Consider the following 55,977-nt stretch of genomic DNA (forward strand, 5'->3'; position numbering starts at 1 on the left):
CTACGCCGCCGACAAGTACGGCTCCATGGACAGCGTCAACTCCGCCTACTAAGAGTCGCCAGACCGGCATACAAGGGCGGCAGCACCCCGATCGGGGGAGCTGCCGCCCTTCCGTGTCCGTTCACCCCCCGAGGGGGAATGCCTCGAACGTGCGGACAAGAATCGTTCGAGTGAGCTCGCCTGTTTCCGGCCGCCTCCGGGCCGCCCTCGCCTGTGCCGCCGCCCTGCTCCTCGCGGGCACGCTGTCCGGTTGCTCGAACGGTTCGACGGGTTCGTCCCACCCCTCCGGACCGGAGACATCCGCTCCTACCCACAGCACCGCGCCCGACGCCGACGCCTACCGCCGCTGGGGTCTCGACAAGCCCCTCGCGCCCCCGCCCGCGCCGCCGTCCGCCCGGCTGACCGCGACGGTGAAGCCCGGCGGGCCCCCGCAGGTCGTCCGGCGGGTGCGGACCACCGACAAGGTCGTCTTCCTCACCTTCGACGACGGGGCCGAGAAGGACCCGGAATTCGTGAGGATGACCAAGGACCTGAAGCTGCCGTTCACGATGTTCCTGACGGACGGCATCGCCCGCTCCGGCAGCGGCTACGGCTACTTCGACGAGCTCCGCGCCGCGGGCCCCGCCCCCGGCAACGCCGTGCAGAACCACACCCTCACCCACCCCAACCTGCGCACCCTCTCCGCCGAGGCGCAGCGCAAGGAGATCTGCGGGCAGCAGGACATCCTGGAGAAGCGGTTCGGCACCCGCCCCGTCCTCTTCCGGCCCCCGTACGGCAACTACAACGACCAGACCCTCGCCGTGGCGGGCGGCTGCGGGGTGCGCGCGGTCGTCCTGTGGGAGGCCACGATGCAGATCAACGACATGCGCTACGCGGAGGGGGGCGGACTGCACCCCGGCGACATCGTGCTCGCCCACTTCCGCGGCCCGTCCGAGCTCAAGGGCACGACGATGACGCAGATGGTGACGAACATGCTGCGCAGCATCCAGAAACAGGGCTACACGGTGGCGAGACTGGAGGACTACGTCTAGATCGCGCCCCGTAAGGGGCGCGGGGCTCTGCTGGATTTGCGGCTCCGCCGCGTGGGCGCGACCAGCCCCCGACAACCCGCAGCCGACAAACCGCCCCCCGGCAGGGGAGTAGGCACCCCACCCCCCGGGTAGATCATGGCTCGCCGCACGGCGAATTGGCACTCCGCTTGACCGAGTGCTAACCGCGTCATAGTCTCGGCTCCGTTGGCACTCTCCACCGGTGAGTGCCAAACACAGCGACGGGCAGGTCCGGCACCCGCGACGACGGAACCACCTGGTCGCCACCTCAGACAATTGACCCCGTGAGATCTCCGAAGGGGGAGGTCGGATCGTGACGACCGCCAGCTCCAAGGTTGCCATCAAGCCGCTTGAGGACCGCATCGTGGTCCAGCCGCTCGACGCCGAGCAGACCACGGCCTCCGGCCTGGTCATCCCGGACACCGCGAAGGAGAAGCCCCAGGAGGGTGCCGTCCTCGCCGTCGGTCCGGGCCGCTTCGAGAACGGCGAGCGCCTGCCGCTCGACGTCAAGGTCGGCGACGTCGTGCTCTACAGCAAGTACGGCGGCACCGAGGTGAAGTACAACGGCGACGAGTACCTCGTCCTCTCGGCTCGCGACGTGCTCGCGATCATCGAGAAGTAATTCACCCCGAAGCCACAGGCTTTCGAGGCTTTTGACTGCGCCCCTGGTTCCCGTGCCTGCAGAGCCGGGCGCCGGGGGCGCAGTTCGTTTGCGAGATACGGCGAAGGATACGTAACCCATGGCCAAGACCCTGAAGTTCGACGAGGACGCCCGTCGCGCCCTTGAGCGCGGCGTCAACAAGCTCGCCGACACCGTGAAGGTGACGATCGGTCCCAAGGGCCGCAACGTCGTCATCGACAAGAAGTTCGGCGCTCCCACCATCACCAACGACGGTGTGACCATCGCCCGCGAGGTCGAGCTCGACGACGCGTACGAGAACCTGGGCGCCCAGCTCGTCAAGGAGGTGGCGACCAAGACCAACGACATCGCGGGCGACGGCACCACCACCGCCACCGTGCTGGCCCAGGCGCTGGTCCGCGAGGGTCTGCGCAACGTCGCCGCCGGTGCCTCCCCGGCCTCCCTGAAGAAGGGCATCGACGCCGCGGTCAAGGCCGTCTCCGACGAGCTGCTCGCGACCTCCCGCCCGATCGACTCCAAGACCGACATCGCCGCCGTGGCCGCGCTGTCCGCCCAGGACAAGCAGGTCGGCGAGCTCATCGCCGAGGCGATGGACAAGGTCGGCAAGGACGGTGTCATCACCGTCGAGGAGTCCAACACCTTCGGTCTGGAGCTGGACTTCACCGAGGGCATGGCCTTCGACAAGGGCTACCTGTCGCCGTACATGGTCAGCGACCAGGAGCGTATGGAGGCCGTCCTCGACGACCCGTACATCCTGATCCACCAGGGCAAGATCGCCTCGATCCAGGACCTGCTGCCGCTGCTGGAGAAGGTCATCCAGGCCGGTGCCTCCAAGCCGCTGCTGATCATCGCCGAGGACGTCGAGGGCGAGGCCCTGTCGACCCTCGTCGTCAACAAGATCCGCGGCACCTTCAACGCCGTCGCCGTCAAGGCGCCCGGCTTCGGCGACCGCCGCAAGGCGATGCTCGGCGACATGGCCACCCTCACCGGCGGCACCGTCGTCGCCGAGGAGGTCGGCCTCAAGCTCGACCAGGTCGGCCTGGACGTGCTGGGCACCGCCCGCCGCGTGACGATCACCAAGGACGACACCACCATCGTCGACGGCGGCGGCAACTCCGCCGACGTCGCGGGCCGCGTCGCCCAGATCAAGGCCGAGATCGAGGCCACGGACTCCGACTGGGACCGTGAGAAGCTCCAGGAGCGCCTCGCCAAGCTCGCCGGCGGCGTCTGCGTGATCCGCGTGGGTGCGGCCACCGAGGTCGAGCTCAAGGAGAAGAAGCACCGTCTGGAGGACGCCATCTCCGCGACCCGCGCCGCGGTCGAGGAGGGCATCGTCTCCGGTGGCGGTTCCGCTCTGGTCCACGCCGCCAAGGTGCTGGAGGGCGGCCTGGGCAAGGAGGGCGACGAGGCCACCGGTGTCGCCGTCGTCCGCCGCGCCGTCGTCGAGCCGCTGCGCTGGATCGCCGAGAACGCGGGCCTCGAGGGCTACGTCATCACCTCCAAGGTCGCCGAGCTGGACAAGGGCCAGGGCTTCAACGCCGCGACCGGCGAGTACGGCGACCTGGTGAAGGCCGGCGTCATCGACCCGGTCAAGGTCACCCGCTCCGCCCTGGAGAACGCCGCGTCCATCGCCTCCCTGCTGCTCACGACCGAGACCCTGGTCGTCGAGAAGAAGGAAGAGGAGCCCGCCGAGGCCGGCCACGGCCACGGTCACGCGCACTGATGCCTCTCCGCACACCCGAGGCCCGGCACCCCGCACAGGGGGCCGGGCCTCCGGCCTGTCACGACTGCGGCGGGCGGCCTGCCGTCAGCGGGTCGGCCCGTACTTGCGGCCGGAGACGGACGTCATCCGGCCGAGCGCCCCGCGCGGCACGATCTTCGTCAGTCCGGCCAGCGCCTTGTAGCGCGGATCCGGTACGGACAGCGACTTCCCGCGCGCCAGGTCCTTGAGCGCGGCGTCCACCAGCCGGTCGGCGTCGAGCCACAGCCAGCCGGGGATGTTGTCCGTCCCCATCCCCGCCCGCTCGTGGAACTCCGTCCGGACGAAACCGGGGCACAGCGCCATCAGCCGCACCCCGCTCCCCGCCAGGTCCCGCGCGGCGCCCTGCGTGAACTGCACGACCCACGCCTTGCTCGCGCCGTAGGTGCCCCGCGGGACGAACGCGGCCACCGACGCCACGTTCACCACGCCACCGCGCCTGCGCTCCCGCATCACGCCCACCGCGGCCGAGGTCAGCCGCAGCACCGCCTCGCAGTGCACCTTGAGCATCTTGAGCTCGTCGGCCATCGGCACGTCGAGGAAGGCGCCCTTGTTGCCGAATCCCGCGTTGTTGACCAGCAGGTCCACCGGATGCTTCCGGTCCGCGAGCCGCTTCTCGACCGCGGCGATGCCCGCGTCCTCCGCCAGGTCGGCGCGCAGCACCTCGGCCTCCACGCCGTGCCGGTCGTGCAGCTCGGTCGCCTGCTCGTGCAGCCGTTTCTCGTCGCGGGCCACGAGTACGAGGTTGTGCCCGTCGGCTGCGAGGCGCCGTGCAAAGGCCGCGCCGATGCCCGCGGTTGCTCCCGTGATCAGTGCAGTCGTCATACGGGAACGTTAGTGCTCGCCGCCCCCTCGCGGCTGCCTTCCGGCGGCTCCTTTCCCCCCTCCGGGCCCGCCGCTTGACGGGCCGTCCACTCGGCGGCCTTCCGCCGGGTCTCGTCGGGCAGCGCCTCGCCGGCCGCCAGGACGCGGGGCAGCAGGGCGCGTTCGGTGGTGAGCGCACGGAAGACGAAGGAGACGGACACCTCGTGCTCCGGCCGGTGCACGACGGTCACCGGGTCGCCCGCGCGGATCTCGCCCGGCTCGACGACCCGCAGATACGCGCCCGGCGCGGCGGCCTGCGTGAACCGCCTGACCCAGCCCGTCTCGCCCAGCCAGTCGGCGAACGTGCGGCAGGGGATGCGCGGCGCGGAGACCTCCAGCACCAGATCCCGCCCGATGCGCCAGCGCTCGCCGATGCGGGCGCCGCTGACGTCGACCCCGGCGGTGGTGAGGTTCTCGCCGAAGGAGCCGGGCGGCAGGGTGCGCCCCAACTCCCGCTCCCAGCCGTCGAGATCCTCGCGGGCGAAGGCGTAGACGGCCTGGTCGTTCCCGCCGTGGTGCTCGAGGTGGACCACCTCGTCACCGGCCAGGCCGCTGCCCGCGGTGCCCTTCGGGCCGGGGGCGGCCACCGCGACCGGGCCCGTCACGGGCCGCTTGTCGATGCCGGTGCCGATGCCGCCGGCGAAGCCCGGGGCGCCCGGGCGGTCCGCCGTGGTCCGGGTGTGTCCGACGTTCACGGAGAGCAGGTGCATGGGCCTCAGAGTAGGGGCCCCTGGTCAAAGCGTCGAGAAGTTTTGACCGTAGACCCCCCAAGCCGGGCTTATGCTCAAAGGCATGATCGAGGCACGTCATCTGAGGGTGCTGCGCGCCGTGGCCACCACCGGTTCGTTCTCCGCCGCGGCCCGCGAGCTGGGCTGCACCCAGCCCGCCGTCAGCCAGCAGATGAAGGCCCTGGAGCAGTCCACGGGCACCCCCCTGCTGATCCGCGCGGGCCGCGAGATGCGGCTGACTCAGGCGGGCGAGGCGCTCGTCCGGCACGCGACGGGCATCCTGGCCGGGCTGACCGCCGCCGAGGAGGAGGTCGCGGCGATCGCGGGCCTGCGCGCGGGGCGGGTGCGGCTGGTGTCGTTCCCCAGCGGCAGCTCGGCGCTGGTGCCCTCCGCCCTGGCGGCGATGCGGGCCGCGCACCCCGGTACCCGGGTCTCGCTGGTCGAGGCCGAGCCGGGGCGTTCCGTGGAGATGCTGCGCGAGGGCGACTGCGAGATCGCCCTGGCCTTCCGCTACCCCGAGGTCGAGGTGCGCGGCGACGGCCGGGCGGCCCGCGAGGAGTGGGACGACCTCGTCGTCCGGCCGCTGCTGACCGACCGGCTCGTCGGCGTGCTCCCGGAGGGTCACCAGCTGGCGGAGGCGGACCGGATCGGGATCGGCGAGCTGGCGGGGGAGCCGTGGATCGCGGGCTGCCCGCGCTGCCGGCGGCACCTGGTCGAGGTCTGCGAGAGCGCGGGCTTCACGCCCCGGATCGACTTCGCGACGGACGACTACCCGGCGGTCTTCGGGCTGGTGGGCGCGGGGCTCGGGGTTGCCGTGATGCCCGAGCTGGCGCTGGAGTCCGTGGTGCCCATGGGGGCGCGCACGGTGCCGGTGGAGCCCCTGGTGCAGCGCGAGATCGTGGCCCTCACCCTGCCGGACCTGGAGCGGGTCCCGGCCGTCGGGGCCATGCTGGACCGGCTGACGGAGGCGACGCGGCGCTGAGGCGCCGGGTCACCGGGTCGCCGAGGCACTGAGGCGTGCGCAGGGGCGGAGAGGCGCGAGGAGAAACGTTTAAGCAGTCATGGAGCCGGTCGCGGTGATGGACCGGTGCCGGGCGCGCCCCATCAGCTCCTCCCGCTCGTCCTCGGTGAGGCCGCCCCACACGCCGTAGGGCTCGCGCACCGCCAGCGCGTGCGCCGCGCACTCGGCGCGCACCGGGCAGCGCATGCACACCTCTTTCGCAGAGGTCTCCCGGGCGCTGCGGGCCGCGCCCCGTTCGCCCTCGGGATGGAAGAAGAGGGAGCTGTCGACTCCGCGGCACGCCGCCAGCAGCTGCCAGTCCCAGAGGTCGGCGTTGGGGCCGGGAAGGCGGGAGAAATCTGCCATGACTATCCCCTCGAAGCGATCGGAACCGATGTGTCGAAGCGATGTGCGTGACATGCACTTTTCAACTGCCATCCGAGCAGATGAAAATATGACTCATTGCGAATCTAGCCACAGATAGCGGCGAATGGGAAGAAAAGCGGCTCCAACCGAGCAAATGGGGCATAAGTCGGAACAGAGGCGGCCCGTCTCCCCGCGTATTCCCCGTGCGCCCTGCTCCGTGTCCGCGCCTTCACGTAGAGTGCCGAACGTGGCCGACCGAGCCCGTAACTCTTTCGGGTGACCGTCGTTGAGAGTGCGGAGGCGGTTGACGAAATCAAGCGGTCGGGCGGGTGTCCGGGCTTGGTGGAGCTTGTCGGTATCTTCCGGCGTCTCGTCGATCGCACAGGTGACGATCAGTACCAGCCTGGAGGCTCAAGGTGACGCGCATCAGCTGCGGAGGACGGCCATGACATCCGTCCTCGTCTGCGACGACTCCCCGCTTGCCCGAGAGGCGCTCCGTCGTGCGGTGGCGACCGTGCCCGGCGTCGAGCGCGTGACGACGGCGGCCAACGGCGAGGAAGTCCTCCGCCGCTGGGGCGCCGATCGTTCGGATCTGATTCTGATGGACGTACGCATGCCCGGCCTCGGCGGTGTGGAGACCGTGCGCCGGCTCCTCTCCGCCGACCCCGGCGCCCGCATCATCATGCTCACCGTCGCGGAGGATCTCGACGGGGTGGCCCTCGCCGTCGCCGCCGGTGCGCGCGGCTACCTGCACAAGGACGCCTCGCGCGCCGAGCTGCGGGCCACCGTGACGCAGGCGCTCGCCGATCCCACCTGGCGGCTCGCCCCGCGCAGGCTGCGCTCGGCGGAGATGGGTGCCGCGCCCACGCTCACCGCGCGCGAGATCCAGGTGCTGGAGGGCATGAGCCACGGCCGCTCCAACGCCGAGATCGGCCGCGAGCTGTTCCTCTCCGAGGACACCGTGAAGACGCATGCGCGCCGCCTGTTCAAGAAGCTGGGCGCCTCGGACCGGGCGCACGCGGTGGCACTCGGCTTCCGGTGGGGCCTGGTCCGCTAGACGCGTGTGGCGCGCAGCGCCGTGCGGTCGCGTTGCGCGTCACCGGGCAGGCGGTGCGCACCGCGACCTCACCGCGTCCGCGCCGGACGCCGAAACTCCGACGGATGCCGCATCCTTGGAGTTGTGACTCCTCCCCGTCCCCGGCACAGGCCGGTGCTTCTCGCCCGGCCGGGAGAGACCTCATGACGGACAGGCCTGGTCCCGTGCCCCGTGGCATGGGCACAAGCTATCGGGGGAGTCGTGGGCGTGGGGCGGGTATACCCGGAAGGGGGCGACGCGAGACGTGAGTGCGACGACACCGACGCGTAACGGTTCGATGCACAACAATGAGGGCGGTGCCACGGATCGTCCGGCGTCAAGGCACCATGGACCGATGCGCGACGACGAGATCCCGGGGCCTCCTGTGGCCACAGGTCCGGGGGAGATCGGCGCCCTCGTCGCCCGTGCCGTCGAGGGAGACCGGCGGGCCACTCACGATCTGCTCGCCCTGGTGCACCCTCTCGCGCTGCGCTACTGCCGCACGCGGCTGTCGCGTCTGCCGGGCGACGCCCGGCACTTCGTGGACGACCTGGCGCAGGAGGTCTGCCTGGCGGTGCTCTGTGCGCTGCCGCGCTACCGGGACACCGGGCGTCCCTTCGAGGCCTTCGTCGTGGCCATCGCAGCCCACAAGGTCGCCGACCTCCAGCGGGCCGCCATGCGTCACCCCGGCAGCACGGCCGTGCCCTCCGACGAGATGCCCGAGCAGCCCGACGACTCGCTCGGGCCGGAGGAGCGGGCACTGCTCAGCAGCGATGCGGAGTGGGCCAAGAAGCTGCTGGCCAACCTTCCGGAGAACCAGCGCGAGCTGGTGCTGCTGAGGGTCGCGGTGGGGCTGACGGCCGAGGAGACCGGGCAGATGCTGGGCATGTCGCCGGGCGCGGTCCGGGTCGCCCAGCACCGGGCGCTCAGCCGGTTGCGGGCCCTCGCGGAGCAGTAAAAGGGCACCTGCGGCACGGTGGTTGGAGGAATGTCCAAGTGATGCGGGACTCAGCCATAGTGGAATGGGACACGCGTGGCGCCCGTTAGCATGGGAGTCCTCGCTGATGCAAGACCATTGGAGAAGGTGTCATGACTGACAACGTCGACGGTATGCCCGCGAAGTTCGCGATGCTCGGTCTGACATACGACGACGTCCTGTTGCTGCCGGGCGCCTCCGAGGTGCTGCCCAACACCGTCGACACCGCTTCCCGCGTCTCGCGCAACGTGCAGGTGAACATCCCGCTGCTGTCCGCCGCGATGGACAAGGTCACCGAGGCGCGCATGGCCATCGCCATGGCCCGCCAGGGCGGCGCGGGCGTGCTGCACCGCAACCTCTCCATCGAGGACCAGGCCAACCAGGTCGACCTTGTCAAGCGCTCCGAGTCCGGCATGGTCTCGGACCCGATCACCGTCCGCCCCGACGCCACGCTGGCCGAGGCGGACGCGCTTTGTGCGAAGTTCCGGATCAGCGGCGTGCCCGTCACCGACGGGGCGAACAAGCTGCTCGGCATCGTCACCAACCGCGACATGGCCTTCGAGCTGGACCGCAGCCGTCAGGTCCGCGAGGTCATGACCCCGATGCCGCTGGTCACGGGCAAGGTCGGGATCTCCGGCGAGGCCGCGATCGAGCTGCTCCGCCGCCACAAGATCGAGAAGCTGCCGCTGGTGGACGACGCCGGCGTGCTCAAGGGCCTCATCACGGTCAAGGACTTCGTCAAGGCCGAGCAGTACCCGAACGCCGCGAAGGACGCCGGCGGCCGGCTGATCGTCGGTGCTGCGGTCGGCGTCGGCGCCGAGGCCTTCGAGCGCGCCCAGGCGCTGGTCGAGGCCGGTGCGGACTTCCTGGTCGTGGACAGCGCCCACGGCCACAGCCGCGGCATCCTCGACATGATCGCCAAGGTCAAGTCCAACATCAACGTCGACGTCGTCGGCGGCAACGTCGCCACCCGCGACGGCGCCCAGGCGCTGATCGACGCGGGCGTGGACGGCGTGAAGGTCGGCGTCGGCCCGGGCTCGATCTGCACCACCCGCGTCGTCGCCGGCATCGGCGTCCCGCAGGTCACCGCGATCTACGAGGCCGCCCAGGCCTGCCACGCGGCGGGCGTGCCGCTGATCGGCGACGGCGGCCTGCAGTTCTCCGGCGACATCGCCAAGGCGATCGCCGCGGGCGCCGACACGGTGATGCTGGGCTCGCTGCTCGCCGGCTGCGAGGAGTCGCCGGGCGAGATGGTCTTCATCAACGGCAAGCAGTTCAAGTCCTACCGGGGCATGGGCTCGCTCGGTGCGATGCAGTCGCGCGGCCAGGCGAGGTCCTTCTCCAAGGACCGCTACTTCCAGGACAACGTCCTCTCCGAGGACAAGCTCGTCCCCGAGGGCATCGAGGGCCAGGTCCCCTACCGCGGCCCGCTGTCCTCGGTCGCCCACCAGCTCATCGGCGGCCTGCGCGCCTCCATGGGCTACGTCGGCTCCGCGGACATCCAGGAGCTGAAGGACAAGGGCCGCTTCGTCCGCATCACCTCGGCGGGTCTGAAGGAGAGCCACCCCCACGACATTCAGATGACGGTCGAGGCGCCGAACTACTCCCGCCGTTAGTAGTCGGAGCTTCCTATGAGGCCCGCGGTCGTCAGGCCGCGGGCTTCGCCGCGTCAGGGATACTGGATGCGGCAGACGTGCAGAAGGAAAGGCCACACACGTGACTGAGATCGAGATCGGGCGCGGCAAGCGCGGCCGCCGGGCGTACGCCTTCGACGACATCGCCGTCGTCCCGAGTCGCCGTACCCGCGACCCGAAGGAGGTCTCGATCGCCTGGCAGATCGACGCCTACCGCTTCGAGCTGCCGTTCCTGGCCGCCCCGATGGACTCGGTCGTCTCGCCCGAGACCGCCATCCGCATCGGCGAGCTGGGCGGCCTGGGCGTGCTCAACCTCGAGGGCCTGTGGACCCGCTACGAGGACCCGGAGCCGCTGCTCGCGGAGATCGCCGAGCTGGACGAGCGCGCCGCGACCAAGCGCCTGCAGGAGATCTACGCCGCTCCGATCAAGGAGGAGCTGATCGGGCAGCGCATCAAGGAGGTCCGCGACTCCGGTGTCGTGACCGCCGCCGCGCTCTCCCCGCAGCGCACCGCGCAGTTCTCCAAGGCCGTCGTCGACGCGGGCGTGGACATCTTCGTCATCCGCGGCACGACCGTCTCCGCCGAGCACGTCTCCGGCGCCGCCGAGCCGCTGAACCTGAAGCAGTTCATCTACGAGCTCGACGTGCCGGTCATCGTCGGCGGCTGCGCCACGTACACCGCCGCGCTGCACCTGATGCGCACCGGTGCCGCGGGCGTCCTGGTGGGCTTCGGCGGCGGCGCCGCGCACACCACCCGCAACGTGCTGGGCATCCAGGTCCCGATGGCGACCGCGGTCGCCGACGTGGCCGCCGCCCGCCGCGACTACATGGACGAGTCCGGCGGCCGCTACGTGCACGTGATCGCCGACGGCGGCGTGGGCTGGTCCGGCGACCTGCCCAAGGCCATCGCCTGCGGTGCGGACGCCGTGATGATGGGCTCCCCGCTCGCCCGCGCCACCGACGCGCCGGGCCGCGGTCACCACTGGGGCATGGAGGCCGTCCACGAGGACGTGCCGCGCGGCAAGCGCATGAACCTGGGCGTGGTCGGCTCGACCGAGGAGATCCTCCTCGGCCCCTCGCACACCCCCGACGGCTCCATGAACTTCTTCGGCGCCCTGCGCCGGGCCATGGCCACCACGGGCTACAGCGAGCTCAAGGAGTTCCAGCGCGTCGAGGTGACGGTCGCGCCGTCGCAGCACGACAACCGCTGACGCACCGACAGGCGAGGGCCCGGGCCGCTACGGCGGTTCCGGGCCTTTTCCACACCTTCTCCGTTGCCCGCCAAGCCCGTTAGCTCCGTATAAAAGTTCGAGCATAGGGAATACTGGCGACTTATGGCGCAAAGCAAGTCGTTCAGCGGCAGGGACATGGGCATCGACCTCGGCACCGCGAACACGCTGGTGTACGTGCGGGGCAAGGGGGTGGTGCTCAACGAACCCTCGGTCGTCGCCGTCAACGCCGACGACGGCAGCGTGCTGTCGGTCGGCTTCGAGGCCAAGGAGACCATCGGCCGCACCCCCTCGAACATCGTCGCCGTGCGCCCGCTGCGCGACGGCGTCATCGCGGACTTCGAGATAGCCGAGCGGATGCTGCGGCACTTCATCAAGAAGGTGATGGCGGGCCGCCGCTTCACCCGGCCCCGCGTCGTGGTGTGCGTGCCGTCCGGCATCACGGGCGTGGAGCGCCGCGCGGTCATCGAGGCCGCGTCGCAGGCCGGGGCGCGGGCCGTGCACCTGGTGGAGGAGCCCATGGCCGCCGCGATCGGCGCGGGCCTGCCGGTCAGCGAGCCCACCGGCTGCATGGTCGTCGACATCGGCGGCGGCACCACCGAGGTCGCGGTGATCTCGCTGGGCGGCATCGTCACGGCGCGCTCGGTGCGCACCGCGGGCGACGCCATGGACGCGGCGATCATGTCCTACGTCAAGAAGGAGTACTCCCTCGCGATCGGTGAGCGCACCGCCGAGGAGATCAAGATGACCATCGGCTCCGCCGCCCCGACCGGCTACTGGTCGGCGGCCGGACTGAGCGCGCTGGCCAAGCAGTTGGAGAAGAGCGGCGACGTGGAGGGCGCGGACGGCGACCCGGAGGAGACCCAGGGCCTCAAGCCGCCGGAGCGCATCACCATCCGCGGCCGCGACCAGGTCAGCGGCCTGCCGAAGACGCTGTCGCTGACGGCGGACGAGATCCGGCACGCGCTCTCCGAGCCGGTCGACGCCATCGTGATGGCGGTGCGCCAGAGCCTGGACGAGACCCCGCCGGAGCTGTCGGGCGACATCATGGACCGCGGCATCGTGCTGACGGGCGGCGGTGCGCTGCTGCGCGGACTGGACGTCCGCCTGAGCAAGGAGCTGGACATCCCGGTCCTGGTGGCGGACGACCCGCTGGACTGCGTGGCCGTCGGCACGGGCCGCTGCGTGGAGGACTTCGCGGCCCTGAGGACGGTACTGGACGCCCAGCCGAGACTGCTGGCGGGACGGAGGCTGTAGGCCCCGTAAGGGGCGCGGGGCTCTGCTGAATATGCGGCTCCGCCGCGTGGGCGCGACCAGCCGCGAACGGCCCGCAGCCGCCGAACGGGGCTGCGGGGCGGCGAGCCCCGCCCCCTACAACCGGTGCGCTGCGCCGGCAGGACTGGCCCCCCGCGTGTCCAGCAGCAACTGCGCCTTCACCGCGAGCCCTTGAAGGTCGTACGTCCGGTGCGGCTGCAGCAGCACCGTCAAGTCGGCGTCCGCTGCGGCCTCGTAGAGGCAGTCGGCCCGTGGCACCGGCTGCCCCAGCACGCGCCACTGCCCCACGTAGGGGTCGTGGTAGCTGAGCTGGGCCCCCATCTCCATCAGCCGGGAGGCGATCTCCCGCGCCGGCGACCCCTCCTGGTCGGCCACGTCCGCCTTGTAGCCGACGCCGAGCAGCAGCACCCGCGCGCCGCGCGCCGACTTGCCGTGCTCGTTGAGCAGCGTGGCGCAGCGCTGGATGACGTAGCGGGGCATCCGTCCGTTGACCTCCTGCGCCAGCTCCACCATGCGCAGCGGATGCCCGGGGCTGCTGCGCCTGTACGAGAGGTAGGCGGGGTCGATGGGCACCCCGTGGCCGCCCACCCCGGGGCCGGGCCGGAAGGCCTGGAAGCCGAACGGCTTGGTCTCCGCGCAGCGCACGACGTCCCACAGGTCGACGCCGATGTCGTGGCAGAACACCGCCATCTCGTTGACCAGCGCGATGTTGACGTGCCGGTAGTTGGTCTCCAGCACCTTGACCGTCTCGGCCTCGCGCACCCCGCGGGCCCGTACGACCTTCTCGCAGAACCGTCCGTAGAACGCGGCGGCGGCCTCCGTGCAGGCGGCGGTGAGGCCGCCGATGACCTTGGGGGTGTTGGCGAAGCCGTGGCGCCGGTTGGCGGGGTCGAAGCGGCTGGGGGAGTAGGCGAGATGGAAGTCCCGCCCGGCGCGCAGCCCGGAGCCCGCTTCGAGGAGGGGGCGCACGAAGTCCTCCGTCGTGCCGGGGTGGACGGCGGACTCCAGCAGCACGGTGGTGTGCGGGCGCAGCCGCACGGCCAGGGTGCGGGCGGCGTCGCGGACGGCGCTCAGGTCCAGCGCCCGGTCCTCGCCGAGCCGGGTGGGGGCGCAGATCACGGCGGTACGGACCTTGCCGAGCTCGGCGTCCTCGGTGGTGGGGCGGAAGCCCGCGGAGAGCATGCGGCGGATCCCGGCGGCGGTCAGCGAGCCGTCGCCGCCCTCGGTGGGCAGCCGGCCGGCGCGCAGTTCGGCGACCGTGTGCGGGTCGGGGTCGTAGCCGACGGTGGGGAGGCGCGCGGAGGTGGCCGCCTGGGCGAGGGGGAGGCCGAGGGAACCGAGTCCGATGACGGCGAGGTCTGCAGGCATGGCGGGGCGGTCCTCCCCGGGGGCGGGTCGAGGCTCGAACGGGCTGAATCAGGTTAAGCGGATATATGACAGTTATCCGGGATTACGGGGGCTTGCCGCGCCGTGCCACGGTCCCGCTGCGCCTCCGGAACGGCCGGAACGGCGGATCTGGGGCAGCATCGAAGAGAGACGGCGGACGAGCCGGGCTCGCCGCCGGGCTGCACCTCCGCCGGCGGCGCCGTCACCGGCGGACAGCACGGGCGGACGAGCGGTCGAGCGGGAGGCAGTGGTGAGGACATCGGTACTCGGGCCGGCCGAGCGCGGACAGGCGCTCGCCCGGATGGCGGAACGCGAACTGGACATCCTCGTGGTGGGCGCCGGAGTGGTCGGTGCGGGCACCGCGCTCGACGCGGCGACCCGGGGGCTGGTGACGGGCCTGGTGGAGGCGCGGGACTGGGCCGCGGGCACCTCCAGCCGCTCCAGCAAGCTCATCCACGGGGGGCTGCGCTACCTGGAGATGCTCGACTTCGCGCTCGTGCGCGAGGCCCTCAAGGAACGCGGCCTGCTGCTGCAGCGGCTCGCCCCGCACCTGGTGAAGCCCGTGCCGTTCCTCTACCCACTCCAGCACCGGGGCTGGGAACGCTTCTACGCGGGCGCGGGTGTGGCCCTCTACGACGCCATGTCCGTCTCCTCCGGCCACGGCCGCGGGCTGCCCACGCACCGTCACCTCACCCGCAAGCGGGCGCTGCGGGTCGCGCCCGCGCTGCGCAAGGACGCGCTCGTCGGCGCCCTGCAGTACTACGACGCGCAGATGGACGACGCGCGCTACGTGATGACCCTTGTGCGCACCGCCTCGGCCTACGGCGCCGACGTCGCCAACCGGGCGCGCGTGGTGGGCTTCCTGCGCGAGGGGGAGCGGGTGGTCGGGGCCCGGGTGCGCGACCTGGAGCAGGGCGGCGAGTTCGAGATCCGCGCCCGGCAGATCGTCAACGCCACCGGGGTGTGGACGGACGACACCCAGCAGATGATCGCCGAACGCGGCCAGTTCCACGTCCGGGCCTCCAAGGGCATCCACCTGGTGGTGCCCAAGGACCGCATCCACTCCACGACCGGGCTGATCCTGCGCACCGAGAAGAGCGTGCTGTTCGTCATCCCCTGGGGCCGGCACTGGATCATCGGCACCACCGACACCGACTGGGACCTCGACAAGGCCCACCCGGCGGCCTCCAGCGCGGACATCGACTATCTGCTGGAACACGTCAACTCGGTGCTCGGCGTGCCGCTCACGCGCGACGACGTCCAGGGCGTCTACGCCGGACTGCGCCCGCTGCTGGCCGGTGAGTCGGACGCGACCAGCAAGCTCTCGCGCGAGCACACCGTGGCGCACCCGGTGCCCGGGCTGGTCGTCGTGGCGGGCGGCAAGTACACGACGTACCGGGTGATGGCCAAGGACGCGGTGGACGAGGCGGTGCACGGGCTGGCCCAGCGGGTGGCCGACTGCGTCACCGAGGACGTCCCCCTGGTGGGCGCCGAGGGCTACCGGGCGATGTGGAACGGCCGCGCGCAGATCGCCCGGCGCACGGGCCTGCACGTCGCGCGCGTCGAGCACCTGCTCAACCGGTACGGCTCGCTGGTGGACGAGGTACTGGGCCTGGTCATCGGCGATCCGGCGCTGGGCGAGCCGCTGCCGGCCGCGGAGGACTACCTGAAGGCGGAGGTCGTCTACGCGGCCTCGCACGAGGGTGCGCGCCACCTGGACGACGTGCTCACGCGGCGCACCCGGATCTCGATCGAGACCTTCGACCGCGGGACGCGCAGCGCGCGGGAGGCCGCGGCCCTGATGGCGTCCGTGCTGGGGTGGGACGAGGCGCAGATCGAGAAGGAGGTCGAGCACTACGAGAAGCGCGTCCAGGCGGAACGGGAGTCGCAGCGCCAGCCGGACGACCTGACGGCGGATGCGGCGCGGCTGGGGGCTCCGGACATCCAGCCGGTGTGAGCAACCGGTGTGAGCAGTCAGTGTGACCAGCCCGGTGCGAGGCGCCTGTCCGTTGTCGCTATCCGTCGCCGCGCGGGCAGAACTCGGCTGCCAGCAGCCTCTCTTCGGCCGCCGTTCCGGGCCGTACATCACTGTTGACCCGATAACTGATCACATGTCGGCCGTCGTCCGTCCCGACGGCCAGCACATACGACCCGTTGATCTCACCGTTGTGCCCCCACACCGTCCGCCCGCAGGGCAGCCGCACCGGGAACAGCCCCATCCCGTACCGCCCCTGCGAGGCCCGGGTGTCCTCCATCGCGCGCAGCTCCGGCGCGGGCAGCAGCGTCCCGCCCAGCAGGGCGGCGAAGAAGCGGTCGAGGTCGGGAAGGGTCGTGACCATCTCTCCGGCGGCGCCCGCCGACGAGGGGTTGAGGTTGGTGACATCGGTGAGCCCTGCGCCGTACGCACGCCCGTGCGGCGCGGGGAGCGTGGTGCGAGGGCCGGGGAAGCTGGTGCCCGTGAGGTGCAGGGGGAGGATGACGCGGCGTCGGGCCTCGTCGGCGTAGGAGTCGCCGGTGACCTGACGGATGACCATGCCGAGGAGCAGATAGTCCGTGTTGGAGTAGTGGTAGACGACGCCCGGCGGGGCGTAGGGCCGGTGGGCCAGTGCAGTGCGCAGCAGCGCCTCTGGGGTGTGGGAGTCGTAGCGGTGCGCGGCGAACCCGGCGCCGAAGAACTCGCTGAAGAACGCGCGGTCGTCGGTGTAGGAGAACAGTCCGCTGGTGTGGGTGAGCAGTTGGCGGACCGTGATGCGCGCGGTGCCCGTGGTGCGTCGGACGGCGGCGGAGTCGTCAGGGGGCAGCCGGTCCACGACCGGATCGTCCGGATCCAGCCGGTGCTCCGCTACCAGCTGGAGAGTGACCGTGGCGATGACCGTTTTGGTGATGCTTCCGGCACGGAAGCGGTCCGTGGGGCGGATGGGGCGACCCGTCCGGACGTCCGCGACCCCGGCCGCGCTGAACCGGGCCGTCCCGTGAGCATCTTGTGACAGCTCGGCGGCACCGGGAACCGCACGGTGCGAAATCAGGTCATGTAGGGGTGAGCGGGCGGTGAAGCCGCACCCGGCCGCCCCCTGTGCCGCAACGGCGCAGCACAGCGCGGCCATGGCCGTCGTGAGGCGAGCCAGGGCGGTGTGCGTCGGCATGAGCCCATCATCCACGGCCTCTTGGACCCTGGCCTTCCGCAGGTCCTGGGATGAGAGACAATGGACGCTCTGCCAGGGTCGGTTGGTCGCAGAGCTGATTGCCAGAGGGGACGCATGTCGGAGGCGGAGCAGACGCAGGGCACGACAGGGCGCCTCCTCGCCGGTCGGTACCGGCTGGGGGACGTCCTCGGCCGCGGTGGCATGGGCACGGTCTGGCGCGCGACGGACGAGACGCTCGGGCGCACGGTCGCGGTCAAGGAACTGCGCTTCCCGGCCAACATCGACGAGGACGAGAAGCGCCGCCTCATCACGCGCACCCTGCGCGAGGCCAAGGCGATCGCCCGCATCCGCAGCGCCGGTGCGGTCACGGTCTACGACGTGGTGCACGAGGACGATCGCCCGTGGATCGTCATGGAGCTCATCGAGGGCCGCTCGCTCGCCGAGGTCATCCGCGAGGACGGACCGCTGAAGTGGAGACGGGCCGGCGAGGTCGGCCTGGCGATCCTCGACGTGCTGCGCGCCGCGCACCGCGAGGGCATCCTGCACCGTGACGTGAAGCCGTCGAACGTGCTCATCGCGGACGACGGGCGTGTCGTCCTCACCGACTTCGGCATCGCGCAGGTCGAGGGCGACCCGTCGGTCACCTCCACCGGCATGCTCGTCGGCGCCCCCTCCTACATCTCCCCCGAGCGGGCGCGCGGCCAGAAGCCCGGGCCCCCGGCCGACCTGTGGTCGCTGGGCGGTCTGCTGTACGCGGCGACGGAAGGCGCCCCTCCGTACGACAAGGGGTCGGCCATAGCGACCCTCACGGCCGTGATGACGGAACCCCTGGGCCCGCCGAAGAACGCCGGCCCGCTGGCGGAGGTCATGTACGGGCTGCTCGCCAAGGACCCGCAGAAGCGACTGGACGAGGCCGGTGCCCGGGCGCTGCTGACCGACGCGGTCAACGCCCCGGACGAGCGCCTGCCGAAGCGGCCGGATCCGCAGCCGGACCTGGAGGCCACGCAGGCGATCGCGGTGCCCGCCATCCCGGCGTCGTCGACCGAGCGGACGAAGCAGACGAGGCACACGAAGCAGGCGGAGAAGCCGCAGCAGGGCCGGACCCCGGCCGCGGCGAAGCCGTCCCCGGTGGCGTCCCGGCCGTCGGCGTCCTCGGGTTCGTCGAAGCCGAGGGCGGCGTCCGCCGGTTCGTCCCGTCCGGCCTCCTCGGACTCCACGACCGACCGGATACAGAGCTCCTTCCGGCCGCTGCGGGATGCGGTGCCCTCGGCGTCGGCATCGGCCTCCGAGCCGGAGCGGACGGCGCTGCAGGGACTGGGCAGCGTCTCCACGGGCATCCGGATCCGCGGCAGCGCGCGGTCCGGCTCCTTCGGGCGGGCCTCCCTCACGGACGTCGTGCCGCGCAAGGTGCTGCTCGTCGCCGCGGTCGTCGTGGTGCTGGCCGTTCTCGGCACGGTGCTGGCCCTGGCACTCAGCAGCGGGGGCAAGGACCAGGACGGCAAGGGCGGTTCACCGGCCAAGCACAAGAGCGCGTCCACGTTCGTGAGCGGCACGTCCGGAAAAACATCCTGAGCACGCAGAGCTCAAGCACAGCGCATGCACAGAGCAAACAGTGAGCACCTCCTGAGGACGTACTGAGCCGTACGCGCCCGAAGGGGCGGGTTCGGCACGTATCGTGAGTCCTCGTGGACTGTACGCAGCCGCATTGGGCATCACCATCAGCAGCAAGCGACAGCTGAACGACCGGCATTGACGACCGGCTTCGACGGCAGGCGGTCATGCGGTCGACGGGTGGAACGCACGACTGGGGAGGCGCCGTGGAGGACTACGCGGGCCGGGTGCTCGCCGACCGCTACCGCCTGCCGCTGCCGCCCTCCGAAGCGTTCGAACTCGTCGAGACCAGAGCCTTCGACACCTACAGTGGGCAGGAGGTCCTGGTCCGCCAGATCCCGCTGCCGGAGGTCGTCGACGCCGAAGTCGTCGACGCCGAAGTCGTCGGCGACGAGGCGCCGTACGGGGCCGGCGGGGCGGCCGGGCGGACCGGGCAGGGGCCGGGCGACCCCGCCGTGCGCCGGGCGCTGGCTGCCGCGACGGCTGCGGCGCAACTCCCCGATCACCCGCGGCTCGACCAGGTCTTCCACGTATTCGCGGAGCTGGGCAGCCTCTGGATCGTCAGCGAACTCGTCGCCGCCCGGCCGCTCGCGGCCGTGCTGGCCGAGCGCGCCCTCTCCCCGCACCGCGCGGCCGAGGTGGCCGCCGACGTGCTCACGGCCCTGCGCGCCCTGCACACCCACGGCTGGACCCACCGCAACATCACCGTGCGCACGGTCCTCATCTGCGACGACGGGCGGGCCATCCTCACCGGCCTGGCAGCGGGCGCGGCCGAGGAGGCGCTGTGCGGCTACGACCCGGTGCCGCAGGCCGTCGAGCCGCCGCGACCGCCCGCCGGGACGGCCGCCAAGAAGGGCACGCGGTCCGGGGCCGTTGCCGCGTACACGGCGGGCACGCGTGCCGCCGCCGCGCGCACGCCGGCCGGGGAGGGCCGCACCGGCACGGCGACCGGTGCCTCCACCTGGGGCGGCGGCACCGCCGCCAGCGGGACGGCCCCCGCCCCCGGCTCCCCGCCGCCGTGGAGCGCCGACTCCCTGGTGCACGGCATTCCCCTGGCCCGTACGGCACCCGAGACCGCCGTGGAGCCGGCCGCCCGTGCCCTGCAGGGGCCGCAGGCCCGCACCGAGCCCGCTCCGGCGCGGCCGGCCGAGGGCTGGGCGCAGGGCGCCGGGCCGGGCAGCGCCCTCGCGGCCGAACGGGCCCGGCAGGCACGCATGGTGGTGGTCGGCGCCGTCACCGAGCGCTGGGCACCGGAGCAGGCCTGGCCCGTGCAGGAGAACTGGCAGCTGGCCCCGCCCGTCGGACCGGCCGCCGACCTGTGGGCGCTGGGCTCCCTGCTCTTCCGCGTCGTCCAGGGGCACGCGCCCTACCCGGAGGAGAGCACGGCGGAACTGCTGCAGGCCGTCTGCACCGAGCCGCCCGCCTACGCCGAGGAGTGCGGTGCGCTGCGGCCGGTCGTCGAGTCGCTGATGCGCAAGGACCCGTCCGAGCGACCGGACTTCGAGGAACTCCGCGGCTGGCTGCGTTCGCTGATCCGCTCGGCGCCGGAGCCGGACATCGGCAGCCGCACGGTCACGGTGCCGTCCATCGGCGCGCTGAACTCCGGCGAGCACTCCCTCACCCTGGGCCGCGGGGCCGTCCGCCTGCCGGTCGTCCGCCGGCGTGGCGAGCTCGTCCGCCGCCGGGGCCCCCGCACGGCCACGGCGGAGGCGGCGGCGCACGGTCGGCACAAGAAGCACCTCCAGGAACAGAGGGTGCCCGCCGCCACCCGTTCCCCGCACCGGCTTGGGCGCCTGCTGCTCGGCGCGGTCCTGCTCGCCCTGCTCGGCGCGGTGCTGTACGCGCTGCTGTTCATGCCGCGCGCCGAGGAGACCACGGGCGGCACCGCCACGGACCGCACCGGCGCCGCCGGTTCCGTCGGCACGGCTCCCCAAGGCGCAGGCACCACGGGCCGGTTGGGCCAGGCCTCGGCCTCGGGGGCCCGGGAGGACGGGACGACCGGTCCCACCGACCTCGCCCAGGGCTTCTCCCTGCGCGAGGACCCCAAGGGCTTCTCCGTCGCCGTCGCCAAGGACTGGCAGCGCGTCGGCGGCAACGACCGCGGCCAGGTCGTCTACGCCGGCGGTGCCTACGAGCTGATCGTGGTGCCCGGGCGGGACAAGGCGGCCGACGTCGGCACCGACCCGATGGCCTACCAGGCGGACAAGGAACCCGAACTCGCGCCCTACCGCTCCTCCTCCTGGTCCGGCGCCTCGGGGCTGCGCCGCACCGACGTCGGCGGGACGACGACGGCGGAGGGCACCTTCACCTGGAACGACAGCAGCGGCCGCCCGCTGTACGTCCGCAATGCGGCCATGCTCCTCAAGGGCCGCTACCACCTCCTCCAGGTGATCGGCCCCGCGGACCGGCAGCGCTCGGTGGACACCTTCTTCGACCAGGCCAGCGCCACGTACCGGACCGACGGCTGAGGCGCCCGGGTCACGGCTGCGGGTCCGCGTAGCGCTCGCGCAGCCGGTACTTGAGCACCTTGCGGAGCGTGTCGTTGCGGGGCAGCTCCGGGACGAGCTCCAGCTGCTCGGGAACCTTGTGGACCGCGAGCCCTGCCCCGCGGAGATGACCGGTGACGTCCGGGAGGCTCAACGGACCGGCTCCTGGGTGCAGTTGGACGACGGCGCAGACGCGCTCCCCGCGTACGGCGTCGGGCAGGCCGATCACGGCGACGTCCTCGACCCCCGGGTGCGTGAGGAGGAGCTGTTCGACCTCCTGGGCGGAGATGTTCTCGCCCTTGCGGATGATGATGTCCTTGAGGCGCCCAGTGAGGACGAGACGGCCGTCACCGGTGAGGTGACCGAGGTCCCCGGTCCGCAGGAATCCGTCCGCGTCGAACGCCTCGGCGGTCTGGGCCGGGTCGAGATAGCCCTTGCAGACGGCCTCGCCGCGCAGCCGGATCTCCCCGTCCGTCCCCGGCGGCAGCGTCCGGCCGTTCGGGTCCGTCACCCGGACCTCCATGCCCGCGGGCGGCCGCCCCTCGGTGGTGGCCAGCTGCTCTTCCGTGTCCTCGCCCGGAACTCCCATGGTGATCATGGGTACTTCGGTCATGCCGTACCCGTGCGCCAGCGGGCACCCCAGTTCGCGGGCGACCTCGCCGTGGAGCGCGGGCGGTCTGGGGGCGCCGCCGCCCGCCATCAGGCGCAGCGTGGGGATGACGGGCCGGTCCGGGGCCTTGCGCTGTTCGGCGAGGAACATCGTGTAGAAGGCGGTGGAGCCTCCGGCGACGGTGACGCCGTGGCGGCGGTAGGAGGGGAGCGCGCCAGGCAGGGAGAAGTGCTCCAGGAGGAGGGCGGGGCAGCCGCGCAGGAGCAGCATCACCGTGTAGTCGGGCCCGGCGACGTGCGCGTAGGGGAAGGCCATGGAGCCGACGTCGCGCGGGGTGAGACGGAGCGCGTCGGCGAGGCAGGCGCCGGCGGCGATGAGGGAACGGTCGCTGTGCAGCACGCCCTTGGGGTCCGAGGTCGTGCCGGAGGTCCAGTGGATCCAGCGGACGGACGTGCCGTCGGCGGGCGGCGGCGGCAGCGTCGCGGGGTCGGCCTCCGGGAGGTGCTCGTACGCGGTGAACACCAGCGGCGGGACGGGCAGGGTGAGGGCCAGGCGGCGGGCCATGGCGGTGTGGTCGTGACCGCGCCAGGTGCCGGGCACGGCGAAGAACTCCGCACCGGAGGCACGCAGTGCGTGCCCGGCCTCGCGGTCGCGGCAGGCGGGGAGGAGTGGTGTCTGGACGGCGCCCAGGCGGACCAGGGCGAAGGACAGGACGACCGTCTCGATGCGGGTGGGCAGTTGCCAGGCGACGCGGCTTCCCTGCCGCACTCCGAGCCCGTGGAGCCAGGCGGCGACGCGCTCGCTGCGGTCGCGCAGGCCGCCGAAGGTCAGGCGGCGGGCGGTCTCGGGCGCGTCCGCCGGGCCCGGGGGCTCGTCCTGGAGGAGCGCCGGGGCGTCGGGGGTGAGGGCGGCGCGGCGGTCGAGCAGCTCCCACAGGGTGCGCGACGCGGCGAGGTCCTGGGCGGTGCCGGGCGACTGCATGGCGGACCTCCGTGGCTTCGAACTGACGGAGCGTCAGATAGGTGGGGAGCGTAGGCGGACGCGCCTTGTGGGTCCAGGGGGCGGGGGCTAGCCTGACTGGCTGCGCTACCTGACGTATCGTCAGATAGCTCCCGGGCCGGCCCCGGTCCCGGCCCCTTGTCCGGCGAGGGAGAAGACGCCATGGATCTTCCGCGCATCGTCAGCGTCGACGACCATGTGATCGAACCCGCCCACCTCTTCGACGCCTGGTTGCCCGCCAAGTACCGCCACCGCGGCCCCCGCCCGCTGACCGCCGGGATCGGCGAACTGCGTTACGTGGGCGGGAAGTACCGCATCACCATGGACCCCGCGGGCTCGCCCGCCGACTGGTGGATCTACGAGGACCTGCAGTTCCCGTACAAGCGCAACATCGCGGCCGTCGGCTTCGATCGCGACGAGATGACCCTGGAGGGCATCACCCGCCAGGAGATGCGCCCCGGCTGCTGGGACCCGGCGGAGCGGCTGAAGGACATGGACCTCAACCATGTCGAGGCGTCCTTGTGTTTCCCCACCTTCCCCCGCTTCTGCGGCCAGACCTTCGCCGAGGCGCGCGACAAGGAGGTCGCCCTCGCCTGCGTGCGCGCCTACAACGACTGGATGACCGAGGAATGGTGCGGCGACAGCAACGGCCGGCTGATCCCGCTGTGCCTGATCCCGCTCTGGGACGTGGACCTGGCCGTCGCCGAGATCCGGCGCAACGCCGCCCGCGGTGTACGGGCCGTGACCTTCAGCGAGATCCCCCCGTACCTCGGACTCCCCAGCATCCACACCGGATACTGGGACCCCTTCTTCGCCGAGTGCCAGGAGACCGCCACCGTCGTCTGCATGCACATCGGCTCCTCCTCGCAGATGCCCGCCGCATCCCCCGATGCGCCCCCGGCCGTCCAGGCCTCGCTGTCCTTCAACAACGCCATGGCCTCGATGACGGACTACCTCTTCAGCGGTGTGCTCGTCCGCTTCCCCCGGCTCAAACTCGCCTATGCAGAGGGACAGATGGGCTGGATCCCCTACGCCCTGGAGCGCGCCGACGACGTCTGGCGAGAGCACCGCGCCTGGGGCGGCGTGCGCGACCTGATCCCCGAGCCCCCCTCCACCTACTACTACCGGCAGATCCACTGCTGCTTCTTCCGCGACAAGCACGGCATCGCCTCGCTCGACGCGGTCGGCCGCGACAACGCCACCTTCGAGACCGACTACCCCCACGTGGACTCGACCTTCCCCCACACCAAGGAGGTCGCCCTCGATCATGTGAGGGGCCTGGACGACGAGACCGTCCGCAAACTCATGCGGGGCAACGCCATCCGGATGCTGGGTCTGGACCTCGACCCCGCCGGCACCTCCGCCCCGTCCGGCAGGTGACTCCCATGGACCTCACCTGCACCGAGGAGGAAGAGGACTTCCGGCAAAGGCTGCGCGCCTGGCTCGCGGACGCCCTGCCCCGGCTGCCCCCTGCGCCGCCCCCGGCCGACTGGCCCGGACGGCGCGCCCACGACTGCGCCTGGCAACGAGCCCTGTACGACGCCGGATTCGCCGGGCTGCACTGGCCCGCCGACGCCGGCGGCCAGGGGGCCACCCCCGCCCAGCACCTGATCTTCCTGGAGGAGTCCGAACTGGCGGGAGCACCCTACGTGGGCGCCAACTTCGTCGGCCTGCTGCACGCCGGACCCACCATCGCCGCCGAGGGGACGGCCGCCCAGCGCGCCCGCTGGCTGCCGCCGATCCTGCGGGGCGAGGAGGTGTGGTGCCAGGGCTTCTCCGAGCCCGAGGCCGGCTCCGACCTCGCCTCCCTGCGCACCCGCGCGACCCGGGACGGCGACGCGTACATCGTTACCGGCAGCAAGATCTGGACCTCGCACGCCGAGGTCGCCGACTGGTGCGAACTGCTCGTGCGCACCGACGACTCGGCTCCCCGACACCACGGGATCTCCTGGCTCGCCCTGCCGATGGACGCCCCGGGCGTCACGGTCCGGCCGCTGCGCACACTGGCCGGATCCGCCGAGTTCGCCGAAGTGCACCTGGACGGGGTGCGGGTGCCGCTCTCATACCGCGTCGGAGCCGAGAACGACGGCTGGCGCGTCACCATGGTCACCCTCTCCTTCGAACGTGGCACCGCCTTCGCGGGCGAGGTCGTCGCCTGCCGCCGCACCCTGCCCCGGCTGGCCGCCAGGGCCAGGGAGAACGGCCGCTGGGACGACCCCGTGCTGCGCCGCCGACTCGGGCGGCTGAACGCGGAGTTCAGTGCACTGTGGCGGCTTGTGCAGTGGAACGTGAGCGCAGCAGGGTACGCGTTGCGCAACGGCGGGAGCGGGGTGCCGGGCACCGGCGGCTCGGTGTTCAAACTGCGCTACTCCCAGGCCCGCCAGGAGCTGTACGACGCGGCCGCCGAGGTCCTCGGCCCTGCCTCGCTGGACGCCGCGCAGGAGTGGACCGCCCAGCGCCTCTCCTCGCTCTCGTACACGATCGCCGCCGGCACCTCCCAGATCCAGCAGAACATCATCGCCGAGCGCATCCTCGGCCTCCCGGGAGGACGGTGACGGCATCCATGGACTTCCGGCTGGACGACGACCAACGGGCCCTGCAGGCGGGGATGCGGAAGCTCCTCGAGCGGAGCTTCCCCCGGGAGCGGTTGCGGGAGGCGGTGGACGCGGAGGAGCAGCAGGGAAGCTGGGGGGTGCAGGGGTCGCAGGGGTCGCAGGGCGCCCAGGAACCCCGGAGGGAGAGCGGCGGGTGGGCCGTCGGCCGGGCGTTGTGGCGGGAGTTGGGCGACGCGGGCTTCTTCGCGCTGCGGCTGCCGGGGCAGGACGGCGGTGTGGGCCTGGGGCTCCCGGAGGCGGTGCTCCTCTTCGAGGAGGCGGGACGGTCCCTGGTGCCCGGACCACTGGTCGCCACGCACCTCGCGGCCGGTCTGGTACCCGGAGCGGCCGAGGGTACCTGCGTAGTGACGGCTCTGGCCGGTCCCGGAATGGCCGAACACCTGGGCGTCGCAGACTCCGTGCTGCTGCTCGACGGCGCAGGGGTCCGGGCGATGACGACGAGCGAGGGAACCGGACCACGGACCCTGGCCGCCCGGCCCGTGCAGTCGGTGGACCCGTTGACGCCTCTGCACGAGGTGCGCCAATTGCCCCCATGCTCGGCAACTCACTGGGTGACGCGTGGAGATGGGAAACGCGTCCACGACGAGGCGACCCTGCTGACCGCGGCCCAGCAACTCGGGAGCGCGCTGTGCACGCTCGACATGGCCGTCCTCCATGCCCGGTCCCGCAGGCAGTTCGGCCGGCCCATCGGGTCCTTCCAGGCCGTGCAACACCTCTGCGCCCGCATGCTCGTACGTGCGGAAATCGCACGCAGTAGCGTGTATGCGGCATCGCTGACCATGGCGGCCTGCGATGTCGCAGGAGCGAAGCTGCTCGCCGACGAGGCAGCCGTCCGTAATGCGCGGGACTGTTTGCAAGTGCACGGCGGCATGGGGTTCACCTGGGACGCGGACGTCCACCTGCATCTCAAGCGTGCCTGGGTCAGGCTCGAGCAGTGGCGGACTCCGGCTGCCGCCGAAGAGGAGTTGGCCGCGGGACTGCCGGCAGGAGACGTGAATGGCGCTGCGTAATCAGAGCGCGGTGAAATGCCTGCCTTGCCATGGAAAAAAGATCACGCTGTGTTGATATCGAGTTGTGTTCTGCGTGTAACTCGTCACGGTGCGGAGTCGGGCCCGGCCTCGGGTAATCTCCCATGGATGCGAGTTGTTCAAGGGCGCAACCATCAAGGCGTTGTCGGCCGGACGATGTCGGGCGTCGGCATGTGCCCAGCTCGCACGGGTGAGGGGAGTCTGTCTCCCTGGTGTTCGAAGCCTCGCGGCGCAGGTCGCACAGCGCGGGCGGCGCATACTCCTTTGCGCCGGAATATGCCCGAAGCTCTTGTTGAGGTAACTGAACGTCAACCATGCTGTCTCAGAAGGGCATCACGTTCCGTGACCCTTTGGAGGCGCGAGGTGTTGTGTCCGCCGGTTCGGGTGGTGTGAGCGGTGCAGGTGCTTCAGATGCAGATGGAGGTCCGGGCCGACCCCGCGGAAGTGGGGCGGGCTCGCAGGTGGGCACGGTCGCGCCTGGCCGGGTCCGGCATAGGGGTCGACGAACCGCTTGCCGAGACGCTGATCCTGCTGATCTCGGAGCTCGTCACCAACGCCGTGGTGCACACGGGCTGTCCGGCAGTCCTGCGGATGCTCTTCCCCGGCGTGGGTGCCTCCATGGGGGCGCCGTCCGGGGGTTGTCCCGGAACCGTCCGTGTCGAGGTGGCCGACAACAGCGCCCGGCCTCCGCGGCGGCGCTGTGCCCGGGGTGATGAAACGGGCGGGAGGGGCCTGGAACTCGTCGACGGTCTCGCCGACCGCTGGGGTTGGACGCCTGAAGGTGCGGGCAAGCGCATCTGGTGCGAGGTCGACCGCCGGGAGCCGCTGTGGACTGGTGCTTTCGAGCCACAACACGCCGCGACAAATGGGGCGTAGTCGACAAAGTCCAGACCAGGTGTTGACGTGAAGTGTTCACGTGATCACCCTTGGATGCAGCGATTCGTTGCGAGGGGACGTCGAGAGGCCCGGGGATCCAGGGTTGCCTTGGCGAGTACGGGTCGCGGCCCGGCGCGACGACAGGGCTGAGGCGCCGGAGGCTGGGTGGCGGCGTGCGGTGCCGTGCTCGGGGTGTGCATCTGTACGCCGCCGTCCGCCCATGACGTGCAGATCGCCTGCAGTGCGGCGTTTCCCGGCCGGCGCGGCCGGTGTCCCGTCGCCTCAGAGCACGGCGACCGGGGCGACGGGGGCTCCCGTTCCCCCGACGAACGGTTCCGGTGCCGCTGACAGCAGGAAGGCGTGGCGCCGCTCCTCGGCGCACGCGGTGGAGAGCTCCTCCAGATTCCAGTTCTGGCCCTGTGGCATCCCCATCTCCACCAGGTGCAGGGCGTGTACGGGCAGCCAGAGGTTCTCGATCTCCGGTGGGATGATCTCGAACGTGAGCGTGTCGTTGGCGACCGCGGCGACATCGCGGGCGTGGAACCACTCGGGCGTGTAGACCGAGAGCCCGGGCGAAGGGAAGCCGTACGCCTCTTTGTTGCCCTCCAGGTAGTGCTGTATCTGCCCGGTCCGCACGAGGACGATGTCGCCCTCCCCGACCGTGGTGCCTGCGAGTTCCTCGGCCGCATCGAGGTCTTCGGGGGTGACGGCATAGCCGCCGTCGAGCCGTTCCATCCCCTTGGCACGGGCGACATCGAGCAGGACGCCGCGGGAGACGACCGGCCCGGCCTTCTCGATACCGCTGAAGGCCGCACGGCCGTGGGCGGTGACGGAGTCCGCCGGACGGCCGTTGTAGAGCCGGCCGCCGTGGGAGACGTGGGCCAGCCCGTCCCAGTGGGTGGCCGCCTGCAGGCCCATGGTCACCACGTCGTCGCTGGTGGCGACCGTTCCCGGGCCGAAGAGCTCTGCATTGACGGACGTCATGGTGTGCAGCGGATTGACCCTGCCGGGAATGAGGCCCGTCTGCACCCCGTCCTGCTGCAGGGGCAGCGCCAGCGGGATCCGGCGGCCGCTGGTCACGGTCGCGGCGGCCCTGCGCACGACATCGTCCGTGATGAGGTTGAGCGTTCCGATCTCGTCGGCCGCTCCCCAGCGCCCCCAGTTGTTGACCCGCTCGGCGATCTCGTGGAACTCGGGCGGCAGCGCCATGGGTTCCCTCCCGGCTCTTGTCTTCCCCGGCCCTCCTCTCCAGAATCTAACGGTCCGTCAGAAGCTGCGGGAAGGGGCGCACCGTGGGGAACTTCTTGGCAGGCAAGGTGGTAGCCGTCACCGGCGCCGGCCGGGGGATCGGCCGGGCCGTTGCCCTGGCCTGCGCTGCCGAGGGGGCACGCGTCGTCGTCAACGACTACGGGGTGTCCCTCGACGGCGAGGAGCCCACCGGCGAGGTTGCCGCCGCCGTGGCCAAAGAGATCGAAGCGGCGGGCGGCGAGGCCGTGGCCGTCACGGACGACATCTCGACCATGGCCGGAGGGCAGCGGATCGCCGACACCGCCCTCGCCCGTTACGGGCGCATCGACGGCGCCGTGTGCGTGGCCGGAATCCTGCGCGAACGCATGCTCTTCAACATGACGGAGGAGGAGTGGGACCCCGTCATCGCCACTCACCTCAAAGGCACGTTCACCGTCTTCCGGGCAGCCTCGGCCGCCATGCGGCGCCAGGGGACCGGGACCCTCATCGGATTCACGAGCGGCAGCCACCAGGGCAGCGTCGCCCAGTCCAACTACGCCTCCGCCAAGGGCGGTGTGATCTCCCTCGTGCGCAGCGCCGCCCTGGGCCTCCACAAGTACGGGGTGACCGCGAACTGTGTTGCCCCCGTGGCCCGTACGCGGATGTCCGCCAAGGTGCCGATGGAACTGACGGAGATCGGCGAACCGGAGGACGTGGCCGCACTCGTCGTCTACCTGCTCAGTGACCGTGCCCGCGCCGAAGGAATCACCGGGCAGGTCTACACCGTGGCCGGCCCCAAGATCGCTGTGTGGGCGCAGCCCCGCGAACTGCGCGCCGCCTATGCCGAGGGCGGCTGGAGCCCCGAGAAGATCGCCGACCTCCTTCCGGGGACGGTCGGCACCGATCCGATGCCGCTGTTGGACCGGCTGCGGGCCATGACGAAGGCGGCCGCGGTGGACGAGCGGCCCAACGCCCAGGACATGTAGGGCGGTTACCGCACTCAGATCCCCGTGAGCCGCGTCGAAGGGAGACGGCATGGACTTCGCCTTCGGTCCGCAGGACGAGGCTCTCCGGGAGGAGGCGCGGGCCTGGCTGGCCGAGCACCTCACCGGGGAGGCCGGGGCGCGCTTCCGGGCCGGCGGCCGCGCCTGGGAACGCGAACTCGGCGCCGGCGGGTGGATCGGCCTCGGCTGGGACCGCACGCAAGGAACCTTCGGCAACCGGTCCGCCACACCGGCCGGACAGATCGTCTGGGCCGAGGAGTACGCCCGCGCCCAGGCACCCGCCCGCCTCGGTCACATGGGCGAGAACCTGCTGGCCCCCACCCTCCTCGCCCACGGCGACGCCGACCAGTGCGCCCGCTTTCTCCCCGGCATCGCCCGCGGCGAGGAGCTCTGGTGCCAGGGCTACAGCGAACCGGGCGCCGGGTCCGACCTCGCCGCCGTCCGCACGGCCGCCACCCGCGCCGACGGCGGCCGCACCTATCGGATCACCGGCCAGAAGATCTGGACCTCCCTCGCCCGCGAGGCCGACTGGTGCTTCGTCCTCGCCCGCAGCACGGAGGGATCGCGGCGCCATCACGGGCTCTCCCTGCTGCTCGTCCCCATGGACCAGCCCAGCCGGATCACCGTCCGCCCGATCCGGCAGATGTCCGGGGACGCCGGATTCAACGAGGTGTTCTTCGACGGCGCCGAGGCCCGCGCCGAGCACCTCGTCGGCGGTGAGGGCAACGGCTGGCGGGTCGCGATGAGCCTGCTCGCCCGGGAGCGGGGAGTGGCCACCCTCGCCCAGCAGATCGGCTTCGCGGCCGAACTGGCCCGTGTCGTCGGCCTTGCCCGGGAGACGGGCGCCGCAGCGGAACCGGTCATGCGCGACCGGCTCGTACGGCAGTGGGCCGAGTTGCAGGGCATGCGCTGGAACGCCCTGCGGAACCTCGGCGCGGGGGACGACCCCGGGGCGGGCGCAGTCGCCAAGCTGCTCTGGGGCGGCTGGCATCGGCGGCTGGGCGAGCTGGCGATGCAGGTGCGCGGTGCGGCCGCCGCCCTCGGGCCGCGCGACTGGGATGCCGCGTACCCCTACGAACTGGACGACCTGCAACGCCAGTTCCTCTTCAGCCGCGCCGACACCATCTACGGCGGTTCGGACGAGATCCAGCGCACCGTGATCGCCGAGCGCGTGCTCGGCCTGCCGAAGGAGCCCCGTCCATGACATCGGCGACACCGGCGGCAACCGCCTACGGGCACTGGATCGGCGGCACATGGCGCGCGCCGGGAAAAGGGCACTATCCAGTTGTCAATCCGGCGACCGAAGAGGTCGTCGGGGTGGCCCCGGAGGCGACTCCCGCCGAAGTCGCCGACGCCGTGACCGCCGCACAGGCCGCTCAGGACGGCTGGTCCCGTACGCCTCCGCGGCAACGCGCAGCTGTACTGGACCGGATGGCGGAACTGATCCTCGAACACGAGGAGGAACTCGTCCCCCTCCTGCAGGCCGAGACGGGCGCGACCCTGCGCGTCACCTCGGCCATGCAACTGCCCACGGCGGCCGAACGCTTCCGGCGCTATGCGCGAGGCGCCCTGGAACCGGAAACCGTCCCCCTCGCGCCCCGGCCCGTCCCGGCGAGCCCGCTCGCGCCCGGCGGCCTGGTCGGCGCCGTGGCCGTGCGCCGCCCCGTGGGCGTGGTCGGCTGCATCACCTCCTACAACTTCCCGGTCGTCAATCTCGCGGGCAAGGTCGCCCCTGCCCTGGCCATGGGCAATACGGTCGTGGCCAAGCCGGCGCCGCAGGACCCCCTCTGCTGTCTGCTCCTGGGCCCGCTCTTCCGGGAGGCCGGCCTCCCGGACGGTGCGTTCAACGTGGTGACCGGTTCGGGGCCCGCCGCCGGTGAGGCGTTGGTGGCCCATCACGGCGTCGGCATGGTCAGCTTCACCGGTTCCACCGCTGTGGGGAAGAAGATCGCCGAGGCCGCGGGGAGGTCGATGAAGCGCACCCTGATGGAGCTGGGCGGCAAGGGTGCTGCCATCGTCCTGGGGGATGCCGACGGAGCGGTGCTCAAGTCGGCGATCGGGGCGGTCGGTTCGGTCTGGTCCTTCCACAGCGGGCAGATCTGCACGGCGCCGGCCCGCGTGCTCGTCCAACGGGCGCTGTACGAACGGGTCGTCGCCGGTCTCCAACGTTACGCTGAGTCACTGCCCGTGGGAAGCCCTGTGGATAACTCCACCGTCGTGGGCCCGTTGATCTCAGCGGCCCACCGCGACCGCGTCGAGGCGTACGTCGCCGGCGCCCGGGCCCAGGGTGCCCGGATCGTCGTCGGCGGCACCCGCCCCGACCTGCGGCCCGGCTTCTACGTGGGTCCCACCCTCATCGCCGACGCCACCCCGGACATGACCGTGGCCCGCGAGGAGATCTTCGGACCCGTCGTCGTCGTCCTCCCCTTCGACGACGAGGATGAAGCGGTGCACATCGCCAACGGCACCCCGTACGGGCTCCACGACTACGTCTTCGGTGCCGACACCGCGCGTGCCTGGGCCCTCGCCGCCCGGCTGACCAGCGGAAACGTCGCCATCAATACGGCCCAGCGGCACCCCGAGACCCCGTTCGGCGGCTTCAAGGAGAGCGGCATCGGCCGGGACGGGGGCTCCTTCGGGCTGCACGCGTACAGCGAACTCCAGTCGGTCGTCTGGTCCTCCTGAGACCGCGTCCGCCAATCCGCGAGGACGAGAGGACAGCCGGGCATGAGAGGTGTCATCTTCGACGGGAAGCAGGCGCGGACGGTCGACGACCTGCAGGTACGCCTGCCGGGGCCCGACGAGGTCCTCGTCTCCGTGGCCGCCGCCGGTCTGTGCCACAGCGATCTGTCGGTCGTCGACGGGGTCATTCCGTTTCCCGTCCCCGTCGTTCTCGGGCACGAGGGCGCGGGCGTCGTCGAGTCCGTCGGAGCAGGCGTCACTCACGTCGCTCCCGGCGATCACGTCGCACTGTCCACACTGGCCAACTGCGGCACCTGCCCCGACTGCGACCGGGGCCGGCCCACCATGTGCCGTGCCTCCATCGGCAGGCCGGGCCGGCCCTTCTCCCGGCCCGGCGAGCGGTTCTTCCAGTTCGCCTCGAGTTCCGTCTTCGCGGAGCGCACCGTGGTCAAGGCGGTCCAGGCCGTCAGGATCCCGGCCGGCATGCCCATGGCCTCGGCCGCGGTCATGGGCTGCGCGGTGCTCACGGGAGTGGGCGCGGCACTCCGGCGCGCCCGGGTCGGGCCGGGCGACTCCGTGGTCGTCATCGGGGCGGGCGGTATCGGGCTCAACGTCCTGCAGGGGGCCCGCATCGCCGGAGCCTCGCCCATTGTCGCTGTCGACGCCAACGCGGCGAAGGGGCCGACGGCCCGGCAGTTCGGGGCGACGCACTTCGTCGACGCATCCGCCGTCCCCGACACCTCCGCCGCCGTGCGGGAGATCCTCCCCGCCGGTGCCGACCACGCCTTCGAGTGCGTCGGCGACACCCGGCTCGTACGGCAGGCGATCGACCTTCTCGACCGGCACGGGCAGGCGGTGCTGCTCGGCGTCCCGGCCTCCGGTGCGGAGGCGTCGTTCCTCGTCTCGTCGATGTATCTCGACAAGTCGATCCTCGGCTGCCGCTACGGTTCATCGCAGCCGCAGCACGACATGACGCTGTACGCACGGTGGTACGGCGAAGGACGGCTCCTGCTGGACGAGCTGGTGTCCGCCGTCTATCCGGTGGAGGAGTTCGGAAAGGCGGCGGATGATGTGCGCCGCGGAGCGGTGACACGGGCGGTGCTGGCCTTCCGGGGATGACGTGCCTGTACCTCCCTGAACGACGAGCCCTCGTCTCCTCTTGTCGCTCCTTCCCTGCCGCCCCTCCCCCTCGACCCCGGCTGTCCTGACAACGTTCCGGTGATCTGCTGCGTCCTACCCCTCGGAAGCCGCTTGCGATCCCTGCTGTGTCTTTGTGCAGCAGGGATCGCTGCGACCGCCGTGCACGCGGCCGGCCAGTACGGCCGGCATCGGACCAAGCGGACTATTCGGCAAGAATGGTCGCCCGGTCGGCAGCCGTGCACGGCCTCGGAACGACCCTCAGCGGAACCTCTCGGCCTCTGGGGGAATCTTTCATTGAGAGAGGGGCGACATGACACAGCAGGCTGAGCCGCACGCCATACCCGACGAGGCGACAAAGGGCGTCGCCCCCGAGACGACCCCTGCGCCCGCGCAGAGTGTGGCGCACCCGGACGGTTTCGGCGCAGCGTTCTGCGCGTCGATGGCCGCGCTCTGTGCGGAGTCGGTGGTCGCCGCGACGATCGGTGTGCTCGTTCTGCTCTCCCGCGAACACGACGGACTGCCCAGCGGTGTCCTCCTGGTCGTCGCCGTGTCTCTCGGGGCTCTGCTGCTCGTCGTCCTGCTCAGCGGATTCGTCACCGCCGCCGCTGTGATGCCTGCACTGGCGCTCGCCCGGCGGGCGGCCGAGCGCCGGGGCGGTACCGACGGGTGGAAGTGGACGCTGGGGGCCGTGCCGGTGGTCGCTGCGGGTGCGGTGGCCGTGTTCGGAGGCATCGCCGCTCTCGGCAGTCTCTCGCTGGCGCATCCGCTTGCGTACCTGCTGTGGTGGTCGTCCCTCACGGCAGTGCTGCTGCCCGCCGCGCTGGTCGCCAGAGTGGCCGCCCGCCGGATCCGGGAGAACCGGACCGGAAGTGTTGCCCGGAGGGTCACACGCAACGGTGCAATCGCATGGTTGGCGGTCGGAGCGGTCGGTGCGACGGTCTACGGGACCGGTCTGGTCAACGTGTACGAGCCGCCCCGGCTCGCCAAGTCGGACCTCGCCGGTACCTGGACGGACGGCCGTGGCGGCACGGTAAGGCTGGAGTCGCACGGGGCCCTGGTCGCCCAGGGCCTCGACAACTACGTGTGGGACGGCACGGGCAAGGACAGGCCGAAGGACTGCGACGGCTCCGGAACATGGACGCCCTTGCCGGACAAGGGGCCGGTCCAGGGCGTCTCCATGCGGATCGGCAGTTGCGAGCTGGCCCGTGACTGGAGCCTCACCGGTACGGAGAAGGAACCCCGGATCTTCCACGAGATAGGCAAGCCGGGCTCGGGCAAGAAGTACGTGCTGACCAAGGTCGTCAAGGGCAGGCACGGCAGCAAGAACCGGCACCGCGACAAGCATCATGACGCGGCCGGGCAGACCGTCGGAGCCGTGCGGCACGAAGAGAACGACCATCACGGTGAGAACGAGCGACACGGCGAGAGCGAGCACCACGGCGCGAAGGGCAAGAAGTAGCGGCCGGGTGCATTGCCCCCGCCTCTCCCGCGCTGTTCAGCACTCGGTGGCGCGCAGTGTCCCGAACGCGCCCCGATGGAAGATCAATGGACCGGCGCCCGCGGCACTTTCATCCGCTCCCAAGGCCTCGACGCGCCCCACGACCACGAGGTGGTCGCCGCCGGTGTGCACCGCGTGGACCGAGCAGTCGACCCAGGCCGGTACATCCGCAAGCCTAGGCGACCCGGTGACGGGGGCGGGCTCGTAGGAAACCCCAGCGAACTTGTCGGCGTTCTGCGCGCTGCTGACCGCGAAGTCCCGGCACAGCGCCTCCTGTCCGGCGCCGAGGATGCTGGCGCAGAAGACCCCGGCGCGGGCGATGCGGGGCCAGGACGCGGAGGTCCGGGCCACCATGAACACGACGAGCGGCGGGTCGAGGGACAGCGAGGCGAAGGACTGGCAGGCGAAGCCGGCGGGCGGTTCACCTTCGGCTCCCGGTGCGGCGATCACGGTGACGCCGGAGGCGAAATGGCCCAGGACGCGCCGGAATTCGGCGGGGTCCGGCGGAGGAGGTTCGTCCGCCCGCACGGCCCGGAGCTCCGGCCGGGGCAGTGGGTCGACGGGCGGCGGCACGGACACCGGCGCCCCCTTCCGGCGCAAGTGGCGCACGGCGGCTGCGGCCATCCCCGCGTGTCCCATCATGCAGCCATTGAAAGTGACGTCGCGTCAGATCGGAAGTCCCCTCCCCGAACGCTTCGTCACCGCCCCCGGTAGACGGGTGGGCGGCGTTCTGTGAAGGCGCGGACGCCTTCGGCCGCGTCCGCAGTCGTCGCGTTGACCTCCTGGGCTGCCGCCTCGGCGGCGAACGCGGCGCTGCGGTCGGCGTCGAGCGAGGAGTTGACCAGCTGTTTCGTCAGGGCGAGGGCCCGGGTCGGCCCGGCCGCGAGCCGCTCGGCCCACGTCACGGCGGTGTCGGCCAGTTTCCCGTCCGGCACCACACGATTCACCAGACCGAGTCGTTCCGCTTCGGCGGCGGACAGTGTGTCGCCGAAGAACATCAGCTCCTTCGTCTTCTGCAACCCCACCAGGCGCGGCAGGAGGTAGGCCCCGCCGCCGTCCGGAACCAGGCCGCGGCGGACGAACGCCTCGGTGAACCGGGCGGATTCGGCGGCCAGAACGAGGTCGCAGGCCAGCGCGAGATGGACGCCGAGGCCCGCGGCGACCCCGTTCACGGCGGCGATCACGGGCTTCTCGCAGTCCAGGACCGCCGCGATCAGCCGCTGCGCACCGAGGCGGATGGTACGGGCCACATCACCCGGAATGCGCTCGGAAGAGGCGTTTGCCGCCCCGGAACGGAGGTCGGCTCCGGAGCAGAACCCCCGGCCCGCTCCGGTGATCACCACGGCTCCCACGTCCGGATCGGCGGAGGCCCGGGCGAGATCTGAAATCAACTGTTCTCGCAGGTCAGGGGTGATGGCGTTGAGCGTGTGCGGGCGGTTGAGGGTGATCCGGGCAACGCCGTTGTCAGTGGGGTGCAGTACCAATGACTCATCCGATGCAAAGGGGCCGGGGGGCCCTTCACGGGGGGAGAGGTCCATGGGGGAGCTCCTAGTCCTGCGGGCGGTCGTGCACGGTCCGTTCGGGGGCGTGCATGCCGCGTCAGCGGCAGAGGACCAGCGCGTCGAGGGCCACCGCGCCCTGGCCGCGGTCGAGTACCACGAGCGGGTTGATGTCCAACTCGGCGATGCTGTCGCCCACTTCCAGCGCCATGCGCTGGACGCGCAGGACGGTCTCGACGAGGGCGTCCGTGTCGGCGGGCGGGCGTCCCCGGACGCCGTCCAGCAGGGCCCGCCCGCGCAGTTCGCCGATCATCGCGCGGGCGTCGCCCTCGCCGAACGGCGGGATGCGCACGGCCGTGTCGTCCAGGACCTCGATCAGCACGCCGCCCAGCCCTACGGTCACGGTGGGGCCGAAGACACGGTCGTGCGTGATGCCGACGGCCGTCTCGATGCCGCGCCCGATCATCTGGCAGACGAGGATGCCGTCCAGCGGAAGGTCTTCGAAGCGGGCGATGTCGGTGAGTTCGCGATAGGCGTCGCGGACCTGGCTGGCCGAGGTCAGGCCGATCCTGACCAGGCCGAGCTCCGACTTGTGGGCGAGCTGCGGGGCCGAGGCCTTCATGACGACGGGGTAGCCGATCTGGCCCGCCGCCCGGACGGCCGCGGCAGCGCTGGTCACCAGGTGTTCGCGGGGGACGCGTATGCCGTACGCCCGCAGGAGCTGCTTCGCCGCATGCTCGCTGAGCTGCTCGCCCGGGCGCAGGAGAGCCCGTGCCTTGCTTGCCGAAGGAGACGGGACGCGTGGTGCTTCGTCGAAGGGGGAGCGGTAGCCGGTGGTGAAGCGGTGGTGGCCGAGGTAGGCGCGGATGGCGGTGATGCAGTTCGAGAAGGTGCGGAAGGTGGAGACGCGCGAGGAGCCGAGCAGGGTGGTGCGGTAGGCGTCCTCCGTGCCGACGGGGGATCCCCACACCACGCAGACCGGCTTGTCCGTCGCCTCCGCCGCGTCCACGAGGTCCTGTGCGAGCCGGTCGCTGAGGGGAGGGAAGGGGCCCGTGATGGGGCAGACGAGGACGCCGACGGACGGATCGGCGAGCAGCGCGTCGATGATCCTGCGGCCGCGCGCGTCGCCCACGGGATGGCCGCCGCAGTCGACGGGGTTGGCCACGCTCAGGTCCCGGGGTATCCACTGGTGCAGTTCGTCCTGCTTGGCGGGGGACAGTACGGGCAGGTCGAGGCCGGCGGCGGTGGCGAGGTCCGCGAAATGGGCGCCTGTGCCGCCCGAGATCGCATACACGGCCACCCCGCGGGCCCGGGGCGGCCGGGCGCGGGCGAGGAGCGCCGCGGTGTCCTGGAGCTCGTCCAGCCCGTCGACGCGGATCACGCCGAACTGCCGCATGGCCGCGTCCACCACGTCGTCCGCTCCCGTCAGCTTGCCGGTGTGGGAGGCGGCGGTGCGGGCGCCGGTCTCCGTACGGCCGACCTTGACGGCGACGACCGGCACTTTGCGGCGGGCCGCCCGGTCGGCCGCGAGGAGAAAGGAGCGGCCGTCCTTGATCCCCTCCACATAGGCGGCGATGGCGCCGGTCTCGGGCCGGCCGGCGAACCAGGAGATGAAGTCGGAGCACTCCAGGTCCGCCTCGTTGCCGGTCGGGGCCCAGTGCGAGAGCCGGATGCCCAGCTCCTGCAGGGCGAAGACGGGCCGGCCCTGGTGGCCTGACTGGGTGATCAGTGCGATGGCCGGACCGTCCAGGTCGTCGCGGAAGCGCTCGAAGGCGTTGAGGTTGGTGTTGGGGCCGAGGAGCCGGGTGCCCGTCCCGCGGACGGCGGCGGCGAGCCGGGCCTGGGCCGCGGCTCCTTCGGCGCCGGCCTCGGCGAAGCCGGAGGCGAAGACGACGGCGAAACCTGCCTTGTGGTCGGCGAGTTCACGGATGCAGGGAAGGGGGTCACCCACGAGTACGGCGGCGACGTCGACGGGTTCGGGCAGGTCCTGGACGGAGCGGTGGCAGGGGAGGCCGAAGACGGTGGTGCGCGTGGGGTGCACGAGGTGGATACGGGCGTCGACGCGTCCGGCCCAGCCGATCAGCTGCGCGGTGACGGTCCTGCCGGGCCGCCCCTCGGCGTCCGAGGCGCCGACGACGGCCACGGTCCGGGGCCGGAAGAGCCGCTCCAGGTCGGGGACTTCGGCATGCAGGGGGCGGCCGCTGACGTCCGTCTCCCGCTCGTCGGCGGTGCCGTGGACGGCCGGTCCGGGACGCTCGCCGCAGGCCGCCACACGGGCCGGGCGGGAGGTGGTGGTGAGGGTGCCATGAGTCGATCCGAGCATCGTTCTCGCCCACTCCTGCTCGTTGGCCGATAAGCTGACGTGCAATCAGGCTACAGATCTGATGGACCGTCAGGAATGGGCCGTCCGCGAACGGCCCGTGAAGGGAGGCCTGACGTGGAGGGACGGCTGCGCGCCGATGTCCCGGAGGTCGACGACTTCACCAGGACCTACTGGGATGCCGCCGCGGAAGAGCGGTTGCTCATCCGCCGCTGCCGCGCCGCCGGCTGCGGCAGGGCGCACCACTACCCGCGGGAGTTCTGCCCGTGCTGCTGGAGCGACGACGTCGTCTGGGAGGAGGCCTGCGGCCGCGCCACGCTCCACACCTGGTCCGTCGTCCATGTCAACGACCTGCCGCCCTTCGGATCCCGGCTGCCCTACGTCCCCGCCGTCGTCTCCCTCGCCGAGGGGCCGCGCATGACGACCGAGGTGACAGGCTGCCCGGAGGAATCGCTCCGCGTGGGCATGGAGCTCGCCGTCGCCTTCCGCAGGGATCCGGAACTCGCCCTGGTGATACCGGTGTTCCGGGCGTGTTGAATGTACACATGATGGAACCCAAGGCACTGGATCCGGTCTGGCTCGGTGAGTACGACCTGCTGCTGCGCCCCTGGGAGCCACGGGATCTCGGCGCCGTGCTGCGCGGCATATCGGACCCCGACTTCCGCCGCTGGAACGCCGTCACCGTGCCCGCTCCGGACGAGGAGGGCGCGCGAGAGTTCCTCGAACGGCGCGCGGCGGGCTGGCGGATGGGGGACCAGGCCTCCTTCGCGATCACCACGGAGGACGACGGGTTCCGCGCCGTCGTGGGCCACGTGGGGCTCGCGATGATCGACCCCATGCTGAGGTCCGCCCGCGTCGCGTACTGGGTCCTGCCCGAGCACCGGGGCCGCGGCTATGCCTCCCGCGCCCTGGAGACCGTCACGCGCTGGGCGTTCCGGGGCGAGCTCCGGCTGCACCGGGTCGAGTTGGGCCATGTCCTGCCCAACCGCGCCTCATGCCGCGTCGCCGGGCACTGCGCGTTCGCCTACGAGGGCACGATGCGTGGCGCGCTGCCGGGCGTCGACGGCCGGATGTGGGACGTGCACCTCCACGCCCGGCTCGCCACCGACCCGGCGCCCGATCTCACGGCCACAGCAGCCCCGTAGTCCAGGAGCCCGTGCCCGTACGGCGGTAGACGAGGCGCACGTGCCGGCGCCGTGCGTCCCCCTGGAAGAACTCGACCTCGTCGGCGGCGAGGACGTACAGCGTCCAGCTGTCCACCGGGGCGTCCGGGTCGCGGTGTGCCCGCTCCCAGGCCGCATCCGAGGCCCGCTCCAGTTCTGCGTACGAGGGCAGCTCCTCGCTCTGGTGCCCCACCAGGGCGGCGGCCAGCGCGCCGGGCGACCGCTTGCCCAGGTCCGCGCGGCTCTCCGCCGCGTCCGCAGCCGTCACCGTGCCCCGGACGCGCACTTGCCGCCCGACCGTCGGCCAGTAGAAGCCCAGGGCCGCCTCGGGGCGTGCCGCCAGCTCGCGCCCCTTGCGACTGGTGCGGTGGGTGGCGAAGTGCCAGCCGCGCTCGTCGGCGTCGTGCAGCATCACCGTCCGCACGGACGGGCGGCTGGCGGCATCGGCGGTGGCCAGGCTCATGGTGTGCGGCTCGGGGGTGCCCGCGCGGGCCGCTTCGGACAGCCACTGCCGGAAGAGCGGCAGCGGGTCGTCCGGTGCCGTGGCCGGGTCGAAGCGCGGCAGTTCTGTGTCCCACACGGGAAGGGAGCGCAGGAGGCGCCGGAAGGACTCCTGCTGCTCGTCCTGTTCCTGCTGCCCGGCGTCCGGCACGTTGCTCATGTACCCATCCAACAGCAGGCGGTGGGCAGGCCGCGTGCCGGGCCGGTCAGCCGCGCCCGAGGACCACTGTGCCGGACGAGCAGAACCAGCCGCCCGTGCCCGACGCCACGGCGAGCTGCGGCAGCCGTCCTCCACTCCTGCGGACCTGGCGTCCCTCCTCCGCTTCGCCGCGCAGCTGCCGCACCGCCTCGACGATCAGGAACAGCCCCCGCATCCCGGGATGGCAGGCGGACAGCCCTCCGCCGTCGGTGTTGACCGGCAGTGCACCACCGGTCGTCAGCCTGCCGCCCACGGCGAACGCTCCGCCCTCGCCCTTCGGGCAGAAGCCGAGGTCTTCCAGCGTCACGAGCGTCATGTACGTGAACGCGTCGTACAGCTCGGCCACGTCGATCTCCTGCGGCGTCACGCCCGCCTGCCCGAAGGCCGTCCGCCCGGAGACCGCAGCGGGGGAGACCGTGAAGTCCTCCCACTCCGACATCGTCATGTGCGACACCGCCGTACCGGCACCCAGCACCCACACCGGCTGCTTAGCCGTGTCCGGCACGTACTCCTCGGCAGCCAGCAGCACGGCGCAGCCCCCGTCCGACCTTATGCAGCAGTGCAGTTTGGTGAACGGGTCAGCTATCAGCGGGCTGTTGAGAACGTCGTCTATGGTGATCGGGGCGCGGTACAGGGCGTGGGGATTGCAGGCTGCGTTGGCGCGGGTTTGAACGGCGATGTCGGCCAACTGCTGCACGGTTGTGCCGTACTGGTGCATGTGACGCCGGGCCGCCATGGCGTACTTGGCGACGATCGTGTGACCGTACGGTGCCTCGAACTGTGCGGGCCCGCGAGCGCCGAAGGCGAGATTGGCGGTGCGCCGGCCGGCCTTGATGTCGGCGCGTGCGGTGGAGCCGTACACGAGGAGGACGGCGTTCGCGTGGCCTGCCGCGATGGCGTCCGCCGCGTGGGCGGCCATCACCTCCCAGGTGCTGCCGCCGACGGAGGTCGAGTCCACCCAGGTGGGCCGCAGGCCCAGATACTCCGCGACGTCGACGGGCGCGAGCGTGCCGAGGCCCGTGGAGGCGAAGCCGTCGACGACGCTCCTGTCGAGACCGGAGTCGGCGAGGGCACGGCGCGCGGCCTGGGCGTGCAGGGCGTAGGGCGTGACGGTGTCGAGGCGGCCGCAGTCCGAGAGCGCGACACCGACGACGGCGACCTTGCGTCGGCCTGAAGACATAGATCTGACGGTACATCAGATCTGCTCTGGGAAAGTGGGCTTCCCCTCGCCATAATGCCCGCCGTCGGATCGGACGAGGGGAGTCCGCGATGGATGCCCGGCTCAGCCGCGAGCAACAGGAAATCTGCAGCACCCTGCGGGAGTTGCTGCAGAAGCATGCCTCCTCCGAGCAAGTCCGGGCCGCGGTCCGGAGCCGGGCCGGGTACGACGCCGTGCTCTGGCGGCTGCTCGGTTCGTCCCCGGGCCTGGCCGGCCTGGCAGTGGACGAGAGATACGGCGGAACGGGCTGCGGAACCCTTGAACTCGCCCTCGCGGCCGAGGAGACGGGCCGGGTCCTGCTGCCGTCCCCTCTCCTGTCCACAGCAGTGCTCACCGTGCCGCTGGTCACCGCGCTCGGTACGCCGCAGCAGCGCGCGCAACTGCTGCCGCGCCTGGCCTCCGGCGAGCTCACGGGAGCGCTCGTCCTGCCCGGCACCACGCTGACGGCGGCGCTCGGTCTCACCGGGCCGGACGACGGCACCTGGGCCGGGGACGGGCGAGCAGGAGGGGTGCAGGCGCGGCACACCGCCGACGGCTGGCGGCTGTACGGGGAGGCCGGGCAGGTGCTCGACGGCCACAGTGCGGGGCTGCTGATCGTCGCCGCACACACCGGCGGATACGCCCGCAGCCGTACGTGCCTGTTCGTCGTACGTCCGGACAGCGCGCATGCTGTGGCCCGTACACGCCTGACCGCACTGGACGAGACACGGCCGCAGGCCCGGATCGAGCTGCGGGACGCCGACGCGGAACCGCTCGGTACCGGCGAGGCGCCGACGGCCCTCGCAGCGCTCGGCGGCAGCGCGGCTCCCGTACTGGCTGCAGAGGCGGTGGGCGCGGCAGAGCGGGCCCTTGAGAAGACCGTGGAGCACGCGCGCGTACGCGAACAGTTCGGCAGACCGATCGGATCGTTCCAGGCCGTCAAGCACCGGCTGGCGGATCTCCATGTGACCGTTCAGGCCGCGCGTTCGGCGGTGTACTACGCAGCCTGGGCCGCGGCCGGTGCCGCACGGGGGCGGGCCGTCGGGGCGCTCGCGCTCGCCCAGGCCCTGGAGGCCCAGTGGCGGGTGGCGGGCGAGGCCGTCCAACTGCACGGAGGTATCGGAGTGACGTGGGAACACGATGTGCAGCTGTACTTCAAACGAGCGGCTTCCGACGAGCTGCTGTTCGGGCCCGTGCACCGGTTGAGGGCCCATGCGGCCGAACTGGCGGGTCTGTTTGACGTTTCGGAGGGCCGGGAAGCGGTGGTGCTGTGATGCCTGTAGTCGAACGCTTGGTGCAGAAGGTCTCCTCCACCCGCTCGTTCGCACGAATCGCACCGCACTGTGTACCGGCCCTGGACCGCACGGTGCACCGTCTGACGGGCGGAAGGCTGCTGCTGAGCACGAAGTTGCTACCGGGCCTCGTCCTGACGTCCACAGGGGCGAAGACCGGGCAGCGGAGGCGGACACCGCTCGCCTGCATGCCGGACGACGGCCGCGACGGCACGGGCGAGGGATGGGTTCTCGTCGGCAGCAACTTCGGCCGTCCCGGCCACCCCGCCTGGTCGGCAAATCTGCTGGCCCACCCGGACGCGGAGATCAGCTGGAAAGGGGATGACATCCCCGTGCACGCACGGCTGCTGCAGGGAGCGGAACGGGAGACGGTCTGGGCGGCGCTGCTGAGGTTCTGGCCGCCGTACGGGCGCTATCAGGCGCGCGTGGAACGGGAGATCAGGCTCTTCCGGCTGGACCGGCGGCACGCGCAGGGCCGGTGAGTCCTGTCCGCCGTGAGTGCGGCCGTGAGTGCGGCGCGGCGGGCCGCCCGGGGCCGTGCCCGGGCGGCCCGCCGCCGCGATGACAGGACGCGCGAGAGTGATGCGCGAGAGAGGTGTGGGCGGACAGGCCTGCAAGACGGCCTGCAACGCGCCTACTTCATCTACTTCGTCGGCTTCTTGCCGGTGATGCCCAGATGGACGAGCAGGGCGAGGTTCGGCTTGAGCTCGGCCTGCTTGACGCCCCAGCTCTGGAAGCCCTTCTGGTGGGAGGCCACGGCGGCGAGCATGGCGACGAGCGAGCCGGCGACGGCCGCCGGGCTGACGTCCTTGTCTACCTTGCCCTTGGACTGGAGCTCCTTGACGGAGTCCGTCAGGGAGTTGGTGACCGCGTTGAGGATCTTCATGCGGATCTTGTAGAACCGCTTGTCGCCCTCGGCCGCGCCCAGATCGACGACGCGCAGAATCGCATCGTGTTTGCGCCAGAACCCGAGGAATCCGTCCACCAGTTCCTCGGCCGCCTGCCAGCCGGACTTGCCGACCCAGGAGCGTCCGGCGACGAGTTCGGTGAGGCTCGCGCCCTCCTTCGCCATTTCCTCGGCGATTTCGAGGACGGCTCCCTCGACGTCTGGGAAGTACTGGTAGAAGGTCGCCGGCGAGGTGCCGGCCCGGCGGGCGACATCGATGACCTTGACGTCGCGGTAGGGCGAGGAGCTGAGCATTTCGCCGAGGCAGTCGAGCAGCTTCTGCCGCGTCGCCTGGCCTCGCCGGCCGGCCACCCGGCCGTCGACGGTGCGTACTTGTCCTGTCATGCCGTCAGCTTACCGAGGGGTGATCGGAGCGCGATTCGGCCGCATGCAAATGGGGGCGGGGGTGCGCGATGGTGTGTATCGGCAGGTCGGATGGGGTGTGAAGGGGTATGGAGACGGCCGGAGCGGATTGGCCCGTACCGGTGAATTGTCCTATCGACAAGCTGTGGACAACCGCGTCACCCGCCCATTCCCCGGTTATCCACAGGCCGAGCGAGAACGGCCCTCCGCCGATACCGTGACAGCTGGGCGCAACCTGCCGGGAGACAGCCCGCGCGGGCGGATGCAGCACACGCAGAAGGAGCCGGGCCCATGAGCGCAGCCACGGACGGATTCACGGAAGGCATGCCGTGCTGGGCGGATGTCATGCTGCCCGATCTCGCCGCCGGAAAGCGCTTCTACGGCGAACTCCTCGACTGGACCTTTGAGGACGGCGACCCCGAGTACGGGTACTACACCCAGGCGTTCCACCGCGGGAGGAATGTCGCGGCGCTCGCCCCCAAGCCCGACGGGAGGATGCCCACGGCCTGGACCGTCTACTTCGCCTCGTCCGACGCCGCGGGCACCGCACGAAGGATCCGTGGCGCGGGCGGGCAGGTCGTCGTGGGCCCCATGACCGTCGGCGGGTACGGGACGATGGTGACGGCCGCCGATCCCGGCGGTGCCGTCTTCGGCGTCTGGCAGGCCGGCAGCCACGGGGGATTCGAGGAGCGGGGCGAGCCCGGCTCGTACGGCTGGACCGAGGTGTACACGCGTGATGCCAAGGCCGTCGATGCCTTCTACGAAGCGGTTTTCGGGTTCGTCACCGACGACCTGAGCGAGGAGGCGGGCATCGAGTTCGCCGTCTGGACCCCCGCCGGAAAGCCCGCCACCCCGGAGCACGCGGTCGGCGGCCGGGTCGTCATGGGCGAGGGCTTCCCGCAGGAGATGCCCGCGCACTTCCTCGTCTACCTCGTCGTCGACGGCTGCGACGGCGCGGCCGCCACCGCCGTCCGGCTCGGCGGCCGCGTCCTGCGCGAGCCCCGGGACACCCCCTACGGGCGCTTCGCGGTGCTGGCCGACGACCAGGGAGCCGACTTCGCCGTCATCGATCCCGCGCAGGTGCGGAGGGTAATGACCGCGGGGGGCGCGGTTCCGGATGTGGCGGAGACACGACGAAGCCCGACCCGGGTTCGCAACCGGGGGCCGGTCCAGGAAGAATCGGGGTGCGTTCCCCGGGATAATTCGCGGTGAGACGCTGCAGCGGGGCCGGAAACCCTTCCGGGCCCCGACGGGGAGGTGGCAGGCCAGTGGTGGAGCAGCTGACGCAGCACGACCCGAGACGGATCGGCCCGTTCGAGGTGCTGGGCCGGCTCGGTGCGGGCGGCATGGGGCTGGTCTATCTCGCCCGCTCGGCATCCGGCCGGCGAGTGGCGATCAAGACGGTGCGCACGGAGCTCGCGGAGGACCAGCTCTTCCGCGTCCGCTTCACTCGTGAGGTGGAAGCGGCGCGTGCGGTGAGCGGCTTCTACACGGCCGCCGTCGTCGACGCCGACCCGCGGGCCGCCGTGCCCTGGCTGGCCACCGCGTACGTCCCCGCGCCCTCGCTGGAGGAGATCGTCACGGAGTGCGGGCCGCTCCCGGCCCAGGCCGTGCGGTGGCTCGCCGCGGGCATCGCCGAGGCGCTGCAGTCCATCCACGGGGCGGGCCTCGTGCACCGCGACCTCAAGCCCTCGAACGTGCTGGTCGTGGAGGACGGGCCGCGCGTCATCGACTTCGGCATCGCGTCGGGGGTGTCCAACACCCGGCTGACCATGACCAACGTCGCCGTCGGCACGCCTGCCTACATGTCCCCCGAGCAGGCGCGGGACTCACGGAGCGTGACCGGAGCCAGCGACGTCTTCTCCCTCGCCTCCACCCTGGTCTTCGCGGCGACCGGTCACGCTCCCTTCCACGGTGCGAACCCGGTGGAGACGGTCTTCATGCTCCTGCGGGAAGGCCCCGACCTCAACGGCCTGCCCGACGAACTGCGGCCGCTCATCGACTCCTGCATGCAGATGGCCGCGGAGCACCGTCCCACCCCGGCGGACCTGCAGGCGCAGCTCGCCCCGCACCTGTTCGCCGCCGGCGGGGACGACGACAGCGGCACGGCGTCGGCATGGCTGCCGGACAACGCCGTGTCCCTGATCGAGCGCCGCCGGGCCGGGCAGCGCGCCTCCTCCGGCGGTGCCGCGGGCGCCGCGGGCACGGGGCGCAGCCGTGCCGTGCCGCCGAGGCCCGCACAGCCGCCCACCTCCGCCCCGGCACCCGCTCCCGGCTACGAGCCGGCGCCGAGCGCCCACGCGGCGAGCGGCTGGGGCGCGGGCCCCGTGAGCCCGCCCCGCGGGTCCGTCGTCGGAGCGCCCGACCCGCGGGGCGGGCCGGCCGGGCCGCAGGGCCGGCATGCCGCCGCACCCGTCGCATCCCCGCCCGAGGGGACGGTCCGGCTCGCGGGATCGCAGGTGCCGATCGGCCCCGGCCCCCGGGTCGCCGATGCCCAGGCGCACCCGGCCGCCGGTCCCACGGCCGGATGGGTCCGGCCGCCTTCCGAGGCCTCCGCCGCCCTGCCGGGCCAGACGGGAGCCCCTGCCACGCCGCCCGCCCCCGTCGCGCCGTCCGACGTGGGCAGCACCAACGTATCGGCCGACCAGGGGCGTTGGCGTCCGTGGCGGTTCCGGATGTCGAACGACGTGTGGGGCACGCCGACCGTCGCCGGAGATCTGCTGTACGTCACCTCGTTCGAGGTCCACGCGCTCGATGTCGCCAGCGGACGGCGGCAGTTCAAGACGCGGGACGTGGCCTGGGCCATGGCCGTCGCCGAGGGACGCATACACGCCTCGGACGGGCCCACGCTGTACGCGCTCGACGCCGCGGACGGCGCGGAGCGCTGGCGGCTCTCCACCGACGGCTGGGTCTACTCGCTGCGGGCCGAGGGCGGCACCGTCGTCACGGGCACCCGCGGCGGAGGCGTCCAGGCGTGGGAGGCCGCGACCGGCGATCTGCTGTGGGAGACGGGCGGCGTCCAGACCGACTTCGAGACCCCGGACTGCGGCCCGGCCCTCCACGACGGCGTGGTCTACGTCTGGGCCGATGCGCGGCTGCGCGCCCTGGACGCCCGTACGGGAGCCGAGCGGTGGTCGTATCCGGTGGGGGACGCGGCCTCGTGCGGTGGCGTCCCGGTGCGGCTGCTGGCCGCTCCGGACGGCGTGGCGTACGTCGCCGCCGGCACGCGCCTGCTCGCCATCGACGTGGCGCGCGGCGACGTGCGCTGGCGGTTCGAGGCGCCGGCGGTCTTCCTGTGCCCGCCCGCCTTCGCGCCCGGACCCGTCGTCTCGGGCGGGGGCGTCTACATCGCGGACTACCTGGGCACCGTCTACGCGCTCGACACGGCCACGGGCCGCGACCGGTGGCGCATAGCGACGGAGGCCCGGCAGTCGACGGAGCCGGTGCTCGTGGCGGACGGCTCCGTCCACCTGGGCAGCGGCGGCGCGCTCTACACCCTGGACGCGGTGACGGGCACGCCGAAATGGCGGTTCGCGGCGGGCGGCGACATCGTGGGCGCGCCGGTGGCCGCCGACGGCCGGGTGCACTTCGGTTCCGCCGACCACTGCCTCTACACGGTCGACGCGGCAGGCGGCCAGCTCCGCTGGAAGCTGGCCACGGGCGGCGAGATCACCGGCTCGCCCGTGTCCAGGGGCGGTGTCGTCTACGCCTGCAGCAAGGACCGTTGCGTGTACGCGCTGGACGCCGCGAAGGGGACGGGCCACACGCGGCGTTGACCGGGCGGGCGCCGGCCGGCGCCCGCCTCAGCGCAGCCGGTATTCGCGAGAGCGCGCCGTGAAGAGGTCCGCCTGGCGTGCCGACGGCAGGTTGCCCAGCGTGACGAGGTGCGGGGCAAGGGCCAGCGCATGGGAGCGGGCCTGCTCCTTGGCCGCCCAGAGGGCGCGCACGGTGCCCTGCACGGCCTCCGTCGGCTGCGCCGCGATGACGGTCGCGGCGCGCAGGGCCGCCTCCACGGCGCCGCCGGGCGGGGTCAGTTCGGACACCAGGCCGATCTCGTACGCGCGTTGTGCCGAGAGGCGCTCGGCCGTGCCCATCAGGGCCGTCCGCGCGGCCTCGCCGAAGGGCATGCGCCCGGCCATGTACAGGGACTCGTACGCGCTGACCATGCCGTACGTGGTGTGCGGGTCGAAGAATGTCGCGTTCCGGGAGGCGACGACGAACTCGGATTCGCCCAGCAGGTAGAAGGCGCCGCCGCAGGCCATACCGTTCACCGCGGCGACGACCGGCTTCCACAGATCCGAGGCCTTGGGGCCGATCGTCAGCAGCGGGTCGTCGAGGGAGTACGGGGACACGGGCTGTGGCGTCTCCGTGGTGCGGTCGAGGCCGGTGCAGAAGGCGCGGTCGCCCGCCCCGGTGAGGACGATGCAGCGGACCGCCGTGTCGCTGCGGAACTCCCGCCACAGGGCGGTCAGTTCGGCGGCGGTGCGGGCGTCGATGGCGTTGAGGCGCTCGGGGCGGTTCAGGATCACCAGCGCGACGCCGTCCGCGCCGCTCTCCACGGTCGCGGTCATGACCGCTCCGGCGTCCAGCGGGGGAGCGCGATCCCCCGGCCCTGCGGGAAGACGGTCCGTACGGCCGCGCCGATGCGCAGGTCCTCCGGGGCCACGGAGTCGATCTCCGCGTCCGGGGAGGCGACCAGGTTGCCCACCACGCGGATGCCGGGTGCGTCGGCCAGCTCGACCACGACCACGGTGTACGGGGCGTGTGCGGCGTAGCCGGGCAGCAGGGGCGGGTGGGGGCGGACGTACGACCAGATTCGACCTCTTCCGCTCATGAGTTGCCAACTACTGGCGAACGATTGGCACTTCGGGCAGCAGGGGCGGGGTGGGAAGCGGGGTTCGCGGCATTCGACGCAGGCCTGTATGCGGAGTTCGCCCCGTGCTGCGAAGTCCCAGAAGGGGGCGCCGTCCGCGTCCGGGACCGGTGCCAGGAGGCCGTTGTCAGTGGTGGCCCTCATCATGGGGGACATGAGTTCAACTCCTCAGCAGAAGCGCCGATGTGGGGACTCCCTCGCCCGCCGTGACCAGGCACGTCGCGGCGCCGGGGACCTGCGCGGTCGAGCTGCCGCGGAGCTGCCTGACCCCCTCGTTGATGAGGTTGAAGCCATGGACGTACGCCTCGCTGAGGCCGCCTCCGGCGGTGTTGACCGGGAGCCGGCCGCCGAGTTCCAGCGCGCCGCCCTCGGTGAAGGCCGCGCCTTCGCCGCGTCCGCAGAAGCCGTAGCCCTCCAGGGAGAGGGGGATCAGTGGGGTGAACGCGTCATAGATCTGGGCGACATGGATGTCGTCCGGGCCGAAGTCCGCGTGCTTCCACAGGTGACGGGCGGCGGTCCAGGAGGGGCCGGTCAGGGGGGATTCCGTCCAGTAGTTGACCATGCCGTGGTGCTGGGCCGGCAGGGCCTGGGCGACGGAGTGGACGTAGGCGGGTGCGGCCCGGCAGTCCCGGGCCCGCTCCGCGGGGACGACGACGCAGGCCAGCGCGCCGTCCGTCTCCAGGCAGTTGTCGAAGAGACAGAGCGGTTCGCTGATCCAGCGCGAGGTCATGTACATCTCGCGGGTCAGCGGGCGGTCGTACATGGTCGCGGCGGGGTTCTGGTTGGCGCGGTTGCGGCAGGCGAGGGCGACGTTGAAGAAGTGGTCGCGGGTGGCGCCGTATTCGTGCATGTAGCGGCGGGCCAGCATGGCTATCTCGTCGACCGGGCGCAGGAGTCCATACGGACGGGTCCACTGCGCGGGCGTGGGGAGCTGGGCCTGTGTGTTCCGCCAGGGGCGGGGGCCCGAGCCACGCTTGCGTGAGCGCCAGGCCACGCCGACGGTCGCCTGTCCCGTGGCGATCGCCGCCGCCAGGTGGGCCACGGTCGCACAGGAGCCGCCGCCTCCGTAGCCGACCCGGGAGAAGAACGTCACGTCGCCCGCGCCGATGGCCTTGGCGACCTCGACCTCGTCGGTCTCCTCCATGGTGTACGAGGCGAAGGCGTCGACCTCGGACGGGGCGATGCCGGCGTCGTCCAGCGCCGCCAGGATGGCGCGGCACGCCAAGGTCTTTTCGGATTCGGGGAGTTGTTTCGCGAAAGGAGTCTGACCAATGCCGACGATCGCCGTCGCGTCCTTGAGCGGTGCCGCCGTCGTCCTCATCGCCATCGCCGCCTCGGTGGTGTCGGCGCCGGTCCTGCCGGCACTGTCGCCCGTGCTGCTGCTGACAGCGCGGAAGGCTATCGCTAATCTGACGCATAGTCAGCTATCCAGTCGGCTATGTGGTCAGCTGCGTAGTCGGTTGCGTAGTCAGCCAGTACGCCGGGCGGCCGAGGGTGGCGAAGGTGTCCGATGCACGGTGACCTGGAGTTCGGATCGATACCCCGTCTCGTCCGCGCCGCCGCCGAGCGGTACGGCGAACGCGAGGCCGTCGTCGAGGGCCGGTCCCGGACCGGCTACCGGCAGCTCGGCGAGCGCGTCGGGCGGGCCGCCGCCGCGTGCCTCGCCGCCGGAGTCGAGCCCGGCGACCGGGTCGCGGTCTGGGCGCCCAACACGGCGGACTGGATCGTCTGCGCCCTCGGCGCTGTCACGGCCGGAGCCGTGCTGGTGCCCGTCAACACCCGCTTCAAGGGCGCCGAGGCGGCCCACGTGCTGGCGCGTACCCGGACGAAGCTGCTGTTCGTCACAGGCACCTTCCTCGGCACGTCCTACGTCGCCACGCTCCGGCGAGCGGCGGGGGTGGAGGCAAGGACAGGGGCAGCGGCAGGAGCAGCCGCCGGAAACGGCCCGGACGCCGGCTCCCTGCCCGGGCTGCCGCACCTGCGCCGCATCGTCGTCCTCGCCGAAGCCGCACCCGCATCGGCCGGCTTCCTCACCTGGAAGGAGTTCCTCGCAGCGGGGGAGACCGTCTCTCCCCGGGAGGTCCGGGCACGCGCCGATGCCGTCCGGGCCGATGTGCCCTCCGACATCCTCTTCACCTCGGGCACCACCGGCGAGCCCAAAGGGGCCGTCATCACCCACGCACAGACGCTGCGGGCCTTCGGCGCCTGGAGCGAACTGGCCGGACTGCGGGAAGGAGACCGCTATCTGATCGTCAACCCCTTCTTCCACACCTTCGGCTACAAGGCCGGCATCATCGCCGCCCTCATGCGCGGTGCGACGATGGTCCCGCTGCCCGTCTTCACCCCGGAAGCGGTGCTCGCCCTGATCGCCGCCGAGCGGATCACGGTGCTGCCCGGGCCGCCGACGCTCCATCAGGCGCTGCTGGACCACCCGTTGCGGTCGGCGCACGACCTGTCGTCGCTGCGGGTCGTGGTGACCGGTGCGGCCACGGTGCCCCGGCGGCTGGTCGAGCGGCTGCGCGACGAGCTGGGGATACCGGTCGTGCTGACCGCCTACGGCATGAGCGAGGCCACCGGGCTGGTGACGATGTGCCGCCGCGGTGACTCCGCGGAGGTCGTGGCGGGGACGTCGGGACGGGCCGTTCCCGGCACCGAGGTCAAGGTGGTCGGTGCCGACGGGGCCGCGCGGCCGGCGGGGGAGCCGGGTGAGGTGCTGGTGCGGGGCCACCAGGTGATGTCCGGCTACTTCGAGGACCCCGCCGCCACGGCACGGGCCGTCGGCCCCGACGGCTGGCTGCACACCGGTGACGTCGGGGTCCTGGACGGCGACGGCAACCTGCGGATCACCGACCGGCTCAAGGACATGTTCATCGTGGGCGGGTTCAACGCCTTCCCCGCCGAGATCGAGCAGCTCCTGGCACGGCACCCGGGCGTTGCCGAGGCCGCGGTCGTCGGAGTGCCGGACGCGAGGCTGGGGGAGGTCGGCAGGGCCTTCGTGGTGCGCAGTGCGGGCGTGGCGGCATCCGGGCTGACGGCCGCGGGGCTGATCGGGTGGGCGAGGAGGGAGATGGCCAACTACAAGGTGCCGCGCGAGGTGGAGTTCGTGGCGGAGCTGCCGCGCAACGCGTCGGGGAAGGTGCTCAAGGAGGTGCTGCGGCGGAGGTGTTCATGCAGCTGACTGCTGAGGAGCGCGAGGCGTTCCTGGGCGAGGCGCATGTGGCGTCGTTCGCCGTCGACTCCGGGGAACGGGGGCGCGGGCCGGTGGCCGTCCCCGTCTGGTACGCCTACCGTCCGGGCGGGTACGTGATGGTGATCACCGGCCGCGCCTCCCGCAAGGCGAGGCTGGCCGCCGAGGCGGGGCGCTTCGCGCTCCTGGTCGGCCGGACGGTCCCGTCCTACCGGTATGTCTCGGTGGAGGGCGAGGTCGTCTCGGTCACCACGGCCACCGAGGAGGAGGTGCGGGAGGTCGGTTCCCGCTATCTGCCCACGGAGGAGGCGGTTGCCGGATACGTGGAACAGGTGCTGGCCGATCCCGGGGCGGCCGTGGCGATCAGGATGCGGCCGGGGCGCTGGCTGTCGGCGGATCTGGGGGCGTCGGGCTGAGCCGCCCGTTCGCCCGGCAGAGCCGTGCAGACCGCTGAGCCGTGCACCGGGCCGTCCGCCGGCGAGCCGCACCGATGTCGGCGCGCCGGCGGCGCCACTTCGGGGCCGGCGTCAGCGGTCGCCCATGCCGTGGTCGTCCGCACCGAAGCCCACGAGTCCGCTCGCGCCGCCCATGCCGTGGTCGTCCGAGCCGAAGGCGGGGCCGGCGTGCTGCGCTGCGTGGCGGGAGTGGGTCTGGACCATGGTGTGGTCGTCGGCGGAGGCCTGCGCCGTGCTCAGGAGGGCTGCCGCAGCAGTGAGCGCGAGTATGGCGCAGGCCTTCGTGGCGGCCTTGGCTATGGTCGTCGTGCTGTTCATCGTGACTCCTCTGGTCGGGGGTGCGGTACTCCGGCGGGGCGGGGCACCGATGGGACGGTGAGTTGTTCCGGCGGCCGTGATGTGCGGCCGCAAGTGCCGTGCAGAGCAGTGGACATGGGATGACAGGTGCCGGTATCCGGTTCGAGTGAACCCGGGTGCGGGAGCCTCCGCTGCTGTACGGTCCGGATCCTTGACCCGGTGCTGACGGTTCCTTGGCGTCGGCATCCGCCCCGGCGTTCGCACCGGCATGTGTGCCGGTTCCTCCCTGCGGTCTGCTGTTCGCGGTCGAAAACAGCCGCAGGGACCGGCAACGACGGCTCCCCCTCCGCGCCGTCGGTGCCGGCCCCTGTCGATCCCCCGTTGCGGCCACCCCGTTCCCCCGTGGGCTGATGCCGCCCGGAGGAACGGGTGCCGGGTATGTGTGATGTGGTGCTGGATGTACCGGTGTTGCTGCTTGCTGCTTGCTGCTTGCTGCTTGCTGCTTGCTGGTCTTGCGGTTGTGCAAGTCGTGCAAGTTGCGCAGGCTTTGCTGTTTGCCGGTCCGGCTGGGGAGTTGTCCGTTCCCCCGTTGCTCCCCAGCCTGCAGAGGCTTCCCCCGAGGAGAGACTCGGGAGAGAACTTCCCCCGTTCCCCCGTCTCTCTCTGTGCCTCTCCGCGCCTCTCCGGCAGTTCCCCCGTGTTCCCCCGTAGATCCCCCCCGTCCTCTTCCCCCCCGTTCCTCCTCCCCCGTGCATTCCCCCGTGCTGTCCCCCGTCGTACTTCCCCCGTGGTCCCCCGGAGCAGAGCCCTGGGCCAGTGACGGCCCGGAGCTCTGCCCGGTTACCGAAGACCGGGGCCCGGCGGGCCTGATGGGCCTCAGTAGGGCTTCTCGGCGTCTTCCATGGTGAAGACGGGAGCCTCGGTCATGTGATCGTCCATCATGACGTGCTCCGGACCGGTCCCGTGGTCGTCCGCGGGAGACTTCCCGCGGCCGGCCGCGTTCGCGGTGAGCCCCTTCGTGCCGGTGCCGTGGTCGTCGGCCGGTGCCAGTCGTGCGGCGAGGTCGTGCGTCCCCGTGCCGTGGTCGTCCAGAGGCGATGCCGCAGGACTGACCTGGCTCTCGTCGCGCATTGTCGTCAACTCCGTCTGTTCAGTGCGAGTCGTTGGTGGTCTGGGGAGTGTGCGACCCGCCCGGCGACTCCCCCGAGAACCGCCGGACGGGTGCCTTCCAGGGCTGTTCACCCTAAAGGTGAGGCCTCACCTACGACCCGCCTGCCCCCCGATGCAGCGGATCGACGAACCTCAGAGTGGACCCTCGCGATAAACGATCGATGAACGGGCACGTGGAACGGGTTTTTACCGGGGCCGCAGCGGGAAACGGGCCCCGGAATCCACCCCTCTCACCCCGTGTGTCTAAGCCGCTTGGACCGGAGCCAGTAGAACGCGTACTTCCGCCGCCTCCGAGGAGCCCAACTGCTCGAAGATGGACAGGGCCTCGGTCCAGCAGGCGTGCGCGCGGCCGGTCTGCCCGAGGGCGTCGAGGCTGCGTCCGAGCACGGTCAGCACGTTGCCCCGGCGCCAGTCGCCGCCGAGGGTGCGCAGTACGGCCAGTGCTTGTTCGGCGTGGGCGGCGGCCTGGGCGAGCTGTCCGGTGGCGAGGTGGAGTTCGGCCATGCGGAAGAGGGTCATGCCTTCCCACATCCGCTGGCGGTTATCGCGGAAGACCGGCATGGCCTCCAGCAGGCTCGCCATGGCCTCCTCGTAGCGCCCGGCCTGGGTGAGGGCGAGGGCGTAGGCGTAGAGGGCGTTGGCGTGCCGCCAGGAGACGTTGACCTCGCGGTAGAGGTGGATGGCCTGTTCGGCGAGGGCCAGCGCGGATTCCACGCGCCCGGTGGACAGATGGACGCGGGAGAGGTTGCACAGTGCGCTGGCCTCGCCCGGCCGGTTGCCGTCGGCGCGGAAGGCGGCGAGGGCCCGCTCGCCGTGGATCTCGCCGTCCTCGTAGCGGTGCTGGTAATTGGCGATGATCCCGCGGTTGTTGGAGGCGTAGCACTGCGGGATGGGGTCCTGGCAGAGGCGTCCGAGGTCGACTGCGGTGCTGGCGTGGGTGTCGGCGAGTTCGAAGCGTCCGGCGAAGTGGTAGACGTGCGTCAGGACGGTCCTGGCGCGGCCTTCGGCGCGTGCGTCGCCGCTGGCCCTGCTGGAGGCGAGCAGGGCGATGGCGGCCTGCTCGTACTGGCGGGAGTCGGCGCCGGATTCGGCGAGGTCCTTGGCGGCGAGGAGCAGGTCGACGGCGCGGCGCAGGGTGTCCCCGGTGGAGTCGGCGTGCTGGCGCACGCAGGCGAGCAGGCATCCGGCCTCGGCGAAGAGCCAGTTGCCGGCGGCTGCGGGGTCGGTGAAGGACAGGCCGGGGTGGGCGGTGGGTGCGAGGTGGGAGCGCAGGGTGTCGCCCGGCCGTTCCAGCACGTACACGCCTGCGGCGGTGGCGAGGTAGAAGTCCAGGAGGCGGGAGAGGGCTGCTTCCCGTTCGGCCGGGGGGTGTTCGTCGCGTTCGGCGCAGGAACGCGCGTAGAGGCGTACGAGGTCGTGGTAGCGGTAGCGGCCGGGTGCCGCGGATTCCAGGAGCGAGGTGTCGACCAGGGACTCCAGCAGGTCCTCGGAGGTCTCGGTGTCCATGTCGAGGACGGCGGCCGCGGCGGCGAGGGAGACGTCGGGACCGTCGGCAAGGCCCAGCAGGCGGAAGGCCCGGGCCTGTTCCGCGGTGAGCTGGCCGTAGCCGAGCTCG

Annotated in this window: 47 protein-coding genes and 1 pseudogene (1 of these 48 only partly in view); 29 read left to right on the plus strand and 19 right to left on the minus strand. The window is 71.8% G+C overall.

Annotated elements, in window-relative coordinates; genetic code table 11:
• Positions 1-170: 170 nt before the first annotated feature.
• The 3 genes from ACLHRZ_RS40710 to groL all read left to right on the plus strand — a co-directional run bounded on the left by ACLHRZ_RS40710 (position 171) and on the right by groL (position 3,412).
• The gene (locus ACLHRZ_RS40710) at positions 171-1,031 is read left to right on the plus strand and encodes a polysaccharide deacetylase family protein (RefSeq protein ID WP_490423664.1); all 861 of its coding nucleotides are present in this window, start codon (positions 171-173) and stop codon (positions 1,029-1,031) included.
• Between the two features lie 331 nt (positions 1,032-1,362).
• On the plus strand, positions 1,363-1,671 hold the full coding sequence (groES, locus tag ACLHRZ_RS40715) for a co-chaperone GroES (RefSeq protein ID WP_004955293.1): 309 nt from the start codon (positions 1,363-1,365) through the stop codon (positions 1,669-1,671).
• 118 nt (positions 1,672-1,789) lie between these two features.
• Positions 1,790-3,412, plus strand: a complete 1,623-nt coding sequence (gene groL / locus ACLHRZ_RS40720; RefSeq protein WP_490423665.1) for a chaperonin GroEL — start codon at positions 1,790-1,792, stop codon at positions 3,410-3,412.
• A gap of 84 nt (positions 3,413-3,496) precedes the next feature.
• On the opposite strand, the gene ACLHRZ_RS40725 is transcribed toward groL, so the two are convergent.
• Positions 3,497-4,273, minus strand: a complete 777-nt coding sequence (locus ACLHRZ_RS40725; RefSeq protein WP_490423666.1) for an SDR family NAD(P)-dependent oxidoreductase — start codon at positions 4,271-4,273, stop codon at positions 3,497-3,499.
• Positions 4,270-5,022 (minus strand): MOSC domain-containing protein, encoded by a 753-nt coding sequence (locus ACLHRZ_RS40730; protein WP_490423667.1) that lies wholly within the window; start codon positions 5,020-5,022, stop codon positions 4,270-4,272. The genes ACLHRZ_RS40725 and ACLHRZ_RS40730 overlap by 4 nt, the downstream gene beginning before the upstream one ends.
• A gap of 82 nt (positions 5,023-5,104) precedes the next feature.
• On the opposite strand from ACLHRZ_RS40730, the gene ACLHRZ_RS40735 reads away from it, so the two are divergent.
• A complete protein-coding gene (locus ACLHRZ_RS40735) occupies positions 5,105-6,022 on the plus strand; it encodes a LysR family transcriptional regulator (protein WP_490423668.1) in 918 nt (305 codons plus the stop codon).
• Positions 6,023-6,091: 69 nt separating this feature from the next.
• Here ACLHRZ_RS40735 and ACLHRZ_RS40740 read toward each other — a convergent pair whose 3' ends face one another.
• Positions 6,092-6,406: a WhiB family transcriptional regulator gene (locus tag ACLHRZ_RS40740; protein WP_490423669.1), complete on the minus strand. Its 315-nt coding sequence runs from the start codon at positions 6,404-6,406 to the stop codon at positions 6,092-6,094.
• Positions 6,407-6,851: 445 nt separating this feature from the next.
• On the opposite strand from ACLHRZ_RS40740, the gene ACLHRZ_RS40745 reads away from it, so the two are divergent.
• From ACLHRZ_RS40745 to ACLHRZ_RS40765, 5 genes are all read left to right on the plus strand, one after another.
• Complete coding sequence (locus ACLHRZ_RS40745; RefSeq protein WP_003948568.1) at positions 6,852-7,463, plus strand: response regulator transcription factor; 612 nt, start codon at positions 6,852-6,854, stop codon at positions 7,461-7,463.
• 373 nt (positions 7,464-7,836) lie between these two features.
• On the plus strand, positions 7,837-8,439 hold the full coding sequence (locus ACLHRZ_RS40750; RefSeq protein ID WP_171086792.1) for a sigma-70 family RNA polymerase sigma factor: 603 nt from the start codon (positions 7,837-7,839) through the stop codon (positions 8,437-8,439).
• Positions 8,440-8,570: 131 nt separating this feature from the next.
• On the plus strand, positions 8,571-10,073 hold the full coding sequence (gene guaB / locus ACLHRZ_RS40755) for an IMP dehydrogenase (protein ID WP_490423670.1): 1,503 nt from the start codon (positions 8,571-8,573) through the stop codon (positions 10,071-10,073).
• 100 nt (positions 10,074-10,173) lie between these two features.
• Positions 10,174-11,301 carry a GuaB3 family IMP dehydrogenase-related protein gene (locus ACLHRZ_RS40760; protein ID WP_490423671.1) on the plus strand — a complete coding sequence of 376 codons (1,128 nt, stop codon included), beginning with the start codon at positions 10,174-10,176 and terminating at the stop codon, positions 11,299-11,301.
• A gap of 123 nt (positions 11,302-11,424) precedes the next feature.
• The gene (locus ACLHRZ_RS40765; RefSeq protein WP_490423672.1) at positions 11,425-12,576 is read left to right on the plus strand and encodes a rod shape-determining protein; all 1,152 of its coding nucleotides are present in this window, start codon (positions 11,425-11,427) and stop codon (positions 12,574-12,576) included.
• 114 nt (positions 12,577-12,690) lie between these two features.
• Here ACLHRZ_RS40765 and ACLHRZ_RS40770 read toward each other — a convergent pair whose 3' ends face one another.
• Positions 12,691-13,962, minus strand: a complete 1,272-nt coding sequence (locus ACLHRZ_RS40770) for a nucleotide sugar dehydrogenase (protein ID WP_490423673.1) — start codon at positions 13,960-13,962, stop codon at positions 12,691-12,693.
• A gap of 268 nt (positions 13,963-14,230) precedes the next feature.
• On the opposite strand from ACLHRZ_RS40770, the gene ACLHRZ_RS40775 reads away from it, so the two are divergent.
• Positions 14,231-15,937 (plus strand): glycerol-3-phosphate dehydrogenase/oxidase, encoded by a 1,707-nt coding sequence (locus tag ACLHRZ_RS40775; RefSeq protein ID WP_490423674.1) that lies wholly within the window; start codon positions 14,231-14,233, stop codon positions 15,935-15,937.
• A gap of 58 nt (positions 15,938-15,995) precedes the next feature.
• Here the strand turns inward: ACLHRZ_RS40775 and ACLHRZ_RS40780 are convergent, their stop codons facing one another.
• Complete coding sequence (locus tag ACLHRZ_RS40780) at positions 15,996-17,123, minus strand: serine hydrolase domain-containing protein (RefSeq protein ID WP_490423675.1); 1,128 nt, start codon at positions 17,121-17,123, stop codon at positions 15,996-15,998.
• A gap of 114 nt (positions 17,124-17,237) precedes the next feature.
• Between ACLHRZ_RS40780 and ACLHRZ_RS40785 the strand changes: the two are divergent.
• Both ACLHRZ_RS40785 and ACLHRZ_RS40790 read left to right on the plus strand, forming a co-directional pair.
• Positions 17,238-18,662 (plus strand): annotated as a pseudogene (locus tag ACLHRZ_RS40785) (serine/threonine-protein kinase); the annotation flags it as partial.
• Between the two features lie 278 nt (positions 18,663-18,940).
• Complete coding sequence (locus ACLHRZ_RS40790; protein WP_490423676.1) at positions 18,941-21,202, plus strand: serine/threonine kinase C-terminal domain-containing protein; 2,262 nt, start codon at positions 18,941-18,943, stop codon at positions 21,200-21,202.
• Positions 21,203-21,212: 10 nt separating this feature from the next.
• Here ACLHRZ_RS40790 and ACLHRZ_RS40795 read toward each other — a convergent pair whose 3' ends face one another.
• Complete coding sequence (locus ACLHRZ_RS40795) at positions 21,213-22,811, minus strand: class I adenylate-forming enzyme family protein (RefSeq protein ID WP_490423677.1); 1,599 nt, start codon at positions 22,809-22,811, stop codon at positions 21,213-21,215.
• Positions 22,812-22,991: 180 nt separating this feature from the next.
• Between ACLHRZ_RS40795 and ACLHRZ_RS40800 the strand changes: the two genes are divergently transcribed.
• The 4 genes from ACLHRZ_RS40800 to ACLHRZ_RS40815 all read left to right on the plus strand — a co-directional run bounded on the left by ACLHRZ_RS40800 (position 22,992) and on the right by ACLHRZ_RS40815 (position 27,348).
• Positions 22,992-24,209: an amidohydrolase family protein gene (locus ACLHRZ_RS40800; RefSeq protein ID WP_490423678.1), complete on the plus strand. Its 1,218-nt coding sequence runs from the start codon at positions 22,992-22,994 to the stop codon at positions 24,207-24,209.
• Positions 24,210-24,214: 5 nt separating this feature from the next.
• The gene (locus ACLHRZ_RS40805; RefSeq protein WP_490423679.1) at positions 24,215-25,384 is read left to right on the plus strand and encodes an acyl-CoA dehydrogenase family protein; all 1,170 of its coding nucleotides are present in this window, start codon (positions 24,215-24,217) and stop codon (positions 25,382-25,384) included.
• Between the two features lie 8 nt (positions 25,385-25,392).
• Positions 25,393-26,454, plus strand: coding sequence for an acyl-CoA dehydrogenase family protein (locus ACLHRZ_RS40810; protein ID WP_490423724.1), 1,062 nt, complete (start codon positions 25,393-25,395; stop codon positions 26,452-26,454).
• A 414-nt stretch (positions 26,455-26,868) separates the two neighbouring features.
• Complete coding sequence (locus tag ACLHRZ_RS40815; protein WP_490423680.1) at positions 26,869-27,348, plus strand: ATP-binding protein; 480 nt, start codon at positions 26,869-26,871, stop codon at positions 27,346-27,348.
• 282 nt (positions 27,349-27,630) lie between these two features.
• Here ACLHRZ_RS40815 and ACLHRZ_RS40820 read toward each other — a convergent pair whose 3' ends face one another.
• On the minus strand, positions 27,631-28,557 hold the full coding sequence (locus ACLHRZ_RS40820) for a cyclase family protein (protein WP_490423681.1): 927 nt from the start codon (positions 28,555-28,557) through the stop codon (positions 27,631-27,633).
• A gap of 83 nt (positions 28,558-28,640) precedes the next feature.
• On the opposite strand from ACLHRZ_RS40820, the gene ACLHRZ_RS40825 reads away from it, so the two are divergent.
• The 5 genes from ACLHRZ_RS40825 to ACLHRZ_RS40845 all read left to right on the plus strand — a co-directional run bounded on the left by ACLHRZ_RS40825 (position 28,641) and on the right by ACLHRZ_RS40845 (position 34,860).
• On the plus strand, positions 28,641-29,561 hold the full coding sequence (locus tag ACLHRZ_RS40825; RefSeq protein ID WP_490423682.1) for an SDR family oxidoreductase: 921 nt from the start codon (positions 28,641-28,643) through the stop codon (positions 29,559-29,561).
• A gap of 49 nt (positions 29,562-29,610) precedes the next feature.
• The gene (locus tag ACLHRZ_RS40830; protein ID WP_490423683.1) at positions 29,611-30,783 is read left to right on the plus strand and encodes an acyl-CoA dehydrogenase family protein; all 1,173 of its coding nucleotides are present in this window, start codon (positions 29,611-29,613) and stop codon (positions 30,781-30,783) included.
• Entirely contained in the window at positions 30,780-32,264 is a 1,485-nt protein-coding gene (locus tag ACLHRZ_RS40835; protein ID WP_490423684.1) for an aldehyde dehydrogenase family protein, read from the plus strand. Before ACLHRZ_RS40830 ends, ACLHRZ_RS40835 begins: the two co-directional genes overlap by 4 nt.
• A gap of 42 nt (positions 32,265-32,306) precedes the next feature.
• A complete protein-coding gene (locus tag ACLHRZ_RS40840) occupies positions 32,307-33,380 on the plus strand; it encodes an alcohol dehydrogenase catalytic domain-containing protein (RefSeq protein WP_490423685.1) in 1,074 nt (357 codons plus the stop codon).
• Positions 33,381-33,711: 331 nt separating this feature from the next.
• The gene (locus ACLHRZ_RS40845; RefSeq protein ID WP_490423686.1) at positions 33,712-34,860 is read left to right on the plus strand and encodes a hypothetical protein; all 1,149 of its coding nucleotides are present in this window, start codon (positions 33,712-33,714) and stop codon (positions 34,858-34,860) included.
• Between the two features lie 36 nt (positions 34,861-34,896).
• On the opposite strand, the gene ACLHRZ_RS40850 is transcribed toward ACLHRZ_RS40845, so the two are convergent.
• From ACLHRZ_RS40850 to ACLHRZ_RS40860, 3 genes are all read right to left on the minus strand, one after another.
• Entirely contained in the window at positions 34,897-35,541 is a 645-nt protein-coding gene (locus tag ACLHRZ_RS40850) for a flavin reductase family protein (RefSeq protein WP_490423687.1), read from the minus strand.
• A 56-nt stretch (positions 35,542-35,597) separates the two neighbouring features.
• The gene (locus ACLHRZ_RS40855; protein WP_490423688.1) at positions 35,598-36,437 is read right to left on the minus strand and encodes an enoyl-CoA hydratase/isomerase family protein; all 840 of its coding nucleotides are present in this window, start codon (positions 36,435-36,437) and stop codon (positions 35,598-35,600) included.
• 61 nt (positions 36,438-36,498) lie between these two features.
• Positions 36,499-38,721 carry an acetate--CoA ligase family protein gene (locus ACLHRZ_RS40860; protein ID WP_490423689.1) on the minus strand — a complete coding sequence of 741 codons (2,223 nt, stop codon included), beginning with the start codon at positions 38,719-38,721 and terminating at the stop codon, positions 36,499-36,501.
• Between the two features lie 114 nt (positions 38,722-38,835).
• On the opposite strand from ACLHRZ_RS40860, the gene ACLHRZ_RS40865 reads away from it, so the two are divergent.
• Positions 38,836-39,255, plus strand: coding sequence for a Zn-ribbon domain-containing OB-fold protein (locus ACLHRZ_RS40865; protein WP_490423690.1), 420 nt, complete (start codon positions 38,836-38,838; stop codon positions 39,253-39,255).
• Positions 39,256-39,263: 8 nt separating this feature from the next.
• Entirely contained in the window at positions 39,264-39,863 is a 600-nt protein-coding gene (locus ACLHRZ_RS40870) for a GNAT family N-acetyltransferase (protein ID WP_490423691.1), read from the plus strand.
• Here the strand turns inward: ACLHRZ_RS40870 and ACLHRZ_RS40875 are convergent.
• Together ACLHRZ_RS40875 and ACLHRZ_RS40880 are read right to left on the minus strand one after the other, a co-directional pair.
• Positions 39,841-40,542 (minus strand): pyridoxine/pyridoxamine 5'-phosphate oxidase, encoded by a 702-nt coding sequence (locus ACLHRZ_RS40875; RefSeq protein WP_490423692.1) that lies wholly within the window; start codon positions 40,540-40,542, stop codon positions 39,841-39,843. The genes ACLHRZ_RS40870 and ACLHRZ_RS40875 overlap by 23 nt on opposite strands.
• 46 nt (positions 40,543-40,588) lie before the next feature.
• The gene (locus ACLHRZ_RS40880; protein ID WP_490423693.1) at positions 40,589-41,761 is read right to left on the minus strand and encodes a thiolase C-terminal domain-containing protein; all 1,173 of its coding nucleotides are present in this window, start codon (positions 41,759-41,761) and stop codon (positions 40,589-40,591) included.
• A gap of 89 nt (positions 41,762-41,850) precedes the next feature.
• Between ACLHRZ_RS40880 and ACLHRZ_RS40885 the strand changes: the two genes are divergently transcribed.
• Together ACLHRZ_RS40885 and ACLHRZ_RS40890 are read left to right on the plus strand one after the other, a co-directional pair.
• The gene (locus ACLHRZ_RS40885; protein ID WP_490423694.1) at positions 41,851-43,053 is read left to right on the plus strand and encodes an acyl-CoA dehydrogenase family protein; all 1,203 of its coding nucleotides are present in this window, start codon (positions 41,851-41,853) and stop codon (positions 43,051-43,053) included.
• Positions 43,053-43,553 carry a nitroreductase family deazaflavin-dependent oxidoreductase gene (locus ACLHRZ_RS40890; protein ID WP_490423695.1) on the plus strand — a complete coding sequence of 167 codons (501 nt, stop codon included), beginning with the start codon at positions 43,053-43,055 and terminating at the stop codon, positions 43,551-43,553. The genes ACLHRZ_RS40885 and ACLHRZ_RS40890 overlap by 1 nt, the downstream gene beginning before the upstream one ends.
• A 161-nt stretch (positions 43,554-43,714) precedes the next feature.
• Here the strand turns inward: ACLHRZ_RS40890 and ACLHRZ_RS40895 are convergent, their stop codons facing one another.
• Positions 43,715-44,362 (minus strand): TetR family transcriptional regulator, encoded by a 648-nt coding sequence (locus tag ACLHRZ_RS40895; RefSeq protein ID WP_336412973.1) that lies wholly within the window; start codon positions 44,360-44,362, stop codon positions 43,715-43,717.
• A 309-nt stretch (positions 44,363-44,671) separates the two neighbouring features.
• Here ACLHRZ_RS40895 and ACLHRZ_RS40900 point away from each other — a divergent pair, with 309 nt between their 5' ends.
• Positions 44,672-45,592 carry a VOC family protein gene (locus ACLHRZ_RS40900; RefSeq protein ID WP_490423696.1) on the plus strand — a complete coding sequence of 307 codons (921 nt, stop codon included), beginning with the start codon at positions 44,672-44,674 and terminating at the stop codon, positions 45,590-45,592.
• 56 nt (positions 45,593-45,648) lie between these two features.
• On the plus strand, positions 45,649-48,156 hold the full coding sequence (gene afsK / locus ACLHRZ_RS40905; RefSeq protein ID WP_490423697.1) for a protein serine/threonine kinase AfsK: 2,508 nt from the start codon (positions 45,649-45,651) through the stop codon (positions 48,154-48,156).
• Positions 48,157-48,183: 27 nt separating this feature from the next.
• On the opposite strand, the gene ACLHRZ_RS40910 is transcribed toward afsK, so the two are convergent.
• Genes ACLHRZ_RS40910 through ACLHRZ_RS40920 form a run of 3 tightly spaced genes read right to left on the minus strand, consistent with a single transcriptional unit; the run spans position 48,184 to position 50,574 of the window.
• On the minus strand, positions 48,184-48,951 hold the full coding sequence (locus ACLHRZ_RS40910) for an enoyl-CoA hydratase/isomerase family protein (protein ID WP_490423698.1): 768 nt from the start codon (positions 48,949-48,951) through the stop codon (positions 48,184-48,186).
• On the minus strand, positions 48,948-49,409 hold the full coding sequence (locus ACLHRZ_RS40915; RefSeq protein WP_490423699.1) for a Zn-ribbon domain-containing OB-fold protein: 462 nt from the start codon (positions 49,407-49,409) through the stop codon (positions 48,948-48,950). The genes ACLHRZ_RS40910 and ACLHRZ_RS40915 overlap by 4 nt, the downstream gene beginning before the upstream one ends.
• A gap of 4 nt (positions 49,410-49,413) precedes the next feature.
• Complete coding sequence (locus ACLHRZ_RS40920) at positions 49,414-50,574, minus strand: lipid-transfer protein (protein ID WP_490423725.1); 1,161 nt, start codon at positions 50,572-50,574, stop codon at positions 49,414-49,416.
• Positions 50,575-50,763: 189 nt separating this feature from the next.
• On the opposite strand from ACLHRZ_RS40920, the gene ACLHRZ_RS40925 reads away from it, so the two are divergent.
• A complete protein-coding gene (locus ACLHRZ_RS40925; protein ID WP_490423700.1) occupies positions 50,764-52,431 on the plus strand; it encodes a FadD3 family acyl-CoA ligase in 1,668 nt (555 codons plus the stop codon).
• On the plus strand, positions 52,422-52,856 hold the full coding sequence (locus ACLHRZ_RS40930; protein ID WP_490423701.1) for a pyridoxamine 5'-phosphate oxidase family protein: 435 nt from the start codon (positions 52,422-52,424) through the stop codon (positions 52,854-52,856). Before ACLHRZ_RS40925 ends, ACLHRZ_RS40930 begins: the two co-directional genes overlap by 10 nt.
• Before the next feature lie 111 nt (positions 52,857-52,967).
• Here ACLHRZ_RS40930 and ACLHRZ_RS40935 read toward each other — a convergent pair whose 3' ends face one another.
• The 3 genes from ACLHRZ_RS40935 to afsR all read right to left on the minus strand — a co-directional run.
• On the minus strand, positions 52,968-53,213 hold the full coding sequence (locus tag ACLHRZ_RS40935) for a hypothetical protein (RefSeq protein WP_490423702.1): 246 nt from the start codon (positions 53,211-53,213) through the stop codon (positions 52,968-52,970).
• An 855-nt stretch (positions 53,214-54,068) separates the two neighbouring features.
• Positions 54,069-54,323 (minus strand): hypothetical protein, encoded by a 255-nt coding sequence (locus ACLHRZ_RS40940; protein WP_490423703.1) that lies wholly within the window; start codon positions 54,321-54,323, stop codon positions 54,069-54,071.
• A 282-nt stretch (positions 54,324-54,605) separates the two neighbouring features.
• A protein-coding gene (gene afsR / locus ACLHRZ_RS40945) for an SARP-family global regulator AfsR (RefSeq protein WP_490423704.1) crosses the window boundary here: on the minus strand, positions 54,606-55,977 show its end. The gene runs 1,562 nt beyond the window's last position; only the last 1,372 of its 2,934 coding nucleotides appear in the window; its start codon lies off the right edge, out of view — the gene reads right to left on this strand; it ends in the stop codon at positions 54,606-54,608.

Source organism: Streptomyces sp. AM25 (genome assembly GCF_058146165.1).

What these genes read in the sequence shown, in the direction of transcription:
- guaB (WP_490423670.1), top strand. Translation starts at nt 8,571, where the DNA reads ATGACTGACAACGTCGACGGTATGCCCGCGAAGTTCGCGATGCTCGGT.
- ACLHRZ_RS40740 (WP_490423669.1), bottom strand. Translation starts at nt 6,406, where the DNA reads ATGGCAGATTTCTCCCGCCTTCCCGGCCCCAACGCCGACCTCTGGGAC.
- ACLHRZ_RS40750 (WP_171086792.1), top strand. Translation starts at nt 7,837, where the DNA reads ATGCGCGACGACGAGATCCCGGGGCCTCCTGTGGCCACAGGTCCGGGG.
- ACLHRZ_RS40895 (WP_336412973.1), bottom strand. Translation starts at nt 44,362, where the DNA reads ATGACAGGACAAGTACGCACCGTCGACGGCCGGGTGGCCGGCCGGCGA.
- ACLHRZ_RS40855 (WP_490423688.1), bottom strand. Translation starts at nt 36,437, where the DNA reads ATGGACCTCTCCCCCCGTGAAGGGCCCCCCGGCCCCTTTGCATCGGAT.
- ACLHRZ_RS40795 (WP_490423677.1), bottom strand. Translation starts at nt 22,811, where the DNA reads ATGCAGTCGCCCGGCACCGCCCAGGACCTCGCCGCGTCGCGCACCCTG.
- ACLHRZ_RS40765 (WP_490423672.1), top strand. Translation starts at nt 11,425, where the DNA reads ATGGCGCAAAGCAAGTCGTTCAGCGGCAGGGACATGGGCATCGACCTC.
- ACLHRZ_RS40870 (WP_490423691.1), top strand. Translation starts at nt 39,264, where the DNA reads ATGATGGAACCCAAGGCACTGGATCCGGTCTGGCTCGGTGAGTACGAC.
- ACLHRZ_RS40910 (WP_490423698.1), bottom strand. Translation starts at nt 48,951, where the DNA reads ATGACCGCGACCGTGGAGAGCGGCGCGGACGGCGTCGCGCTGGTGATC.
- ACLHRZ_RS40880 (WP_490423693.1), bottom strand. Translation starts at nt 41,761, where the DNA reads ATGTCTTCAGGCCGACGCAAGGTCGCCGTCGTCGGTGTCGCGCTCTCG.
- ACLHRZ_RS40730 (WP_490423667.1), bottom strand. Translation starts at nt 5,022, where the DNA reads ATGCACCTGCTCTCCGTGAACGTCGGACACACCCGGACCACGGCGGAC.
- ACLHRZ_RS40915 (WP_490423699.1), bottom strand. Translation starts at nt 49,409, where the DNA reads ATGTCCCCCATGATGAGGGCCACCACTGACAACGGCCTCCTGGCACCG.
- ACLHRZ_RS40820 (WP_490423681.1), bottom strand. Translation starts at nt 28,557, where the DNA reads ATGGCGCTGCCGCCCGAGTTCCACGAGATCGCCGAGCGGGTCAACAAC.
- ACLHRZ_RS40770 (WP_490423673.1), bottom strand. Translation starts at nt 13,962, where the DNA reads ATGCCTGCAGACCTCGCCGTCATCGGACTCGGTTCCCTCGGCCTCCCC.
- ACLHRZ_RS40725 (WP_490423666.1), bottom strand. Translation starts at nt 4,273, where the DNA reads ATGACGACTGCACTGATCACGGGAGCAACCGCGGGCATCGGCGCGGCC.
- ACLHRZ_RS40860 (WP_490423689.1), bottom strand. Translation starts at nt 38,721, where the DNA reads ATGCTCGGATCGACTCATGGCACCCTCACCACCACCTCCCGCCCGGCC.
- ACLHRZ_RS40885 (WP_490423694.1), top strand. Translation starts at nt 41,851, where the DNA reads ATGGATGCCCGGCTCAGCCGCGAGCAACAGGAAATCTGCAGCACCCTG.
- ACLHRZ_RS40840 (WP_490423685.1), top strand. Translation starts at nt 32,307, where the DNA reads ATGAGAGGTGTCATCTTCGACGGGAAGCAGGCGCGGACGGTCGACGAC.
- ACLHRZ_RS40890 (WP_490423695.1), top strand. Translation starts at nt 43,053, where the DNA reads ATGCCTGTAGTCGAACGCTTGGTGCAGAAGGTCTCCTCCACCCGCTCG.
- ACLHRZ_RS40930 (WP_490423701.1), top strand. Translation starts at nt 52,422, where the DNA reads ATGCAGCTGACTGCTGAGGAGCGCGAGGCGTTCCTGGGCGAGGCGCAT.
- ACLHRZ_RS40835 (WP_490423684.1), top strand. Translation starts at nt 30,780, where the DNA reads ATGACATCGGCGACACCGGCGGCAACCGCCTACGGGCACTGGATCGGC.
- ACLHRZ_RS40900 (WP_490423696.1), top strand. Translation starts at nt 44,672, where the DNA reads ATGAGCGCAGCCACGGACGGATTCACGGAAGGCATGCCGTGCTGGGCG.
- ACLHRZ_RS40810 (WP_490423724.1), top strand. Translation starts at nt 25,393, where the DNA reads ATGGACTTCCGGCTGGACGACGACCAACGGGCCCTGCAGGCGGGGATG.
- groL (WP_490423665.1), top strand. Translation starts at nt 1,790, where the DNA reads ATGGCCAAGACCCTGAAGTTCGACGAGGACGCCCGTCGCGCCCTTGAG.
- ACLHRZ_RS40845 (WP_490423686.1), top strand. Translation starts at nt 33,712, where the DNA reads ATGACACAGCAGGCTGAGCCGCACGCCATACCCGACGAGGCGACAAAG.
- ACLHRZ_RS40920 (WP_490423725.1), bottom strand. Translation starts at nt 50,574, where the DNA reads ATGAGGACGACGGCGGCACCGCTCAAGGACGCGACGGCGATCGTCGGC.
- ACLHRZ_RS40925 (WP_490423700.1), top strand. Translation starts at nt 50,764, where the DNA reads ATGCACGGTGACCTGGAGTTCGGATCGATACCCCGTCTCGTCCGCGCC.
- ACLHRZ_RS40830 (WP_490423683.1), top strand. Translation starts at nt 29,611, where the DNA reads ATGGACTTCGCCTTCGGTCCGCAGGACGAGGCTCTCCGGGAGGAGGCG.
- ACLHRZ_RS40780 (WP_490423675.1), bottom strand. Translation starts at nt 17,123, where the DNA reads ATGCCGACGCACACCGCCCTGGCTCGCCTCACGACGGCCATGGCCGCG.
- ACLHRZ_RS40745 (WP_003948568.1), top strand. Translation starts at nt 6,852, where the DNA reads ATGACATCCGTCCTCGTCTGCGACGACTCCCCGCTTGCCCGAGAGGCG.
- ACLHRZ_RS40800 (WP_490423678.1), top strand. Translation starts at nt 22,992, where the DNA reads ATGGATCTTCCGCGCATCGTCAGCGTCGACGACCATGTGATCGAACCC.
- ACLHRZ_RS40850 (WP_490423687.1), bottom strand. Translation starts at nt 35,541, where the DNA reads ATGATGGGACACGCGGGGATGGCCGCAGCCGCCGTGCGCCACTTGCGC.
- ACLHRZ_RS40735 (WP_490423668.1), top strand. Translation starts at nt 5,105, where the DNA reads ATGATCGAGGCACGTCATCTGAGGGTGCTGCGCGCCGTGGCCACCACC.
- ACLHRZ_RS40805 (WP_490423679.1), top strand. Translation starts at nt 24,215, where the DNA reads ATGGACCTCACCTGCACCGAGGAGGAAGAGGACTTCCGGCAAAGGCTG.
- ACLHRZ_RS40940 (WP_490423703.1), bottom strand. Translation starts at nt 54,323, where the DNA reads ATGCGCGACGAGAGCCAGGTCAGTCCTGCGGCATCGCCTCTGGACGAC.
- ACLHRZ_RS40875 (WP_490423692.1), bottom strand. Translation starts at nt 40,542, where the DNA reads ATGAGCAACGTGCCGGACGCCGGGCAGCAGGAACAGGACGAGCAGCAG.
- ACLHRZ_RS40935 (WP_490423702.1), bottom strand. Translation starts at nt 53,213, where the DNA reads ATGAACAGCACGACGACCATAGCCAAGGCCGCCACGAAGGCCTGCGCC.